Source organism: Paracoccus sp. MKU1, assembly GCF_001447385.1.
Classification (GTDB): domain Bacteria; phylum Pseudomonadota; class Alphaproteobacteria; order Rhodobacterales; family Rhodobacteraceae; genus Paracoccus.
In genome coordinates, this window is the sequence record NZ_LLWQ01000149.1 from 1 (window position 1) to 55,942 (window position 55,942).

At 65.2% G+C, this 55,942-nt stretch carries 56 protein-coding genes, 1 tRNA gene and 1 pseudogene (1 of these 58 cut by a window edge); 31 read left to right on the forward strand and 27 right to left on the reverse strand.

Features of this window, described 5'->3' with window-relative positions; all coding sequences use genetic code 11:
* The 5 genes and pseudogenes from AQY21_RS10065 to AQY21_RS10085 form a co-directional block, all read left to right on the forward strand.
* Nucleotides 1–273: pseudogene (locus AQY21_RS10065) on the forward strand (hypothetical protein); the annotation flags it as partial.
* Between the two features lie 441 nt (nt 274–714).
* Entirely contained in the window at nt 715–1,155 is a 441-nt protein-coding gene (locus AQY21_RS10070; RefSeq protein WP_203416478.1) for a spore coat U domain-containing protein, read from the forward strand.
* Nucleotides 1,156–1,169: 14 nt separating this feature from the next.
* Nucleotides 1,170–1,883 (forward strand): molecular chaperone, encoded by a 714-nt coding sequence (locus tag AQY21_RS10075; RefSeq protein ID WP_058097537.1) that lies wholly within the window; start codon nt 1,170–1,172, stop codon nt 1,881–1,883.
* Nucleotides 1,861–4,251: a fimbria/pilus outer membrane usher protein gene (locus AQY21_RS10080; protein ID WP_058097538.1), complete on the forward strand. Its 2,391-nt coding sequence runs from the start codon at nt 1,861–1,863 to the stop codon at nt 4,249–4,251. Before AQY21_RS10075 ends, AQY21_RS10080 begins: the two co-directional genes overlap by 23 nt.
* The gene (locus AQY21_RS10085; RefSeq protein ID WP_058097539.1) at nt 4,251–5,234 is read left to right on the forward strand and encodes a spore coat U domain-containing protein; all 984 of its coding nucleotides are present in this window, start codon (nt 4,251–4,253) and stop codon (nt 5,232–5,234) included. Before AQY21_RS10080 ends, AQY21_RS10085 begins: the two co-directional genes overlap by 1 nt.
* 217 nt (nt 5,235–5,451) lie before the next feature.
* Here the strand turns inward: AQY21_RS10085 and cysN are convergent, their stop codons facing one another.
* Both cysN and cysD read right to left on the reverse strand, forming a co-directional pair.
* On the reverse strand, nt 5,452–7,374 hold the full coding sequence (gene cysN / locus AQY21_RS10090) for a sulfate adenylyltransferase subunit CysN (protein ID WP_058097540.1): 1,923 nt from the start codon (nt 7,372–7,374) through the stop codon (nt 5,452–5,454).
* A gap of 1 nt (nt 7,375) precedes the next feature.
* Nucleotides 7,376–8,311 (reverse strand): sulfate adenylyltransferase subunit CysD, encoded by a 936-nt coding sequence (gene cysD, locus AQY21_RS10095; protein ID WP_058097541.1) that lies wholly within the window; start codon nt 8,309–8,311, stop codon nt 7,376–7,378.
* Between the two features lie 453 nt (nt 8,312–8,764).
* On the opposite strand from cysD, the gene glpD reads away from it, so the two are divergent.
* The gene (gene glpD / locus AQY21_RS10100) at nt 8,765–10,360 is read left to right on the forward strand and encodes a glycerol-3-phosphate dehydrogenase (RefSeq protein WP_058097542.1); all 1,596 of its coding nucleotides are present in this window, start codon (nt 8,765–8,767) and stop codon (nt 10,358–10,360) included.
* Nucleotides 10,361–10,606: 246 nt separating this feature from the next.
* Complete coding sequence (locus tag AQY21_RS29355; RefSeq protein WP_058097543.1) at nt 10,607–10,915, forward strand: hypothetical protein; 309 nt, start codon at nt 10,607–10,609, stop codon at nt 10,913–10,915.
* A gap of 237 nt (nt 10,916–11,152) precedes the next feature.
* Here AQY21_RS29355 and AQY21_RS10110 read toward each other — a convergent pair whose 3' ends face one another.
* Nucleotides 11,153–12,019: a LysR family transcriptional regulator gene (locus AQY21_RS10110; RefSeq protein ID WP_058097544.1), complete on the reverse strand. Its 867-nt coding sequence runs from the start codon at nt 12,017–12,019 to the stop codon at nt 11,153–11,155.
* 96 nt (nt 12,020–12,115) lie between these two features.
* On the opposite strand from AQY21_RS10110, the gene AQY21_RS10115 reads away from it, so the two are divergent.
* From AQY21_RS10115 to AQY21_RS10155, 10 genes are all read left to right on the forward strand, one after another.
* On the forward strand, nt 12,116–13,564 hold the full coding sequence (locus AQY21_RS10115; RefSeq protein ID WP_058097545.1) for an aldehyde dehydrogenase family protein: 1,449 nt from the start codon (nt 12,116–12,118) through the stop codon (nt 13,562–13,564).
* Nucleotides 13,561–14,577: a membrane dipeptidase gene (locus tag AQY21_RS10120; protein WP_058097546.1), complete on the forward strand. Its 1,017-nt coding sequence runs from the start codon at nt 13,561–13,563 to the stop codon at nt 14,575–14,577. The genes AQY21_RS10115 and AQY21_RS10120 overlap by 4 nt, the downstream gene beginning before the upstream one ends.
* Before the next feature lie 40 nt (nt 14,578–14,617).
* Nucleotides 14,618–16,171 carry a BCCT family transporter gene (locus AQY21_RS10125; RefSeq protein ID WP_058097547.1) on the forward strand — a complete coding sequence of 518 codons (1,554 nt, stop codon included), beginning with the start codon at nt 14,618–14,620 and terminating at the stop codon, nt 16,169–16,171.
* A 51-nt stretch (nt 16,172–16,222) separates the two neighbouring features.
* Entirely contained in the window at nt 16,223–17,902 is a 1,680-nt protein-coding gene (locus tag AQY21_RS10130; RefSeq protein WP_058097548.1) for a hypothetical protein, read from the forward strand.
* Nucleotides 17,899–18,600 (forward strand): DUF3726 domain-containing protein, encoded by a 702-nt coding sequence (locus AQY21_RS10135; protein WP_058097549.1) that lies wholly within the window; start codon nt 17,899–17,901, stop codon nt 18,598–18,600. Before AQY21_RS10130 ends, AQY21_RS10135 begins: the two co-directional genes overlap by 4 nt.
* 16 nt (nt 18,601–18,616) lie before the next feature.
* Nucleotides 18,617–18,979, forward strand: coding sequence for a RidA family protein (locus AQY21_RS10140; protein WP_058097550.1), 363 nt, complete (start codon nt 18,617–18,619; stop codon nt 18,977–18,979).
* A 568-nt stretch (nt 18,980–19,547) separates the two neighbouring features.
* A complete protein-coding gene (locus tag AQY21_RS10145; RefSeq protein WP_058097551.1) occupies nt 19,548–20,153 on the forward strand; it encodes an alpha/beta hydrolase in 606 nt (201 codons plus the stop codon).
* Nucleotides 20,154–20,201: 48 nt separating this feature from the next.
* On the forward strand, nt 20,202–20,345 hold the full coding sequence (locus AQY21_RS29000) for a hypothetical protein (RefSeq protein ID WP_161905991.1): 144 nt from the start codon (nt 20,202–20,204) through the stop codon (nt 20,343–20,345).
* Nucleotides 20,345–21,679, forward strand: coding sequence for an FAD/NAD(P)-binding protein (locus tag AQY21_RS10150; RefSeq protein ID WP_058097552.1), 1,335 nt, complete (start codon nt 20,345–20,347; stop codon nt 21,677–21,679). Before AQY21_RS29000 ends, AQY21_RS10150 begins: the two co-directional genes overlap by 1 nt.
* 213 nt (nt 21,680–21,892) lie before the next feature.
* On the forward strand, nt 21,893–22,453 hold the full coding sequence (locus AQY21_RS10155; RefSeq protein WP_058097589.1) for an NAD(P)H-dependent oxidoreductase: 561 nt from the start codon (nt 21,893–21,895) through the stop codon (nt 22,451–22,453).
* Nucleotides 22,454–22,774: 321 nt separating this feature from the next.
* On the opposite strand, the gene AQY21_RS10160 is transcribed toward AQY21_RS10155, so the two are convergent.
* Complete coding sequence (locus AQY21_RS10160) at nt 22,775–23,125, reverse strand: hypothetical protein (RefSeq protein ID WP_082658068.1); 351 nt, start codon at nt 23,123–23,125, stop codon at nt 22,775–22,777.
* Nucleotides 23,109–23,378, reverse strand: coding sequence for a hypothetical protein (locus AQY21_RS10165; RefSeq protein WP_238986738.1), 270 nt, complete (start codon nt 23,376–23,378; stop codon nt 23,109–23,111). The genes AQY21_RS10160 and AQY21_RS10165 overlap by 17 nt, the downstream gene beginning before the upstream one ends.
* Before the next feature lie 135 nt (nt 23,379–23,513).
* On the opposite strand from AQY21_RS10165, the gene AQY21_RS10170 reads away from it, so the two are divergent.
* A complete protein-coding gene (locus AQY21_RS10170) occupies nt 23,514–23,987 on the forward strand; it encodes an Lrp/AsnC family transcriptional regulator (protein WP_058097555.1) in 474 nt (157 codons plus the stop codon).
* Nucleotides 23,988–24,473: 486 nt separating this feature from the next.
* Here AQY21_RS10170 and AQY21_RS10175 read toward each other — a convergent pair whose 3' ends face one another.
* From AQY21_RS10175 to AQY21_RS10235, 14 genes are all read right to left on the reverse strand, one after another.
* Nucleotides 24,474–24,860, reverse strand: coding sequence for a hypothetical protein (locus AQY21_RS10175; RefSeq protein ID WP_058097556.1), 387 nt, complete (start codon nt 24,858–24,860; stop codon nt 24,474–24,476).
* On the reverse strand, nt 24,860–25,168 hold the full coding sequence (locus tag AQY21_RS10180) for a hypothetical protein (RefSeq protein ID WP_058097557.1): 309 nt from the start codon (nt 25,166–25,168) through the stop codon (nt 24,860–24,862). The genes AQY21_RS10175 and AQY21_RS10180 overlap by 1 nt, the downstream gene beginning before the upstream one ends.
* Complete coding sequence (locus tag AQY21_RS10185) at nt 25,168–25,530, reverse strand: hypothetical protein (RefSeq protein WP_058097558.1); 363 nt, start codon at nt 25,528–25,530, stop codon at nt 25,168–25,170. The genes AQY21_RS10180 and AQY21_RS10185 overlap by 1 nt, the downstream gene beginning before the upstream one ends.
* Before the next feature lie 103 nt (nt 25,531–25,633).
* Complete coding sequence (locus AQY21_RS10190) at nt 25,634–26,155, reverse strand: hypothetical protein (RefSeq protein WP_152988184.1); 522 nt, start codon at nt 26,153–26,155, stop codon at nt 25,634–25,636.
* Nucleotides 26,156–26,380: 225 nt separating this feature from the next.
* On the reverse strand, nt 26,381–27,085 hold the full coding sequence (locus AQY21_RS10195) for a tail assembly protein (RefSeq protein WP_058097560.1): 705 nt from the start codon (nt 27,083–27,085) through the stop codon (nt 26,381–26,383).
* Entirely contained in the window at nt 27,085–27,327 is a 243-nt protein-coding gene (locus AQY21_RS10200; protein ID WP_058097561.1) for a hypothetical protein, read from the reverse strand. Before AQY21_RS10200 ends, AQY21_RS10195 begins: the two co-directional genes overlap by 1 nt.
* Nucleotides 27,328–27,526: 199 nt before the next feature.
* The gene (locus AQY21_RS27770; protein WP_082658069.1) at nt 27,527–27,811 is read right to left on the reverse strand and encodes a helix-turn-helix domain-containing protein; all 285 of its coding nucleotides are present in this window, start codon (nt 27,809–27,811) and stop codon (nt 27,527–27,529) included.
* 986 nt (nt 27,812–28,797) lie between these two features.
* Nucleotides 28,798–31,368: a hypothetical protein gene (locus tag AQY21_RS10205; protein ID WP_058097562.1), complete on the reverse strand. Its 2,571-nt coding sequence runs from the start codon at nt 31,366–31,368 to the stop codon at nt 28,798–28,800.
* Nucleotides 31,369–31,385: 17 nt separating this feature from the next.
* The gene (locus AQY21_RS10210; RefSeq protein ID WP_058097563.1) at nt 31,386–33,017 is read right to left on the reverse strand and encodes a terminase large subunit; all 1,632 of its coding nucleotides are present in this window, start codon (nt 33,015–33,017) and stop codon (nt 31,386–31,388) included.
* The gene (locus AQY21_RS10215) at nt 33,017–33,412 is read right to left on the reverse strand and encodes a P27 family phage terminase small subunit (protein WP_058097564.1); all 396 of its coding nucleotides are present in this window, start codon (nt 33,410–33,412) and stop codon (nt 33,017–33,019) included. Before AQY21_RS10215 ends, AQY21_RS10210 begins: the two co-directional genes overlap by 1 nt.
* Complete coding sequence (locus AQY21_RS10220; protein ID WP_058097565.1) at nt 33,409–33,723, reverse strand: head-tail adaptor protein; 315 nt, start codon at nt 33,721–33,723, stop codon at nt 33,409–33,411. Before AQY21_RS10220 ends, AQY21_RS10215 begins: the two co-directional genes overlap by 4 nt.
* The gene (locus tag AQY21_RS10225) at nt 33,723–34,130 is read right to left on the reverse strand and encodes a DUF3168 domain-containing protein (protein WP_058097566.1); all 408 of its coding nucleotides are present in this window, start codon (nt 34,128–34,130) and stop codon (nt 33,723–33,725) included. Before AQY21_RS10225 ends, AQY21_RS10220 begins: the two co-directional genes overlap by 1 nt.
* An 8-nt stretch (nt 34,131–34,138) precedes the next feature.
* Nucleotides 34,139–34,594, reverse strand: coding sequence for an HK97-gp10 family putative phage morphogenesis protein (locus AQY21_RS10230; protein ID WP_058097567.1), 456 nt, complete (start codon nt 34,592–34,594; stop codon nt 34,139–34,141).
* A complete protein-coding gene (locus AQY21_RS10235) occupies nt 34,587–34,904 on the reverse strand; it encodes a head-tail connector protein (RefSeq protein WP_082658070.1) in 318 nt (105 codons plus the stop codon). The genes AQY21_RS10230 and AQY21_RS10235 overlap by 8 nt, the downstream gene beginning before the upstream one ends.
* 217 nt (nt 34,905–35,121) lie before the next feature.
* On the opposite strand from AQY21_RS10235, the gene AQY21_RS28605 reads away from it, so the two are divergent.
* Nucleotides 35,122–35,982 (forward strand): DUF6236 family protein, encoded by an 861-nt coding sequence (locus tag AQY21_RS28605; RefSeq protein ID WP_152988185.1) that lies wholly within the window; start codon nt 35,122–35,124, stop codon nt 35,980–35,982.
* Here the strand turns inward: AQY21_RS28605 and AQY21_RS29710 are convergent.
* From AQY21_RS29710 to AQY21_RS10265, 7 genes are all read right to left on the reverse strand, one after another.
* On the reverse strand, nt 35,977–36,126 hold the full coding sequence (locus AQY21_RS29710) for an HNH endonuclease signature motif containing protein (protein WP_238986740.1): 150 nt from the start codon (nt 36,124–36,126) through the stop codon (nt 35,977–35,979). The two genes, AQY21_RS28605 and AQY21_RS29710, sit on opposite strands and share 6 nt — an antisense overlap.
* Nucleotides 36,127–36,313: 187 nt before the next feature.
* Entirely contained in the window at nt 36,314–36,928 is a 615-nt protein-coding gene (locus AQY21_RS10240) for a phage tail assembly chaperone (protein ID WP_152988186.1), read from the reverse strand.
* A 4-nt stretch (nt 36,929–36,932) separates the two neighbouring features.
* Nucleotides 36,933–38,507 carry a phage major capsid protein gene (locus AQY21_RS10245; protein WP_369807755.1) on the reverse strand — a complete coding sequence of 525 codons (1,575 nt, stop codon included), beginning with the start codon at nt 38,505–38,507 and terminating at the stop codon, nt 36,933–36,935.
* Complete coding sequence (locus AQY21_RS10250; protein WP_058097570.1) at nt 38,485–38,805, reverse strand: gene transfer agent family protein; 321 nt, start codon at nt 38,803–38,805, stop codon at nt 38,485–38,487. Before AQY21_RS10250 ends, AQY21_RS10245 begins: the two co-directional genes overlap by 23 nt.
* Nucleotides 38,802–40,031: a phage portal protein gene (locus AQY21_RS10255; RefSeq protein ID WP_238986739.1), complete on the reverse strand. Its 1,230-nt coding sequence runs from the start codon at nt 40,029–40,031 to the stop codon at nt 38,802–38,804. The genes AQY21_RS10250 and AQY21_RS10255 overlap by 4 nt, the downstream gene beginning before the upstream one ends.
* Before the next feature lie 69 nt (nt 40,032–40,100).
* Nucleotides 40,101–41,786, reverse strand: a complete 1,686-nt coding sequence (locus AQY21_RS10260) for a DUF6538 domain-containing protein (RefSeq protein WP_058097572.1) — start codon at nt 41,784–41,786, stop codon at nt 40,101–40,103.
* A gap of 91 nt (nt 41,787–41,877) precedes the next feature.
* Nucleotides 41,878–41,952 (reverse strand) — tRNA-Thr (locus AQY21_RS10265).
* 334 nt (nt 41,953–42,286) lie between these two features.
* Here AQY21_RS10265 and murA point away from each other — a divergent pair.
* The 6 genes from murA to AQY21_RS10295 all read left to right on the forward strand — a co-directional run bounded on the left by murA (nt 42,287) and on the right by AQY21_RS10295 (nt 47,117).
* Nucleotides 42,287–43,570, forward strand: a complete 1,284-nt coding sequence (murA, locus tag AQY21_RS10270; RefSeq protein WP_058097573.1) for a UDP-N-acetylglucosamine 1-carboxyvinyltransferase — start codon at nt 42,287–42,289, stop codon at nt 43,568–43,570.
* Nucleotides 43,563–44,042, forward strand: coding sequence for a DUF2948 family protein (locus AQY21_RS10275; protein ID WP_058097574.1), 480 nt, complete (start codon nt 43,563–43,565; stop codon nt 44,040–44,042). Before murA ends, AQY21_RS10275 begins: the two co-directional genes overlap by 8 nt.
* Nucleotides 44,043–44,243: 201 nt before the next feature.
* Nucleotides 44,244–45,554: a histidinol dehydrogenase gene (gene hisD / locus AQY21_RS10280; protein WP_058097575.1), complete on the forward strand. Its 1,311-nt coding sequence runs from the start codon at nt 44,244–44,246 to the stop codon at nt 45,552–45,554.
* On the forward strand, nt 45,551–46,039 hold the full coding sequence (locus AQY21_RS10285; RefSeq protein WP_058097576.1) for a UPF0262 family protein: 489 nt from the start codon (nt 45,551–45,553) through the stop codon (nt 46,037–46,039). The genes hisD and AQY21_RS10285 overlap by 4 nt, the downstream gene beginning before the upstream one ends.
* Before the next feature lie 3 nt (nt 46,040–46,042).
* Complete coding sequence (locus tag AQY21_RS10290) at nt 46,043–46,501, forward strand: low molecular weight phosphatase family protein (protein WP_058097577.1); 459 nt, start codon at nt 46,043–46,045, stop codon at nt 46,499–46,501.
* Between the two features lie 79 nt (nt 46,502–46,580).
* On the forward strand, nt 46,581–47,117 hold the full coding sequence (locus AQY21_RS10295; protein WP_058097578.1) for a PAS domain-containing protein: 537 nt from the start codon (nt 46,581–46,583) through the stop codon (nt 47,115–47,117).
* A gap of 38 nt (nt 47,118–47,155) precedes the next feature.
* On the opposite strand, the gene edd is transcribed toward AQY21_RS10295, so the two are convergent.
* Nucleotides 47,156–48,958 (reverse strand): phosphogluconate dehydratase, encoded by a 1,803-nt coding sequence (gene edd, locus AQY21_RS10300; protein WP_058097579.1) that lies wholly within the window; start codon nt 48,956–48,958, stop codon nt 47,156–47,158.
* Between the two features lie 115 nt (nt 48,959–49,073).
* Here edd and AQY21_RS10305 point away from each other — a divergent pair, with 115 nt between their 5' ends.
* The 6 genes from AQY21_RS10305 to AQY21_RS10330 all read left to right on the forward strand — a co-directional run.
* A complete protein-coding gene (locus AQY21_RS10305) occupies nt 49,074–50,270 on the forward strand; it encodes an RSP_2647 family RNA methyltransferase (protein WP_058097580.1) in 1,197 nt (398 codons plus the stop codon).
* On the forward strand, nt 50,267–50,860 hold the full coding sequence (locus AQY21_RS10310) for an RSP_2648 family PIN domain-containing protein (RefSeq protein WP_058097581.1): 594 nt from the start codon (nt 50,267–50,269) through the stop codon (nt 50,858–50,860). The genes AQY21_RS10305 and AQY21_RS10310 overlap by 4 nt, the downstream gene beginning before the upstream one ends.
* A 76-nt stretch (nt 50,861–50,936) precedes the next feature.
* On the forward strand, nt 50,937–52,388 hold the full coding sequence (gene zwf / locus AQY21_RS10315; RefSeq protein ID WP_058097582.1) for a glucose-6-phosphate dehydrogenase: 1,452 nt from the start codon (nt 50,937–50,939) through the stop codon (nt 52,386–52,388).
* Nucleotides 52,385–53,059, forward strand: a complete 675-nt coding sequence (gene pgl, locus AQY21_RS10320; RefSeq protein WP_058097583.1) for a 6-phosphogluconolactonase — start codon at nt 52,385–52,387, stop codon at nt 53,057–53,059. Before zwf ends, pgl begins: the two co-directional genes overlap by 4 nt.
* Before the next feature lies 1 nt (nt 53,060).
* Nucleotides 53,061–54,662 (forward strand): glucose-6-phosphate isomerase, encoded by a 1,602-nt coding sequence (pgi, locus tag AQY21_RS10325; RefSeq protein ID WP_058097584.1) that lies wholly within the window; start codon nt 53,061–53,063, stop codon nt 54,660–54,662.
* A gap of 137 nt (nt 54,663–54,799) precedes the next feature.
* Nucleotides 54,800–55,942 carry the 5' portion of a sorbosone dehydrogenase family protein gene (locus AQY21_RS10330; RefSeq protein WP_058097585.1) on the forward strand. It continues 147 nt past the right edge of the window, so only the first 1,143 of its 1,290 coding nucleotides appear in the window; the start codon lies at nt 54,800–54,802; its stop codon lies beyond the right edge, outside the window.

Sequence of the window (55,942 nt, forward strand, 5' to 3'; positions counted from 1 at the left end):
TTCAGAGAGGCGTTGAAAGACAAGGGGATAAAGGTCTGCATCCCGGGCCGGAAGTCTCGCAAGAAGGCGGTGAAATACGACAAGAGGCGCTACAAACGGCGCAACCGCATCGAGATCATGTTCGGCCGCCTGAAGGATTGGCCAATCGTCGGGAAAACAGTCCCCCGGACTGTTTTCTGATCCTCCTCATACGTCGCGACCCGATACGACCGGTGCCCGGAAACCTTCTTCTCTGCGATCATGCGAGCCGCAACCGTCTTGTTCTGGCTGTGAAACTCAATGAGCCTGGACGCTAAGTTAAAGAAATGGATCAGAATTCTGGCTCTGATCCTCGCGGGAACCGGTCGAATACGTCAAGGGCTGCGATCATGTCCGGTCGTCCGGATCACCATCCCTGCGGCACATGACGCATCGTCGTCGCACACGCTGCTGCCGGAATGTTCGGCTATCCGGTGCCGTCCCACCCAGAGCACGAATGAATGAAGACAAAACGATCTTATACTCAAGTCAATACCGAATTATATGGCTCTGCATTTTCTTGTTGACCTCTGGTTGCGACATTATATTTGTCAACAATCATGGGTTTAAATAATAAGTGCAATTTGTCCAAGTTTATACGGCCCATTTCAGTGTAAATAGCGATAGCGGACGGATAATATCATGATTGGAACAAATCTGCGCCCAGCCCTGGCGGGATTAATCGTATTGATGCCAATGGCGGTTTCTGCCCAGACCGCCACCGACAGCTTCGACGTTCGCATCACCATCGCGCCCGAATGCCAGATCATCTCGACCGAGACGCTGGACTTCGGCAATGCGGGCGTGCTGACCGGCGACGTCGATGCCACGGCGGTGCTTCAGGTCGCATGTACCAATACCACGCCCTACAACATTGGGCTGGGCGCGGGGCAGGGTGCCGGCGCGACCACGACCACGCGGCAGATGACCTCGGCCACCTCGGACACGATCAGCTATCGGCTGTTCCAGAACAGCGCCCGCACCATCAACTGGGGCGACACCGTGGATAGCGATACGCAGGCCGCGACGGGTAACGGGGCGGCGCAGTCCTTTACCGTTTATGGCCGGGTGATCGCCCAGACCACGCCGGTGCCGGGCACCTATACCGACAACGTGACCGTCACCGTCACCTATTGATCCGAAGGCCAATCATGCTCGATCTGCTTCGCTGCGGCCTGATCGCCGCATCGCTGGCCTTGGCGCTGCCCACCCTTTCCTGGGCCGAGGGGCTGCGGGTGTCCCCGGTCCTGCTGGAAGTGCCCGCGCCCGGCGCGGCGACCACGCTGACCCTGCGCAACGAGGGACGCGAGACGATCACCGTTCAGGCGCGGACCTTCCGCTGGACCCAGGATGGCGGCCAGGAACAGCTGCGCCGCACCAACGATGTGGTGGTCAGCCCGCCCGCGACCCGGCTGCCGCCCGGAGCGACCCAGACCATCCGCGTGGTGCGCACGGCCAAATCCGTGGTCCGGGGCGAGGAAGCCTATCGCGTCATCATCAACGAGGTGCCCGATCAGGGCCGCCGCCGCAACGGCTCGGTCGCCTTTGCCACCGAGCTGCGCATCCCGGTCTTCTTTGTCGGTCGCAGCGCCCGCAATCCCGAGGTGGCCTGGGCGTTGCGCAATTCCGGCGGCGCCACCTTCCTGATGGCGCAGAACCGCGGCGATACGCGGCTGCGGCTGGCCGATCTGCGCCTGGCCGGCGCCAGCGGCGCTTCGGTCTCGCGGCCGGGGCTGGTGGGCTACGTGCTTGGCGGCTCGACCATGCAATGGCCGGTGGCGCCGGCCGGGCGGCTGGGCGGTGGTGCAAGGCTGAAGGCGGCGACCAATCTCGGGGCGCTGGATGCCCAGGTTCCGGCAAGGTAGCCTTGGCCCGCGTCAGCTGCTGATCCGGCTGCTTTGTGCCTGGGTGCTTTGCACCGCGCTTTCCGGCCCGCTTGCCGCGCAGGAGGCGGGGCGCGACCTCTATCTGGAGGTTTTCGTCAACGGCCGGCCGATGAACCTCATCACCCGCTTCACCGATCTGGGGGGCGGGATGCTTTCGGCAGATGCCGAGGAATTGCGCAACAGCGGCGTCCTGCCCGATGCGGCGGCCGTGCGGGGAGAGGTGCGGCTGGACCAGATCCCCGGCCTGGGGTGGCGGCTGATCGAGGCCGAGCAGACCATCCGGCTCGTCGTGCCCGACGCGCTTCTGGCGCCGCATGTGCTGAGCGCTGCACCGGATGCGGACCTGCCATCGGCCGAGGAGGACGCCGCCCCCGCAGTCGACCACGGCTCTGGGCTGGTGCTGAACTATGGGCTGAACCTGGAGACCTGGCGGGGCGCGGAAGGTGCGACGGATCACACCGTTTCGGGCAGTTTCGACGCCCGGTTGTTCCTGCCGCTGGGGGCGCTGACCCATGGCTTCGTCATGGCCGAGGACCAGGACGGTGCGCTGCGCCAACGCCGGCTCGACAGCTATTGGCGCAGCTCGTTTCCGGGCAAGGCGGTGCAGGTGCAATTGGGCGACATTGCCACGCGCGGCCCCGGCTGGTCGCGGCCCGTGCGCCTGGGCGGCGCGATGGTCGAGCGGAATTTCGGCCTGCGCCCCGACCTTGTGACCTTGCCGCTGCCCGGCTTCGAGGGTAGCGCGGCGCTGCCCTCGACCGTCGAGGTGTTTGCCGATTCCATCCGCACCTATGCCACCGAAGTGCCCGCCGGGCCGTTCCGCATCGACGACCTGCCGCTGGCCGGGGGTTCGGGCATGGCGCGGGTGGTGGTGCGCGACGTCACCGGGCGCGAGACGCAGGTGGACCTGCCCTTTCTGGTCTCGGACGCGCTTTTGCGCCGGGGCATGACCGATTTCGCGCTGGCGGCCGGGCGACCGCGCCTGGGCATCGGTTCCGAGACCGATCGCTATGCCGGGGGCGTCTTCGGCGTCGCGACGCTGCGCCATGGCCTGACCGATGGGCTGACCCTCATGGCCCATGCCGAAGGAGGCGAGGATCTGGCCATGGCCGGTCTTGGGGCGACCGTCCGCATCGCGCATCTGGGCACCGCCAGCCTGAGCCTGGCCCATAGCCGCGCCGAGCGTGGTGAGGGCAGCCTGCTCGATCTTTCGACCCAGCTGCACCTGGGCCGGGCGCAGGTCTCGGGCCGCATCACCCGGACCAGCGGCCTTTTCGCCGATATCGCGGCGCTGACCGCCGACCCGGATCTGGTCGAGCCCGGCCTTGCCGGGTTTCCCCGGCATCTGGCGCAGCTGGCGGTCTCGGTGCCGCTGGGGCCGGGTGGGGGCAGCGCGGCCAGCCTGTTCCTGTCGGACCTGCGCCATGCCGATATGGGGGATGTGAGCAGCATCGGCGCCTCGTATAACCGGCGGGTCTGGGGCGATGCCAGCCTGACCCTGACCGCGCTGGCGCAGCGCGGCGTGCAGGAGGATCGGGTAATCGCTGCGCAACTGCATCTGCCCTTGGGCGCGCGGCGTGACGTTGCCATGATGACCGAGCGCCGAGGCGATGGCTGGCGGCACCATGTCAGCGCCAGCGGCCGCAGCAAAGACCGCGTGCCGGGCTGGAGCTGGCGGCTGCAAGCCGACCGGGGCGAGCATCCGGCCCTGCACGGCAGCGCCACGCGCGAGGGCAGGTTGGGCCGGGCCGAGGTTGCTGCCCGGGTCTCGGACGGCCATCGCGGCTTGGGCCTGCGGCTCGACGGTTCGATGGTGGCGGCGGGGGGCGGCGTCTTCCTGTCGCGCCGGATCGACGACGCTTTCGCCGTGGTCGATGTCGGTGCGCCGGGGGTCGAGGTCAGCGCCGAGAACCGTCCCGTCGGCAGGACCGGGCACTCGGGCAAGCTGCTGGTGCCGGACCTGCGCGCCTATGAGGCCAACAGCGTCACGATCGACCCCGCAGGCTTGCCGCTGGACGCGGCCGTGGGGGTGACCAAGCAGACCGTCCGCCCGGCCCACCATGCCGGTGCGCGGGTGGATTTCGGCGTGCAGGCCAGCGCACGCGAGGCGCTGATCGCGCTGGTCGGGCCGGATGGCCAGCCGCTGGAGGTCGGCGGCAAGGTGGTGCTGAACGGCGTGGACGATGAGCTGTTGGTCGGCTTCGACGGCGAAGTCTTTGCGCTGGGGTTGCAGGACCGCAACGAGATCCGCGTCTCCTATCCCGACGGCCGCAGTTGCGCGGCGGGTTTCGACTATGCCGACCAGCCCGGAACCCTGACCGAAATCCGAGGAGTGCCCTGCCTGTGATGACGCCGCGCCTTGGCCGCATGCTGCGCCTTAACCTGTTCGCCCTTCTGCTGCTGCTGGCTTCGGCGGGGCTGGTGCGGGCGCAGAGCTGCAATTTTTCCGCCACCGACCTGGTGCTGGGACAGGTGGACGTGCTGGGCGGCGGCCCGACCGACGCCGTGGGCAATATCGCCATCAACTGCTCGGCCTTTCTGGGGCTGCTGTCCTCGATCCAGATGGATATCCATCTGGGCGAGGGGCTGGGCGGGCGCATCGGCAATCTGCGGCGGATGACCAGTGCCACCACCTCGACCGGGCTGGGATTCGAGCTTTATCAGGATGCGGCGCGCAGCGTGGTGTTCGGCGGCAATTACGGCAGCCATGGCGGACAGCCGCTGCGCCTATCGGGGGCCAGCATCCTGAACTTGCTGACCGGTCCGGGCATGAACGTGCCGGTCTATGCCCGCGTCCCGGCCGGACAGACCGGAGTGATGCCGGGCGATTATGCCTCGGCCTTTTCCCGCAACCCGCTGGACGTGCGGGTGGAGTACCGCACCTGCAACTTCCTTCTGGTTTGTAGCAACAACACAGCCACCTTCAGTTTTACCGTGCGCGGGCAGGTGCTGCCCGATTGCCGGGTCCAGGCGGATGACCTGGATTTCGGCACCGTCGGCCTGTTGAGCCAGCCGGTCGATGCGACCAGCCAGATCCGCGTCACCTGCACCGCCGGATCGAGCTATGATGTCGGGCTGGGTTATGGGCTTGGCGGCGGCGGCCCGAACGACCGGCAGATGCGGGATCTGGCGGGAAACCGGATCGGCTATCAGCTTTACCGCGACAGTGGCCGGACCCTGGTCTGGGGACAGCGCACGGATGGGCTGGCGGCGACCTCGGCCGGTTCGGGCGCGATGCAGGCGTTCAGCGTGCATGGCCGGGTGCCGGCCCAGACCACGCCGCCGCCCGGCGCCTATTCCGACACCGTGGTGGTGACGGTGACCTATTGAGACGGCGGCGATGTGGTCCGGGTCTCGCCGGATGCGGAAAGCAGACATCGTCCCTTCCCACCGAAGATCCGGCTTTGACCGCTTCTGCCGCCTGCCGCCTGCCGCCTGCCGCCTGCCGCCTACCGGATCGACCGGCGGGCCCGGCGGCAAAAGCATTCGGGCGGCGGCCGCATCGCGACCGCCGCCCGTCTCGTCTTCCTGCCCCAGGGGCCGTTCGTCAGCTCATCTCGCGCAGCACATATTGCACGATCCGCTCGGCGGCGTCCTCGGGGGTCAGCTCGACCGTGTTCACCGTCAGCTCGGCGTTCTGCGGCTGCTCATAGGGGCTGTCGATGCCGGTGAAGTTCTTCAGCTGGCCCGAACGCGCCTTCTTGTAGAGGCCCTTGACGTCGCGCGCCTCGGCCACTTCCAGCGGCGTATCGACAAAGACCTCGACGAACTCGCCCGGCGCCATCAGGTCGCGCACCATCTGCCGTTCCGAGCGGAAGGGCGAGATGAAGGCGGTCAGCACGATCAGCCCGGCATCGGTCATCAGCCGCGCCACCTCGCCCACGCGGCGGATGTTTTCCACCCGGTCGGCATCGGTGAAGCCCAGGTCGCGGTTCAGCCCGTGGCGGATGTTGTCGCCGTCCAGCAGGAAGGTGTGCTTGCCGAGCGCATGCAGCTTTTTCTCGACGATATTGGCGATGGTCGACTTGCCCGAGCCGGACAGGCCGGTGAACCAGACCACGGCGGGCTTCTGGTTCTTCAGCGCCGCATGGGCTTCGCGGTTCACGTCCAGCGCCTGCCAATGGATGTTCTGCGACCGGCGCAGCGCGAAATGGATCATCCCCGCCGCCACCGTGGCATTGGTCATGCGGTCGATCAGGATGAAGCCGCCAAGGTCGGGGTTCTGGGCATAGGCCTCGAAGGGGATCGGCCGGTCGGTCGAGATGTTGACCACCCCGATGGCATTCAGCCCCAGGGTCTTGCTGGCCAGATGCTCCAGCGTGTTGACGTTGACCTCGTATTTCGGCTCGGTCACGGTCGCGGTGACGGTCTGGGTGCCGATCTTCAGCAGATAGGGGCGGCCCGGCAGCATCTCCTGCTCGGCCATCCAGACCAGCGTCGCCTCGAACTGGTCGGCGACTTCGCAGGGTTGATCGGCCTGCACGATCACATCCCCGCGCGAGCAATCGATCTCGTCCGCGAAGGTGATGGTGACGGATTGCCCGGCCACGGCCAGGTCCAGGTCGCCGTCATAGGTGACGATCGACTTGACCGTTGTGGTCTTGCCCGAGGGCAGCACCCGGATCGCGTCGCCCGGCCGCACCATGCCCGCGCCGACCTGGCCGGCAAAGCCGCGGAAGTCGAGGTTCGGCCGGTTTACCCATTGCACCGCCATGCGGAATGGCTGGTCCATCATGCGGGTGTCGCTGACCGGTGCTTCCTCCAGGTGGCCCAGCAGCGTCGGGCCCTGATACCAGTGCATGTTGTCGCTGTGGCTGACGATATTGTCGCCCTTGAGCCCCGAGATCGGGATCGGCAGGAAGCTGTCCATGCCGATCTGCTTGGCGAAATGCGAATAATCCGCGACGATGTCGTAGAACCGCTCGGCCGAGTAATCGACCAGGTCCATCTTGTTCACCGCCAGCACCACGTTCTTGATGCCGAGCAGGTTCACCAGATAGCTGTGCCGCCGGGTCTGGGTCAGCACGCCCTGCCGCGCGTCGATCAGGATCACCGCGAGGTCGGCGGTCGAGGCGCCGGTGACCATGTTGCGGGTATATTGCTCGTGACCGGGCGTGTCGGCGACGATGAACTTGCGCTTGTCGGTGGCAAAGAAGCGATAGGCCACGTCGATGGTGATGCCCTGCTCGCGCTCGGCGGCCAGGCCGTCGACCAGCAGGGCAAAGTCGATCTCGCCGCCCTGGGTGCCCACGGCCTTCGAATCGTTTTCCAGGCTCGCCAGCTGGTCCTCGAAGATCATCTTGCTGTCATAGAGCAGCCGGCCGATCAGCGTGGACTTGCCGTCATCGACCGAGCCGCAGGTGATGAAGCGCAGCATGGTCTTGTGTTGGTGCTTCAGCAGATAGGCGTCGATATCCTGGGAGATCAGCGCATCCGTGACATAGACGGGGTTCTTCATCTCGTGGTTCATCTCAGAAGTACCCCTCTTGCTTCTTCTTCTCCATCGAGGCCGACTGGTCGTGGTCGATGGCGCGTCCCTGCCGTTCAGATGTGGTGGTCAGCAGCATTTCCTGAATGACTTCCGGCAGGGTCCTGGCATTCGATTCCACCGCGCCGGTCAGCGGATAGCAGCCCAGCGTGCGGAAACGCACCGACTTCATCATCGGCACTTCGCCCTCGCGCAGCGGGAAACGCTCGTCATCGACCATGATGAGCAGCCCGTCGCGTTCCACGACCGGGCGCGGCTCGCTGAAATACAGCGGCACGATGTCGATGTTTTCCAGGTGGATGTATTGCCAGATGTCCAGCTCGGTCCAGTTCGACAGCGGGAAGACCCGGATCGATTCGCCCTTGCCCTTGCGGGTGTTGTAGAGCTTCCACAGCTCGGGGCGCTGGTTCTTGGGGTCCCAGCGGTGATTGGCCGAGCGGAACGAGAACACCCGCTCCTTGGCGCGCGATTTCTCCTCGTCGCGCCGCGCGCCGCCGAAGGCCACGTCGAAATTGAACTTGGTCAGCGCCTGTTTCAGCCCGTCGGTCTTCCACATGTCGGTGTGCAGGCTGCCGTGGTCGAAGGGGTTGATGCCCTTTTCCATCGCCTCGGGATTGTGGTGGACGATCAGCTCCATGCCGGCGGCGGCGGCGGCGCGGTCGCGCAGCTCGTACATGGCGCGGAATTTCCAGGTGGTGTCGACATGCAGCAGCGGGAAGGGCGGCGGGGCCGGGTAGAACGCCTTCTTCGCCAGATGCAGCATGCAGGCCGAATCCTTGCCCACCGAATACAGCATCACCGGATTGTCGGCCGTCGCCACGACCTCGCGCATGATCTGGATGCTTTCGGCCTCGAGCCGCTGGAGATGGGTCAGCGTGGCCACCTGACCCCCGGTATGTATGACGGATTGGCTGTTCATCTGGATGGCCCTTGTTCTTAGGATGCGCCGTCCTTGCCAGATTTTCCCGGCAAGACCAAGCCCGGGGAAAGGGAAATGGCGCCGCTTTGCCTGAACGCCCGCCGTTTTTGCTGCATTGCAGCAACGCTGGGCGGAGCCGAATGGCACGGCCGGGGTGCCGGGACGCCTTTCTACCTGCGGTTGCTGCACCTTTTCGGTTCTGAAATGTTCGTTTCAGTTCGGCTTTCCTCTCGCGCGGGAATTTGCCGATCATAACGCATCGGGGAACCGCGCATTGCGCCGCGGGAAGCGTGCTGAAGGAACCGTATTTCGCCGTGAATCATGGCATTTTCCGACGCATCGTTGTTCCATTTTTTCTCAATCGATCATAAACGAAAATTTTCGCTTGACCGGGGTCACAATGCCGTTACATCCTTCGTCTATCGAACAGGCGCGGAACGATGGGGAATCGGCGTGTCAGCACCAGCGCGGCCCGAGGCCGACCTTTTCATCATCGGCGGTGGAATCAACGGCTGCGGCATCGCGCGGGATGCGGCGGGGCGCGGGCTCTCGGTCATCCTGGCCGAACAGGGCGATCTGGCGCAGGCGACCTCCTCGGCCTCGACCAAGCTGTTCCACGGCGGGCTGCGCTATCTGGAATTCTTCGAGTTCCGGCTGGTGCGCGAGGCGCTGGAGGAGCGCGAGACGCTGCTTGCCGCCATGCCGCATATCTCCTGGCCGATGCGCTTCGTGCTGCCCTATTCGCCCGAGATGCGCTTCCCGACCGACACGCCGACCTCGCGCGTGCTGTCCTTCGCCATGCCTTGGCTGCGCGGCCGGCGGCCGGCCTGGTTGATCCGGCTGGGACTGTTCCTTTACGACAATCTGGGCGGGCGCAGGATCCTGCCGGGGACGAAGCGGCTGGACCTGTCCCGCGATCCGCTGGGCAAGCCGCTGAAGCCGGGCTTTCGCCTCGGCTGGGAATATTCCGACTGCTGGGTGCAGGATTCGCGGCTGGTGGTGCTGAACGCCCGCGACGCGCAGGCCCGCGGCGCCACTGTCCTGACCCGCACCCGCGTCACCCATGCCGAGCGCGTGGGTAGGCTGTGGCGCATCACCACAGAAGGGGCGGGGGGAGCGCGGACCCATCATGCCCGGGCGCTGGTCAATGCCGGCGGACCATGGGTCGAGGAGGTGATCCGCGACGTGGCGCATATCCCCTCGACCAAGGGCGTGCGGCTGGTGCGCGGCAGCCATATCGTGGTGCCGCGGCTTTATGACCACGACCGCTGCTATTTCTTCCAGGGCGAGGACGGGCGGATCATCTTCGCGATCCCGTTCGAGGAGGATTTCACCCTGATCGGCACCACCGACATGGACCATCAGGGCCCGCCCGGCGAGGCGCGCTGCTCGGAGGCCGAGCGCGACTATCTCTGCGCCTTCGCCAGCCGGTATTTCGCCAAGGCCGTGACGCCCGGCCAGGTGGTCTGGACCTATTCCGGGGTGCGGCCGCTTTACGACGACGGCGCCAAATCGGCGACGGCGGCAACGCGGGACTATGTGCTCAGCCTGCATGATGGCGAGGCAGGCGGGGGCGCGCCGCTGCTCAACGTCTTCGGCGGCAAGATCACCACCTATCGCCGGCTGGCGGAAAGCGCGTTGGCCAAGCTCGCGCCCTTCTTTCCGCAGGCGGGCGACGATTGGACGGCGCGGGTTCCGCTGCCGGGCGGCGATTTCCCGGCGGACGGGGCCGAGGATCTGGTCGCGCAATTGCAGGCCAGCCATCCGTTCCTGCCGCCGCGCCTTGCCCGCCGGCTGGTGCGCACCTATGGCACCGAGGCGTTCCTGCTGCTGGACGGTGCGGACAGCATGGCCGCGCTTGGCCGCGATTTCGGCGCCGGGCTGACCGAGGCCGAGGTGACCTGGCTGATCCGCCACGAATTCGCCCAAAGTGCCGAGGATATCCTCTGGCGTCGCACCAAGCTGGGCCTGCACATGACCGAGGCGCAGCGTCGCGAGTTGGAGGCCTTCCTGGACACGCGCCATGCCGCCCATTCGGCGGCGGAATAGCGGAGGCAGGTTTCGCCGGGCTTGCAGGCCGTTTCTGGCTCGGGGGGCAAGGATGCCTGTCCGGGGTTCTCAGCCGGAATGCCGCGGGCCACGGTAGCGGCCCGGCAATCCGTCACGGCAAAAGACGGCTCACTCCAGGCCCAGGGCCCGCCGTTCTCGGAGAACCTCGTCAGGAAATCGGCCCGCAACACCACGCCGTCGAGCTTTGCCCGCAGCTCCATCGCGTAGCGCATCCAGCCCTCGGGGATGGGATCGCTGTTCACCGGGCTGAAATCGGGCGGCGTGATCTATGCGCAGATGCGCACCCCGATCAGCGGGCTGGCGCGCAAGGGCCGGGTGGTCGGCATGAACATCGTCGAGATCACGCCCAGGAAGGACGTGAACGGAATCACCGCCGGTCGCTTCGTCTGCATGATGATCGGCGCGGCCGTCCGCGTGGGGTATTTCGATGGACCTCTGCCCGGTTTGGCGATGCATCCCGGCCGAGGAACCCGGCAGATACGCTCGGCCCTTGCTCCCCGAGGCCTGGGGCCGCGCCCGGCCTGGCGACCGTAAGGCCCTTGGCCGGGATCGCCCAGGCCAAGCGCCATGGTGACCGCCCTTGGGGCGGCGAGCGCGGCGCTTCGGTGTCCGACTGGAGGGCACCGCGCCGCTGCCAGGATCGGCGCAATCGGCCGGGAAACCCCGCGTCACGGTGGTCGAGCGAGCGGTTCTGCCGCGCCGCAGGCCGCTGCCGGATTCGGGTCCCGGCCGCTGCGGCGGATATATTGCCTTGGATATGGGGTTGAACATCTAGGCCCTTATCAGCTCCCAGAAGGCCTGCGCGGCAGGGCTCAGGTGCCGGTCCTTGCTGTGCGCCTTTCTGAGTTCGCGCCAGCTTTTCGGGTCTTCGGGCACCACGAACTCCAACTGCTCGGGGCTGTGGTAAATGGCGCTTTCAGGCAGGACCGTGGCGCCCAGCCCGCTGCGGACAAAGGCCAGCAGCGCGGTGGTATTGCGCGCCTCCAGATTGCAATGCAGCAGCAGGCCGGAAACCAGCTCGGACCCGACCAGGTGGCAAAGCGGGTTCTCGATCAGCGGCTCCAGTTCCAGCAGCCTCCATGACGGGGCGGCACCCGAGCCGACCGCCTGCGAGATCGGCCCGCCCGCCCGGCAGACGATGCCGAGCGCGTCGCGCCGGATCACCTCGCCGATCTGGTGATCCTCGGCCGAGGTCGAGAGGATGCCGATATCCGCCTCGTCCAGCTTGATGCGGCGGCGGACGGTCGCGGTATCGACATCGCTGATCTCCAGCCGCACATCGGGCCGCTGGCGGCGGAAGCGGGCGATGATCTCGGGCAGCAGGTCCATGGTCGCCGAGGGCACGGCGGCGATGCGCACCAGGCCCGCCGTGGATTTGGCGTGCCGCCGGATCGCCGAGGCGCTGCGGTCGAAGGCGTCCAGCGCCCGGTTCGCTTCCTCCAGCACCAGCGCGCCCAGGGGCGTCAGGCGGTTCTTGCGGTCGGTCTCGAACAGCTCGGCGCCCAGATTGTCCTGTAATTGCGACAGCATCATCGAGATGGCCGAGGGCGTGCGGCCCAGAACCGCCGAGGCGCGGCCGAGCGAGCCTTCCTCGGCCACGACCTGAAAGACACGCAGCATCTCCAGCTTGATCGACATTCAGAAATCCTGAAATAATATTCAATTGTTTAAGATTGATTGAAATTACCGCGGGAGTCTATCTGTTTTCGGCAAATGCAGACCGGAGGCAGATCCATGACCGAGACCAGACTCTACATCGACGGCCAATGGCAGTCCGGCGCGACCACGGTGGAAAACCGCAATCCCTCGGACCTGGGCGATGTGATCGGCCACTTCGCGCAGGCCGGCGCCGCGCAGTTGGACGAGGCGCTGGCGGCGGCGCGCCGCGCGCAGCCGGCATGGTGGGCGGCCGGCATCCAGAAGCGGCACGACGTGCTGATGGCCATCGGCACCGCGCTGATGGCACGGGCCGAGGAGATCGGCCGCATGATCGCGCGCGAGGAAGGCAAGCCGCTGGCCGAGGGCAAGGGCGAGGTCTATCGGGCCGGCCAGTTCTTCACCTATTCGGCGGCCGAGGCGCTGCGCAACCAGGGCGACCTGGCCGAAAGCGTCCGGCCGGGCATCGAGATCGACGTGCGGCGCGAACCGGTGGGCGTGGTGGCGATCATCTCGCCCTGGAACTTCCCGGTCGCCACGCCGGCCTGGAAGATCGCGCCGGCGCTGGCCTATGGCAATGCCGTGGTCTGGAAACCGGCGAACCTGACCCCGGCCAGCGCCATCATGCTGGCCGAGATCATCGCCCGGCAGGACATTCCGAAAGGCGTCTTCAACCTCGTCGCCGGGCCGGGGCGCGAGGTCGGCCAGCGGCTGGTCGAAAGCCCGCTGGTCGATGCGATCAGCTTCACCGGCTCGGTCCCGGTCGGGCGCGGCATCGCCGCTGCCGCCACCGCGAACATGACCAAGTTGCAGATGGAGATGGGCTCGAAGAACCCGATGATCGTCATGGACGATGCCGATCTGGACCTGGCCGTCGCCCATGCCGCCAATGCGGCTTTCGGCGGCACCGGGCAGAAATGCACCGCCGCCTCGCGGCTGATCGTGCATGAGGCGGTCCACGACGCCTTTGTCGAGCGGCTGGTGGCGGCGGCCAGGGCGCTGAAGGTCGGCCATGCGCTGGACCAGGGCACGCAGATCGGCCCGGTGGTCAGCGAGGGGCAGCTGCAACAGAACCTGGACTATATCCGCATCGGCAAGGAGGAAGGCGCCGAGCTGCTTTGCGGCGGCGGGCGGCTGGAGCGGCCGACGCCGGGCCATTACATGGCCCCAGCCGTCTTTGCCGGCACCCGCAACGACATGCGCATCAACCGCGAAGAGATGTTCGCGCCGATCACCTGCGTCATTCGCGCCGGCAGCTATGACGAGGCGCTGGCCATCGCCAATGACAGCGCCTTCGGGCTGACGGCGGGCATCATGACCCGCAGCCTGGCGCGCGCCAGCCATTTCCGCGCCAATATGCGGGCGGGCTGCGTGATGGTGAACCTGCCGACGGCGGGCACCGATTACCACGTGCCCTTCGGCGGGCGCGGCGCCTCCAGCTTCGGCCCGCGCGAACAGGGCCGCTATGCCGCCGAGTTCTATACCACCGTGAAGACCGCCTATGTCGCGGCGGGGGTGCCGGAATGAGCCGCGCGCCGCTGATCGACGGGCTGCAATATGCGAACTGGTCGGAGGGCATCTTCCGCCAGATGCGCCAGGGCGGGCTGGACGCCGTGCATGTCACGATCACCTATCACGAGACCTTCCGCGAGACGGTGTTGAACATCGAACGCTGGAACCGCTGGTTCGAGCGTTTCCCCGAGCTGATCCTGCCCGGCCGCAGCGCCGCGGACATCCGGCTGGCGCAAGAAACCGGGCGCACGGCGATCTTCTTCGGCGCGCAGAACCCGTCCTGCATCGAGGACGATATCGGCCTGGTCGAGATCCTGCATACGCTGGGCCTGCGCTTCATGCAGCTGAGCTACAACAACCAGTCGCTGCTCGCCTCGGGCTGCTACGAGGCCGAGGATACCGGCCTGACCCGCATGGGCCGCGCGGTGGTGGCCGAGATGAACCGGGTGGGGCTGGTCGTGGACATGAGCCATTCCGGCGACCGCTCGACGCTGGAGGCCATCGAGCATTCCAGCCGCCCCATCGCCATCACCCATGCCAATGCGAAAAGCTGGCATCCGGCGCTGCGCAACAAGACCGACGATGTGCTGCGGGCGCTCGGCCAGTCGGGGGGCATGCTGGGGGTTTCGACCTATCCGCATCACCTGCGTAACGGCAGCGCCTGCACGCTTCAGGATTTCTGCGACATGGTGGCCCGGACGGCGGACATCACCGGGCCGCAGAACATCGGCATCGGCACCGACCTGTGCCAGGACCAGCCGGATTCCATCGTCGAATGGATGCGGGTCGGGCGCTGGACCAAGGGCGTGGATTACGGCGAAGGCAGCGCCGAGGCGCCGGGCTTTCCCGCGCCGGTGACCTGGCACCGCGACAATCGCGACCTCGCCGGCTTTGCCGAGGGGCTGCGCAAGGCCGGCCTGTCCCAGCCCGAGATCGACGGCGTGATGGGCGGCAACTGGGCGCGTTTCTATGCCGAAAGCTTCGGGCCGCTCGATGCCCGCACACCGATCCAGCGGGCGGCCGAATAGCGCCGCCGGCCCGGATTTCTTTGTCCGAGGGAGGAAGGACATGAGCAATCTCGACATTCCACGGGGGATCTCCGGCGCCTGGCGCCGGGTCAACCTGCCGCTTCTGGGCATCACGGCGGGCTTCATCCTGCTGTTCTGCCTGCTGGCCGTCGCCGATCTGGCGCGGCTCAGCGCGATGATCGACCAGGGCTTTGCCATTTCGGCGCGGATCTTCGGTCTTTACTGGCAGATCCTGCTGTTCGCGACGCTGGCGATCAGCATCGTGCTGCTGTTCATGCCGGGCAGCGGCGTCAAGCTGGGCGGGCTGGAGAGGCCCGAGTTCACCACCTTCCAATGGGCGGCGATGATCATGACCACGCTGCTTGCCGGCGGCGGCGTGTTCTGGGCGGCAGGAGAGCCGATCGCGCATTTCATCTCGACCCCGCCCTATTTCGCCGGGTCGAGCGCCGATCCGCAATCGCTCGCCACCATCGGCCTGGCGCAGGCCTATCTGCACTGGGGCTTCCTGGCCTGGGCGATCCTGGGGTCGCTGACCACGGTGATGCTGATGCATTACCATTACGACAAGGGCCTGCCGCTGGCGCCGCGCACCCTGCTTTATCCGGTCTTCGGCGCGCGCGCGATCCACGGCTGGATCGGCACCGCGGCGGATGCCTGCTGCGTGATCGCGGTGGTGGCCGGCACGGTCGGACCCATCGGCTTCCTGGGCCTGCAACTCTCCTATGGGCTGAACGCGCTGTTCGGTTTGCCCGACAGCTTCGCCACGCAAAGCACGCTGATCCTGCTGCTGGTCACGATCTACACCATCTCGGCCATCACCGGGCTCGAGCGCGGCATCCAGTTCATGTCGCGCTGGAACCTGATCCTCGCCTTCGGCCTCCTTGTCTTCATCCTGCTGTTCGGCCCGACCTGGGCGATCCTTTCGGGCTTCTTCGGCGGTCTCGGGCTGTATCTGGAGAACTTCGCCGGCATGGCCTTCCATCGCGGCGATGCGGGGCTGTTCGGAGAGCCGGGCTGGCTGGGCTGGTGGACGGTGTTCTTCTGGGGCTGGTTTCTTGGTTACGGCCCGATGATGGCGATCTTCGTGGCGCGGGTCAGCCGGGGCCGCACCAACCGCCAGATCATCCTGCTGCTGTCGATCTTTGCGCCGCTGATCACCAATTTCTGGTTCACCATCATCGGCGGCACCGGTATCGCGCTGGAGCAGGCCGCGCCGGGGGTGATTTCCGGCCCGTTCGAGGGCTTCAACCTGCCGGCGGCGCTGCTGGCGATCACCTCGAACCTGCCGGCCGGCTTCCTGGTGTCGCTGCTGTTCCTGGTGCTGACCATGTTCTTTGTCGCCACCACCAGCGACTCGATGAGCTATGTGATCTCGACCTCGATGTCGGATGGCGAGCCCTCGACGCCGCTGCGCGCCTTCTGGGGCGTGGCGATGGGGGTGATGGCGCTGATCCTGATCGCCACCAGCACCGGCGGCATCGACAAGCTGCAAAGCTTCATCGTCATTACCGCCGTGCCGGTGTCGCTGATCCTGCTGCCCTCGCTTTGGGACGCCATCCGCATCACGCGGCTGCTGGGCCAGGGCCGGAAATAGGCATCGGGCGGGCAACCCGATCCGTTGCCCGCCACCCGAGAGGAGCGGATAATGCAGACCATGACCCATGACATCGTCCCTGCCGAGCCTGCCGGCCTGCTGCGCCCGCCCGCGCAGGTCATGCGGCTGGCGCGGCTCGGCTGCGCCCATCCGATGCGGCTGTCCTTCCTGCGCGTGCTGCTGCGCCGGGTGCGGCGCGAGGGCTGGGTCTTCGACCGGCCGCTGTGGCAGGTCGATGCGCGGGGCGTCGGCCGGGCCGTCTATCGCGCCCGCGGGCCGCGGCGCACTTATTGCCTCGTCGCCTTCGCGCATGACCTTCCCGACGAGATGCGCTCGGACCGGGTGATCGCCACGGCCTGGGACGCGACCTTCGCCCTGTTCGACGGCGAGCCCTCCGAGGCGGACCTGGATCGGCTGGCCGCGAACGTCCCCTTGCAGGAGGCGGGCCGGATCACCGCCGCCGAACTGACGCTGAGCCGCGCCAACCGCTCGGTGCGGCTGTTCGCCCATGTGGTGGACCGTCTGGCCGCGGGGCAGCAACCCGATGCGGCCGAGATCGAGGCGGTCGGCTATCTGATGCGGACCACCGCCGTCTATGGCTCGGGCAAGTTCGGCGCTGCCGACCGCGACAGGATCGCCGACCGGCCCGAGCTTGCGGCGCCTTTCCAGGCCGAGATGCTGACGGTCTGGCTGATCCGCGAATTCACCTTCGACATCGTCGAGCATCTGGCCCATGCGCAGGGCGGCGACCGGGCCGTCCGGCTGGACCCGGCGCTGCGCCGCCGGCTGGGCGTCGGCAATTCGACCGGGCTGGGCATGGCGCCCTTTCTGGTCAAGCATCCCAATCTGCTGAACAACTGGATCGCCGCCCGCGAAACCGCGCTGGCGCGGGTGCGGGCGCTGCCCTCGGCCACGCCCGAGGCCGTGCTGGCCCTGCGCCGTGCCCTGGCGGACGCACAGCAGAACGCCGCTGCCTGGCAGTCCTCGCATGACTTGCAGGTCCCGAAGCTCGCTGATCTGCGCGCGGATCTGGACCGCATCGCGGATTGGCTGCGCAGCTGGCCCGGCCGCGAGCCGCATCCTTGGGACGCGCTCTGGCGGCGGGCCGAGGCCGCGTTGACGCTGGAGGGGCAGGAGGCACTGGTTTCCCTGCTGATCGAGCCGCATGGCGCGCTGGTCGACGATCTTGCCGATGCGATGGGCGCCGACGAGGCTGCGCTGGCGCGGCTGGACGGCGCGATGCGGCTGGCCGAAGTCGGGGCGGTGCTGGCGCGCAACTACGCCTGGGCGCTGGAGATCGACTTTGCCGATCCGGCGAACCAGGCGCGGTTCTGGTATGTCTCGGAGGAAAAGCTGGAGCCCCGCATCGGCGAGCGTTTCGCCGAGCCGGGCGCCGAGTTGGAACAACCGCTCTGCATCGCAAGGATGGCCAGCGAGCTGCATCAGGCCCTGCGCGACCTGCCTGGGGACATGACGCTGGCCGCCTTCCTGTTGCAAAGCCCGCAGCATCGCGCCATGGCCCGGCGCGTGCAGATGACCCGCCACGCCCCCTATGCCGAGATCCGCGACAACCTGATCGCGGCGGATGTGCTGCCCATCGACATGATGCGCTGCAAGCTGGCCTTCTTCGGCGCCAGTCATTTCGACCCGCGTTCCGATAAATGGGTGCGGATCAGCCTGTTCCAGGGCGAGCCGTCGCCGTCCGATCTTGGTCAAGGAGGCCGCGCATGATCCTGTCGGATATCAAATCCGCACCCGCGACGGCGCCGATCGACGCGGTGCTCCTGTCGCGCAACGAGACCGAGGCGCTCTGCCTCAAGGCCGCGCGCGGCGCCGGGATGAGCTGGGGGCTGGCCGAGGAAGCCGCCTTCGCCGCCGGCTGGCTCGGCGCCCATGGCATCGACGGCGCCGGGGCGCTGCTGAGGCATCTCGATGCCGTCGGTGCTGCCAAGTTCGATCAGTTGCGGCCTTGGCCGCAGCCCGGATATTGGCGTGCGGCCTCAGACGGCGTGCTGTGCCCGATCTGCCTTGGCTCGGCCCTGCTCGATCATGCCGGGCTGGCGGATGGTCCCTTTGCCGCGCCCGTGCAGACGGATGCGGCGAGCCAGCCGGTGCTGTTGGCGCCGTTCCTGGCCGAGGCCGGCGCCCGTCTCGGCGGCGCGATCTCGCTGTCCTGCGCGGGGTTGGCGCTGTCGCTCGGAGCCGGCCAGCCGGATACGCAGGCGCTCGCGGCACTGGCGGGGATCGCGACCGCCCCCGTCAGACTGGCGCCTTCGGCATTCGCCCCTTGCCCCTCCATGCCGATGCAGCCGGCGGCGGTTTCCACCGCCACCATCGCGACGCTGGAAGCCTATGCGCTGCGCATCACCGTTCCCGCGACCGAAGCCTCGCGCCGCGGCGCGGGGGCAGGCAGCAATGACAATGACTGAACCGAAAGGACATTCCATGATGCTGAGCCGCCTCAATCCGGGCCCGCGCATGAGCGAGGCCGTCACCATCGGCGATATCGTCTTTCTGGCCGGCCAGATCCCGACGACGCTGGAGGCCGATATCGCCGTCCAGACCGCCGAGGTGCTGGCCGGGATCGACGCCGTGATGGTGGAACTGGGCGGCAGCAAAGTCGACATCGCCTCCGTTCAGGTCTGGCTCAGCGACATGGCGGATTTTCCGGGCATGAACGCGGTCTGGGACGCCTGGGTCGACCGCGAGAACCCGCCGGCACGGGCGACTTGCGGCGTGGCGCTGGCCCGGCCCGGCATGCGGGTCGAGATGATCGCGACGGCGCGTCGTCCGGGCGCAGGCGCATAGCGGACCTTGCCGGCGCCAGTCGCCTTGGCAGCGTAAAGGGATCAGGCCGCGGAAAGGCGATGGGCCGGTCGCGAAGGGCGACATCAACGCGGCGGCGCTTGCAGATCGCCCCTCTGGCCGCTCTCGCAGGATGCGAGCGGCCAGCGTTCTATTGCCGCCGGCGATCCTGCTTGGCGCGAGATTGTCGGAGCGATGCATGGCCTTGGTGCGCATGGTGGTTGCGGACCACAAACGGCGCCTGCCGCGTTTCGGCGGCGTTTGGGCAAGCATGGCAGGCCCATCCGCCGATTTCCTGGCATGCCGCGCGGAAGGAGGCCGAGGAAGTGCCGGTCTCCCGTGAGGGCGCGCGGCATTTTCTGACCTATCGGCAAAGGCCCGGCCTGTCGCCAGGCTTTCACGGCGCGGATCGCATCGTGATGAGCGCGGGCCGGGGAATGTCGCGCGACGGCCCAAGGTATCCGTGACACCGCCTGCGGCCAAACCGGTGGGATTTTCTTCTCGATCAGGGGCGTATTTTGGAATGTAAAACTCGACAAAGATGATAGATATTTAAGGGAAGGAGAAAGCCATGATTCGCACATTACTTCTTCCCGGCCTTGACGGTTCGCCCGCACCGCATTGGCAGCATTGGTGGGCGCAAACCGATCCGCATTCGGCGACCGTCGAGCAAGCCTCGTGGGCGCGGCCCTGCCCGGATCAGTGGTTGACCGAGATTGCCGGCGCCCTGCTGCGGCATCCCGGCGCGGTTCTGGTTGGGCATTCGCTCGGCGCCATCGCGGCGGTGAAGCTCTTGCTGCAATGGCCGCAGCTGAAGGTGGGCGGGGCGCTGCTTGTCGCTCCGGCCGAACCCAGCCGGGATCCGCGCACGGCGATCTTCGGCAAAATTCCCGAGGCGCCGCTGCCGGTACCGACGATCGTTGTGGCAAGCCGGACCGACCGTTGGATGGAATATGAACGGGCGCGCGAGCTTGCCCGCGTCTGGCGCGCATCCTTCGTCGATCTGGGGGATGCCGGGCATATCAACATCGCCGCGGGCTACGGTCCCTGGCCTCAGGGCCGGCTGCTGCGGGCGCTGCTGCCCGATGCCGTGGCCGAGCCGGCGACCCCACGCCTGCCGCGCCGTCCCGGTCCCGCGCCGGCGCCGCGCGCCTGGCTGGAACGGCCTGCGCTGTAACGGCGCGCCGCGAGAGCGACCGAGATCCAGAAGCGAAAGGACGAACCGATGCATTACTCTGCTTATGATCCGGGTTTAATCGCCTTTCTTCCGCAAGACGACGAAACCCTGCCCGATCGGCAGGAGGGCCGGCTGGGACGGGCGCTGGCCATGTTCTGGGCGCTCGCTTTCCTTGGTCTGATGGTGATGTGATGGACGGCCAGTTTCCGCAGGACGGTTGTCGTCACCTCATCATCGTCGGCGGCGGCGCGAGCGGCGTGCTGGCCGCTGCGCATCTGCTGCGCAACAACCCCTTCCTGCGCATCAGCATGATCGAGAAATCGCAGGCGCTGGGATGCGGCATCGCCTATTCCACCGACAACCCGGACCATCTGCTGAACACGCGCGTTCATAACATGAGCGCCTTTCCGGACGATCCCGAGCATTTCCTGCGCTGGCTGCACGATTCGGGCGAGGCGCCGGCCGCGACGCCCGATTGTTTCGCCAGCCGGGCGGCCTATGGCCGCTATCTGGAAAGCCTGCTGACGGTTTGGGGCCGTGACCGGTTGGTCTGTTATCGCCGGGAATGCCTGCGCGTGGAGGAGAACCCCGGCTGCGTGCGCGCCCATCTGGATGACGGCAGTTCGATCACCGGTCACCTGGCCATCCTCGCCACCGGCCATGCGGTCCCACAGCACCCGCCGCAAGGCATGCACGGCGGCTGGGACTTTACCCCGCCCGCCGCGCCGGAGGCCGATGTGGCGATCATCGGCACCGGTCTGTCGATGGTGGATCATGTCGTCTCGCTGCTCGGACGCGGGCATCGCGGCCGCATCACCTGCCTGTCGCGGCGCGGGTTGTTGCCGCGCGCCCATGCCGCCAGCCGCGCCCTCGCCATCGCGGGCGCCGAAATTCCGCTGGGCGCGCCGGTCAGCCAGCTGCTGAACTGGCTGCGCGCGCGCATTCGCCAAGCCGAGGCCGAGGGGCAGGATTGGCGCGATGTCATCGACGGGCTGCGTCCGCATGTCACCGCGATCTGGCGGAGTTGGGACGAGGACAGCCGGCGCCGCTTCCTGCGCCATGGCGCCTCGTGGTGGGAGGTGCATCGCCACCGCATGCCGCCGCAATCCGCCGCGCTTATCGCCGATGCCGAGACGCGGGGGCAGTTGCACGTGCTCAAGGCCCGGTTCGAGCGTCTGGCCGGCGACGGCGTACATGTGTTGACCCTGGAAGGGGCGCGGCGGCTGCCGGTCGATCACGTCATCGATTGCCGCGGCATCCGGCGCGATCCCGAGACCGACAGTTCGCCGGTGGTGCTGGACCTGATCGCGACGGGGCAGGGGCGGCTGGATCCCTTGCGGCTCGGCCTCGACACGACCGGCGATGCCCGGGTGATCGCCCGCGACGGCAGGGTGTCGCGCCGTCTGTTCGCCATCGGCCCCTGCGCCCGCGCGGCATTGTGGGAGATCACCGCGATTCCCGACATCCGCGTGCAATGCGCGCGGCTGGCGGGATTGCTCGACCGGCTTCCGGAAGCCGTGGTCTGAAGCCCGACGCAGGGGCAGGGCCGTGCGCTTCCGTCGCGGCCCTGCCCATTCCGCCCGCCGGGCATCGTGGCCGGTTCCGGAGACGCTTGTTTCCCGACCGGGCGGGCGGACGGTGGTTTTCACCTTTCCGGCGGTCCGGCTTTGGAATGGCCCGTCGCGGAACCACCGCCTATGGATTCATCGGCAACCAACTCGCCTTTTCTGGGAGAACTCATGTCCGGACCCCGTTTCGCCGCTTTCGCCGGTTCCTGGAGCCGTCCTTCGAAGACCCGCACCCTTGTCGAGGAGGCTGCGAGTCGCGCCGTCGGTCGTTTCGGCGGCAGCGCCCATGTCTTCGACATTGCCGATCTCGGCCCCGATTTCGGCGCGCTGCGGCAGCCGGCGCAGGGCGGCTCCCATGCCCGCCATCTGGACGCCTTCCTGGCGGCAGATGCGCTGATCGTCGCCAGCCCGGTCTACAAGGGCAGCTATACCGGATTGTTCAAGCATTTCATTGACCTGATCGAGCCCGCCGCCCTGGCCGGCAAGCCGGTGCTGCTGGCCGCGACCGGCGGCGGCGACCGCCACGCGCTGGTCATCGAGCATCAGCTGCGTCCGGTCTTCGGCTTCTTCGAGGCTCATACGCTGGCGACGGGGCTTTATGTCTCTGCCGCGGATTTCGGGAATGAAGGGCTAACCTCCGAGGCTGCCCTGACGCGGCTGGACCGGGCCGTGGCGCAGTTCGCGGCGCATCTGTCCCGACAGCATGCCGAGCCGCTGCGCGCGGTCGGTTGACCCTCGCGCGCTGATCTGGGACGGGCATCCCAGCGACGCTGCGCCTTCTCCTCGACGCGGCGAAGCCCGGGTGGGAGCGAGGCGCGGCCGTCGGGCTGATGAGCGTAATGCAGCCCCCCGAACATGGACGGATCCTGCAAAGTGCCCGGCCTGGCTCGATCGGGCTCGCAATAGTCCAGGCCGGATGTCAACGATGGCGGTCGCGTCCGATAGCGGGTCCGTCAATCCCACGTCCCTAGCGCGGGATCATTTCGGCTCATCGGTGGTCCCCCTGGCACGGGCGACCATGAGAGCCCGCGGAACCGGAACCTCGCGCGCCCGTTACGGCCGCCGCGACAGGGCATGCCGCAGCTTTGCCCGGGCCTCGCGCAGAGGGCTGGCGAATTGTGCCGGCACCTCGGCCGGTCGCAGCTGCTCAAGCGCAAGTGCCATTTCCTGCGCCGCGGTCAGACCCAGCCAGTCAACCGGCAGCAGCAGCACGTGCAGCCGCCGGAGCCGCTGCCGGTCACCTTCCCAGATCGTGAACCAGCGCGGCCCGGCCATCCGGACGGTCCAATGCGCCTCCGGCAGGACGGCATCCCAGCCCTTCCGCTGCTCCGGCGACATTGTCCGGGCCCTGCCGGTGGTGAGATACAGCAGCCGGTCGAGCAGTCCTTCAATATGCCATGCCATGGTTGGACCCTCCAAGGGGCGCATTGACCGGCTCGACCTCGATACGCCACAGCATCCGGCTGCGTCCGCGCATGAAGCTCGCCACCGCCGACCGCGGCGACTGGGTCAGGATGCTCAGCGGAATGCCGTTCACGCTGGGCACCTCGCCCGTCCTGCGGTCGATCAGGCGCACGGAAAACAGCTGCTGCCCTTCGACCTTGGTTTCCGGCCCGTCCGTCACGATGAACTGGTTCATGCTCGTGTGATCTCCCATTCGAAAAATCCCTCGGGTGTCGTCGCCGTGGAAAGTATAATACACGATTGAACGCATCGACAATATAGTTATTCTTGCGGCAGCCGACGGCGCCAAAGCCCTGGCCGAATCCTTGGACGCGAAGAAGGCAGAGAAATGCAGGATCTGGACCTGATAGACCGCAAGATCGTGGCAGAGCTCATGCAGGATGCGACCTTGCCCATCTCGCAGATCGCCGAGAAGGTGGGGCTGTCGCAGACGCCCTGCTGGAAGCGGATACAGAAGCTGGAGGCGCAGGGTGTGCTGACCGGGCGGGTGGCACTGGCCGATCCCGTCAAGCTGGGCTTCGGCATCCTCGTCTTTGTCGAGATCGAGGCGCCGAACCATTCGCTGGAATGGCGCGAGGAATTCACCCGCGCCGTCGCGGACCTGCCCGAGATCATGGAGGTGTACCGTATGGCCGGACGGATGGATTACATGCTGCGCGTGGCGGTGCCGGACATGGTCGCCTTTGACCTGTTCTACAAGCGGCTGACGGATGCCGTGCCGATCAAGAACGTCACCTCGCATTTTTCGATGGAGCGTATCCGGTTCAGCACCGCCTATCCGGTCGATACCCGCAACCGCTGAGATGCGCTGCGGGGCGGCGCGAACAAATGTTCAGAGAGCTGCGCCGACACAGATCACCGTCCCACGATCCACCAGCTTGTCATAGGCGGCCAAGAGCAGCCATGCGATAGCCGATAATCCTTCTGAACGGCTCATGCTATCATTCTTCTGTGGGTGGGGTGATGAGCGCCAACACGGAGAATCGGGAGTGGAGCAGCAGCAAGCCCTACCATTTTCTTGCTAGACATCCGTGCACATTCGCGCTTCATTCTGCGCGACGCGAAACGGATGCGATGTGCACCGCTACCGCAAACTGCTGAGAAAATGATGGAGGGTGAATGGTGCTGCGAGAGAGGATTGAATTTTCATTTATCAGCCTAAAATCAATTACTTACATGGGTCTCCGGCACCGATTCTGGCACCGATTCTGGCACCGAATTGACGTTACGTCACGCCATGAGAAAGCCCCGGTCGCGGGTGCGCCGGGGCCTCGGTTGTCGTGGTGGATCAGGCGGCTTTTTCGTCGTTCTCGGTCACCACCGGCAGGACGTAGCGCGTAGAACCGTCATTCTCATCACATGCCAAGGTGACGACATCCTTCACCCCGCGAAAGTCAAAGCTTAGCCGTCGCAGCATACGGGCGGCATCTTCCAGAGCCTCCGCCATATCATCCATGGCCCGCTCTGACGCTTCACGTAGTTCAACTTCCTCCAGAATGGTATCTGCGAAGGCATGAGGGTCGATAACGCCAGCCTCGGGAAAGCACATCACGAACCAGTCGCGCGGGGTGATCAACTCACCATCATCATGCACCAGCGTTGACGTGGTAAGGTTGAAGCGCATAGGTGCATCAAGGAATCTCTGAAAAAGCTCCTTTTCGGTCAGGGTTGCCATTATGCGGCCTCCCCGCGCATCTCGGCTACAATGCTGGCGTCGGTCCGATAGATGCCCGGTCCGGGCTTGGGACAAATCACCACAACCGAATCCGTTTCAAAGTCGTGAAGCGCGACGATAGGGCCTCCCGGAAAATAGCTAAAAACCTCAATCCGATCAAAGCCGCGCGCAAGTTCTTCACCTTTCTCATCCAGAGAAAAGTCAATATCCGCGACCTTCCAGCTATCATCTTTCATAGGATCAAAGCTAAGACTATGCAGCATACCGTTAAACTGCTTGCGGCTCATGCGCAGGGTGACGCTTGCCATTATGCGGCCTCCTCTTCGCCTTCGTTGAAGCGGCGAATGGCTTCCGCAAGCGCAGCCTTCATGGCGTCGATTCGGGCGCGCATAGCTGACCGCTCCTTGTCCATGCCTTCCAACGGGTAAAGATTAACCTCTTGCCGAACATGACGCTCAACATCATGCACAATCATGTCAATCAAAGACTGCGGCAGCCCGCTTTTATACACAAGATCGCACATATCCAGCATGTCGCCGTATTCCTGTCGCTCCTCGGGCAGCGACTGAATATGCGCGATTGCATACACAAGCGCCTTTGCGACGATGTAACCATCGCGGCCCGTGACGCTTGCCGCCTCGGTGGTGGTCGTGATATTGCTGTTCGACATGATGAAAACTCCATTCATCGGGGTTGAAGTCTTTCGACAGGGGCGGCACCACGGCCTAGGAAACTGCGGATTGCGCCGCCCCTGTCGTTCTCATCAGGCTTGTTCAGCCCGTCACCTTCCATTGCGGGAAGGTTATGCGAACCTGCTTCTGTAGCTGGTCCAGCATCTTGTTAAGGCGCGTAGCCTCTTGCAGCGCCGCCTTCTTGGCCTCGGGGTCGCTTAGGTCGCGTTCCTCTAGCTCTTTAAGGCGCTGTTTAATCTCATCTTTCTTGTATTCGTTGATCCAACTGGCAAGGTCTTGGGCTGCGGTGATGAGACAACCGGCGATCACCTCGGCCCGGCCTAGCGAGTTCTGCGCATGTTCGTGGAAGTCCTCCCCCTCTGGTAGATCACCACGCTTATAGGCTTGGGGTCCGGCATCGTCCTTAAAAACTGGCGTCTCTATCCCGGCCAGCCCCAGCGCAATGTCGTAGTCGGACCCGAACCACCATTCTTCAAAGAACTGGTGAAACGGTGTCTGAAAGATGCCCGGCCCGGCGGCTTCCGGCATCTTGAGCTCCTGTTGCTTCTTCTCCTTCTGACGTTGCCGCCAGCGTCGTTGCGCTTCTGCATTCGCGTTACTCATGCGCGATCTCCCTTCTGCGCCATTACTATTACTTTGTAGATAGTAATGCAAGCGGCAAATGATGCGCGATCTTCACGGAAGCGTGATCCTGTTTTCGGCGCCGCGCCAGTGAGAAGCCAGCCGCGCCGTCTCGGGGTTTTCGGAGTATGCCGGGCACTAGCCGAGTGATCCCAGCGCCTTTGGTGGCCTGTTGGCAGCCACCGGGTGCGCCAGCCCTATCTCTGTTTAAGCAGGTTCGGGCGGCGTGGAGCCACCGGGCGTTGCTTCGCGGCCTGCGGAACCGCCAACAAGGTCGATGGCATGCCGGAACAAGCCCTGACTGCCGCCTGAATTATCCATCTCGGATGCGATGTTGATACCGCCCGAGATCATGGAACCGCCGACGATCACCTCGCCATAGGCGATGGGCACGATGCCGCCCTCGCGGGTGTTCGAGACCGGGCCAGTCATTGTGAAGGATTGCGAATTGTCGCCTGCCTCAATCTCGGGTGCCAACATACTGGCAACGCCGGTCAGCAACATGGACGTGCCGAGGGTGCCGGCAAGCCCGCCCCAAGTAGCGCCACCGACGGCACCAGCGGCTCCGCTCCACACGGCGACATTCAGGCCGGGCACCATGGAAAGACCAATGAGTGCGATGCCGGCGATGATCTTGCCAAGCCCGCCACGCTTGCGCCCCTGGGTGGCCGGAACGATATGAACGTCATTCCGACCGAGGTTGAAGCCAAGTTCGGTTTCGCCAAGCGCAACGCCGTTGCTGATGTTCTTGCCGAGGATCACGCGATAGAAGCCGTCGCGGATCGCGTTGGCGAAGCGGGGGAAGTTCGCCCGTAGGGCGCAGACAACATCCGTGATGCTGTCCACGTCGAACAGATGCTTGCGGCCAAACTCCTTGCCAAGCGCGCCGTGCAGGTAAACGGATCGCATCATCAGGCGGCATCCTCGAAAGCAGATTCGTCCATGTCAAAATAGCCGGGCGGGGGTTCATCGCTCTGGATGCTTTCCGGCCAGATGTTCAATTCAAACATAAGCCATTCATCCGCCTTCACCTCGGCCAGCGAAACAAGGCAAGGTTCGTTCCGCTCCAGCGGGTGCAGGAAAGATGCGGCGGCACCAGCGCGCATGCCTTCCCAAAGGCTATCCGGGATATAAACAGGATGTTCGTTTCTCATTCTCTTGGCTTTCTGGTCGAGGTGATCCCCGGCCCAAAATGTGAGCAAAGGGCCGGGGGTTGTTCCGGGCGTTTATGGTGTGGTGCCTTTGGGATTGCCCGGAACGGGTAAGAATCTGGCATGACCGATTCCGGCCTGCAAGAGTCCGAAGGCGCAATTTCGAAGAATATTGAGTCGCATATACTGACTCACTATTTGCCTAGATAGGCAGATGCCTATCTAGGCATTCATCGGCCGAATCCATTGCGGCAATGAGTATTGCGGCGATCTCATCAGCCCCATATGGGGCTGGTGTGGTGACAGGCTTTTTCGCCGATAAATCTTTGATTTTTCTATGGAAAGCGGAACGCTCCATACCCGCAAACCGGGCTGTTTTGCTGACGTTGCCGTTAAAGCGGCTTAGCTGTATCCCTAGATACTGCCGTTCAAACTCCCGTCGAGCATCCCGCAACGGCAAAGCGCCAATATCAATTCTGATTTCCATTCCCTACTTCCGCATGGTGTAAATACCGGACAATAGTCCTTGTCGTATTTATACCCTGGGTTTCGGAACCTGTCTCATGGGAAAATAGAAGCCCGCAAGCAGTGACGAGTTGCTTGCGGGCTTCCGTGTGAAGTGGTTGGATGCCTTTTCACATACCTACTTATATAGCGACAACCGGAATATGTCGCAAGTGGAATGAGGATTTTTCGCTGGATTATTTCCCGCACTCGCCGCCTGCGGCGGCTCCCTGCCGCGCTCGCTATCGCTCGCTTGCCACATCCCTGCGCGGGCTACGCCCGCTCGGGTTGTTCAGTCAGTGAATCATTTAACCGGAACACACTTAACGAGGTAACGTAGTAATCTTTGATGCTCCCCTTTCCGGAGATGATTATTCCCCCTGATGGATAAAGACCATTAACAACCAGAGGATAAACCTCTGGTGATCTCTATCCATCAGGGGGAATGCAATCGAAGTTCTTTCCGTCGAAGTGTTGAACCGAACCTGCTTGTCAAGGCGACCGGGCGGCATCCGTTGTCCCGGCGATATTCGGCGCATTCAGCCTTTCGGCTATGCGGTTGCAGCCCTCGGGCTGCGCGACGTGGGCGGCTCAACTACAACCAAACCCACATCTAGCGGTTGTCACACACGGGGACAGAGCCGCTATCTTTTCGGTGCTATCTGGCGATGCCGGGAAGCAACCTCCCTTGTGCGTCCGGCATTCTCTGCCGGGGTGCGATCAAGGGCGATCTAACCTGCGGATTCCTAGCTAATCCGTCTCCGCGCACCGTCTCGTTTTCGGCTTTCTGCGGGTTCTGTGCCAAGGCTAGGGGCGAACAAGGTTAGGCATGACTGGCCTATCCGAGTGTCAGAGCCTCGCGGGGTAGGGTCTGCGACAAGACGCTCGCCTAGCACTCGTTCACGAGATGACTTGTCAGCGAAGATAGCAGATTGTTGCGCGGTTGCAATGGGGTGAAGCGAAGATGCATCACCGTCGCAACATTCCGCCGGGGCGCATGCTCCTGACCAGTTCATCTTGGATCAGGCCACGCATGGCGCGTTCGGTCTGTTCCGACACCTGCCGAGCCAGATCGGCATTGGCCTCTGGGGTGCCGCCGGTCGCATTGACGTTCACCACCGGCGCAAGGCTGATGTTCTGCACCACCGCAGAGCCGCGCAGAGACTCACCAGCGGCCCGGTTAAGTTTCCGGCTGCCACCCACCAGCCCGCCGCGACTATAGCCCGCAGCGCCCGATTTAGCGGCCTGGTGCATGGCATCCAGATTGCTGGCACCGATGCGCTTCACGCTTTCGGCGCTGAAAACAAACTCGCCGCGATGGACCACGCCCGCCGGTTCATGCTTCCCGCCAGCGCCAGTGAAACCGCCCTCGCTGAAACCAGCACCACCAAGCGCGCCACCAATGGCACCGATGATCCCCGATCCGGGCGCACCGGACTGCCCGAACGAAAGCAGCAGCTTCAAAACCCGACTTTGCAGCAGTTCGGCGGCAAGGTTGCGCAGGGCGTTCCCGAACGCCTCGCTTCCCTTCATGCCGGCGCTGAAAAGATCAGCCAGGGCGTTTGCGCCCTTCTCGGTCTTGCTGTCAGCGTCCTGCACCTGTTGCGCGGCTTGCTCGGCCTTCTGGCCCGCGTTGACATAGCCGCGCGCAAGCTGGTCAATCTGCGCCTCTAGCTCGGGCGTGATCTGCTTGCCTGCCTCTTGGGCGGCAACCAGCAGGCGGGCCTTTGCGGCTGCGTATTCCGTGGCATCGCCAAGGCGTTCGTTGGAAACCGCCAGCGTTGCCAGCACCGATGCCTCGGTTTGCAGGGCAAGGGTGCGATCCTTGATCGCCTGCGCCTCGCGGGCAAATTCGTCCAGCTTCTCGACACCACCAGCACCGCCGCCAGACTTGCCGCCACCCGAGGAACGCCCGGCCCGATCGGCAGCAGCACGGGCGGCATCGGCATCTAGGACGGCTTGGGCGGCTTCCGCGATCTGCGCATCGGTCAGGGTCGCGCCTGCCTCGGCGGCACGTTTCCGCACGGCCTCTTTCTCGCGTTCCAGCTTCACGCCCTCGCTGGTCAGGGCGTTGCGGGCGGCTTCCGAGGCGTTGAAACGCTCGTTCGCCTCGCGCATGGCGTTCAGGCTGTCCATGCTGGACTGTTGCGCTGCATGTTGCTGGCGCATGGCCTCAAGGCGTTTCGTGCCGGGGTCGATCTGCGCAGCCCTCGCCAGTTCACCCACCAGCGCCGATGCCTGCGCCGTGACGCTGGCAATAACGCCGCCAAGGCGTCCAAGCTGCGACGTTACATTGCTGAACCGCGCCCGGTCCACGTCCGCCAAGCTGGCGAAAGCCGCATCGGCTTCCTTCTGGATTTCGCCCAGCTTGGCGGCGAAGTCCTCGCCGGTAATCTCGCCCTCGCGAAACTGCCGGGCAAGTTCCATCATCTCTGCCGAGGCGTTGCGCAACTGGTCGGCGGCGGCATCATAGCCCCAGCTATCCAATTGCCCGATGGCCCCGCGCATGGCGTTGCCTGCCGTGGCGGCTTCCTCGGCCAAGCGCTGATACGCCCCGTCAAGCTGGCGCAGGCTATCGGCTTGCACGTCCACCGCGTCCCGGTTCTTGGCAAGCTCGTCATAAAGCTCATTGCCGAGGATGGCCCGGCCCTCGGCCTCGTTGTTAAAGATGCCGTCCAGCCGGTCGCGGAAGTCGGTCAGTTCCACCGCAGCATCGGCAATGGCGATCACCGCGCGCTTGCCGAAAGATTCGACGCGCGCGGTCAGTTCCCCGAATCTGCGGTCGATCTCGGCGGCCTTGTCGATCATTTCCGAATCCAGCACCGCACCCACGTCATGGGCGCGCTGAATGGTTTCGTTCAATGCGGCCTCGCCTTGACCGATCAGGATGCCAAGCTGTTCGCCACCGGCACCGCCAAAGATTTCTTCCAGCAGGAAGGACCGCCCGGCTTGGTCGAAGTTTTTCAGCTTGCCGAGGATCTCGGTCATAAGGGCCGAGGGGTCTTTCAGCTTGGCTTCCAGTTCCTCGGCAGAATAGCCCAGCTTCTTGAACGCCTCGGCACCCGCACCCGTGCCATTAAGGAAAAACTCGCCCGCCCGCAGGTGCATTTCCTTGAAACCATCGGTCAGGGCGTCCACGCTGATCCGGTTCTGGTCGGCCAGGTATTTCCATTCCTGAAAGACGGTCGTGGAAACGCCCGCGCGGCTGGCCTCGTTTTTCAGGTTCGCGGTTTCCTTGGTGATCCGCGAAACGCTGGTGGCAATTTGATCCAGCCCGCCCAGAGCGATACCACCGGCCACGCCACCAAGGAAAGCGCCGCCGATGCCTTTCAGCGATGCCGGAATGCCGTTGAAGGCTTTGCCGATCCTGCCGCCGATGCCCTCATATTCCGAGGCGATCTTTCTGGCGTTCTGCCGGGCGATTTGCTCCATGCGCTGCGATGCGCGCTGTTGCTGGACAATGGCCCGGTTAAAGTCCTTCTCCCATTTGGCGACATTCGCCTCTAGCTTGACCAGCAGGCCGGTTTCATCAAGTGCCATGGTTCAATCCTTACTCGTTATGCGACCAGCAGGCCGAGAATATCGTCGCGGCTGTAAAGCCCGCCTTGTTCTTGGGCAGCGGTCGCGCGCTGGATCGCCATCGCAGAGGCTACAGCAGCGTCAATGCGGCCATTGCTGCGTTGCTTGTGCATCTTGACAATACCACTTTGCGGCGCGACTGACACAGCCACGTTATCAAAGTGACTACGTAATACCGGGTCGCCGTTGTGTCTTATCAACTCACCATTGATCGCTTTAACCAAGGCACCGATTGCCGGTGACATGAGAATATCTCTCTGGATAAAGCTAAAATACGGAAAGCCGTCATCAAATAGATTTTGGGCGATCCTATCCGCGTGTTTTGGGTCCGCCGCGATTTCCTGCACGTCATAGGTTGCGCAAAGCTCGCGGATATAGTCCTCCACCTGCTTCTCGTCCACGATACCGCGCGGACAAACCTCGATCAGGCCAGCATCTGCCCATTCCTGATAAGGCGCGCGGTCCTTCTCGCCCTTGGCCTTCAGATCGGCGGCAGGCACAAAGCAGCGGTTGCGCAAGGTGATCTGCCCATCATCATGCCGGAAGGCGATGGAAACGGATGACAGGTCGCCGGTCTGCGACATATCCACGCCGATATAGGCCGGAAGCTGTTCAAGGTCGGCCTCGTCGTCGTCCAGCTTGCGCTGGTCGTATACCGCCAGATCAAAGAGCGGATCGCGGCTGTTCCCCTGCCATTTGTTCAGGTGGTATTGCTGGAACGCATAACCGGCAGCGGGCAGGTTCTGCGCCCGCCGCGCCTTGTTGCGCAGGTCTTTCAGGTCTTGGAAGCCATCGGCAAGGCCGGGGTTGCAGCGATGCCAGACCTTTTCATCGGTCCAGTCGTCTCCTTCCTGCATCTCGAACATGATCGGCAGCAAGGACGGGTCCGAGATTTCCCCGGTCGCCACCGCGCGCGCATAGGCATACTGATCGGCGGCAAAGCCGGTGGCACCGCGCCCGGCGGTGGTCGCCGTGACCATCAGGCCATTGCGGCCTTTCGAGATACCGGATTCCAGCACCTCCCACATTTCCGCGCCCGCAGCTTCCTGCCAAGCGTGGATCTCATCCGCCAGGACGAAACTTGGCGTTGTGCCGTTCTGGCGCGAACCATCCGAGGAAACCACTTCCAGCTTGGACTCATAGCCCCGGATCAGGCTTTCAATCTCACGCGCAGCATTGCGCTGGTTGATAACCTTGGTCGCGCGCACCAGCCGCCGATCAAGACTGACCATCTCGCGCGCTTCCTTGAAGGCGATGGACGCCTGCCGCTTGTCACCGGCAGCAAAGACGATTTCCCCGCCCGGCACCTTTTCGGGGCCGACCAAGTGCAACAACGCCAGAGCCGCCGATAGCGTGGTCTTGCGGTTGCCGCGCGGAATGTAGAAGAAAACCCGCGTGACGATGCGGTCGCCATCGGCATCGCGCGGCCCATAGATCGCCCGGATAATGCGCTCCTGCCACGGGTAGAGGGTGAAGGCGCGGCCCGGTGCGGTGCTTTTGATATGGCGCAACGCCCGCAGGAATTGAACGGCCCGCTCACCATGCCCGAGAGGGTCGGGAATCGGGCTGTTATCATAGACCCATGCGGGGAAGCTGGATTTCTTCGCCATCAGATCGCCAAGGGGTTCGGGCTGGTGTCGTCGTCGGCATCAGCGCCAGCACCCATCCGGGCGCGGCTGGTCGGGGTCAGGCCATATTCGGCGGCAAACTGGCGGGCGGTCTGCATGTAGCGGATTTGCAGGCCACCCATCCGCAGATCGGGCAGGCCACCGGCCAGCGTCATCGCCTCACCGATCTGCCGGGCGGCACCAGCGGCGACGCAATAGGCTTCCACGCCGGTAAGGTCGGCCTTGGTGATCACGCCACGCGCGACCAGCAGCGGCAGGACGCGCCGCCATTCGGCCTTGGCATGGGCAGACAGATAGGCCGGTGCAGGCGGGGCTTTGGTCAGGGCCTCGGCATCACGGCCAAGGGCAGGTTTCACGCCGCGCAGGTGCTTGCTCATGCCGCGATCACCCGGATTTCCAAGCCCTTCCTGCGCCCGATCTCGGCCAGCCCGACGATATTGTAAGCCTTGCCGTCCATCACCAGCCGGTCGGCGGTGGTGATCTGCACCAGCGGATAGCGGATCAGGAACACCGCCTTGCGATTGTCCATCTCGCCGGTGCCGGTCAGAAACTCGGTGGTGCTGGCCTCTTTCAGTTCGGCCCGCGTGGTCAGGATCGGCAGCCAGCTTTCCCGCCCGATGCCATAATCATCCACCAGCACATGCGCGCGCTCGATCTGAATGCGGTGCTGTAGTTTCCCGGCGCGCATTAGCCGGCCCTCCAATACAGGACCGCCCGCAGGCCGATCACCGCATGGGCGAAGGAATATGCCGGATCAGGATCGGGCACCCATGCCATGGCCGGGCGTTCCCATTGCTCTATCGTGCAGCCCTCGGCGCGGGGTGCGTCCATCAGCGCCAGCATGGCCGCGCTGGTGATCTGGTGCGCAATGTCCGACCGCCCGGCATCAGTCCAGACGTGCAGCTTCATGGACACCTCGGACACGACATAGCCGCCCGATGCCCAGCCGAGAATATCCACCTGCGCAGGGGCCATGATGATAACCGGCGCGTCCTCGGGCCGGGCGATCCCGGCCCGGATGCGCTCGGGCGTGACGTGCTCGGCCACGCCGGGCGTTGCGACCAGCGCCAGCTTGACCGCGCGTTGCAGTTCCATGTCGGGCGTCATTGGCTGGCCTCGCGGAAGGCTTTGCGCATGGCGCGGTTAATGCGCTGTTCGAGGCGGCGGCGGTTCAGCCGCCATGCCGGATTGAAGAACGGCGCAGCAGGCATGGTGCCAGTGGTGGTGCCGTCCTTGTGCATCCGGGGCGCGGTGCCGCCCTCGACAAGATGCGCATGGCGGGCATCGGTATCGCCCGCCGTCACCAGCACCTCGAACGGGCCTGCCGTGCGCTGCCCGCCATCGGTGGAATGGGGCGGGGTGGCCTCGCCGGGGCCGGTGACATGAATGCTCTCGATCAGGTCGCCCGTGCGCCGGCTGGATTCAGCAAGGGCGCGCGCATCATCCGCGACGACATGGCCGGCCTTCACCAGTTCGGCGCGCAGTTCGGCGGCAACGTGATCCTTGATCGCCGCCAGCTTCCGCGCCAGTTCCTCGGAACCCGTCACCAGCTTAGCCATTGGTGCTGGCCTCCACCTCGGGCACATAGCCGACAACCTGCCGCTTGATACCGGACAGCAGATCGGTGACGCCGAAAGGAAGCTGATACGCAGAGGCAAAGGTGACGGCCTCGCGGGCCTCATACTGATGCGCGATCAGCATCAAGGCGGCTTGCAGCATCAGCGGATTGTCGGCGTCGAAAGGCAGGCCGGTATAGGATGCAACCCACGCCTCGGCCACGTTGCCGTAGTGGGTCAAGATCGCATCATCGGCGGTTTCATCCGGCAGGAAGTTCAGGTGCGCCCTCACAAGGGCGGAAGGCAGGGGCATTGGACACTCGCAACTCTCATAACTAGAGGTTACGTTATCACATCACAATCATAACGAAAAGTTATATTCGGCCTGTCTTGCGCGTGCCTCCCCCCGCCGGTTCCCAGGATAGGACGAAAGTTCTGAGCTACCCCCGGCAGTGTTCGTCTCTTGACAACATTTGCCGCCATAAACATCCTTCAGTAAAGCAAGTAGGCACCCCCCTTTGGAGGATGAAATGGCAATTCAGCGTGGCTTAATGATTTCTCCCGTAAGTTTCTACAGAACGCCAGACAGCTTTGGTTTGACAACCCCTAGTGAATATTGGTTTATGGAAGCCCTTCCTTGCACGCTTCTTTATTGGGATAAGCTCTATACACCTTTGTCGTTGCAGGGTCATGCTCCAGACTACGATTCAGTGGTAAATAGTCTTGTCGTATTGGGCGCTGCTGAAACGAAAAATCTTTATGTGGATGAAAACCAATGCCAAGACTATATTGTAAGTGTATACAATTCCTATCGAAATTCATTAGGCGCCCTACGCTCGCGGCAAGGAGAAATTTGGTCGGTAATGCACCTTGACCCGGAATGGGGTGATGATCTTGCTGAATACGCAAAACGCTTCCTGCCGCCATCTCGAAATCATGCAGTCTCACTTGAAGTTGAACTTAAGAATTCACTACCTGTCCCAAGCAGGGATGTCCCCTATGAAGAGATATTGGAGTTCAAACATCAGCGCCGCGACAACCTAGCAAGGTTGCACTCGGAAATAAGTGGCATTTCTGCAAGGTATGCCAATAATTATGATAACCATACAGCCGTCGCGCTGGCATTTTCTGATCTGAATGGTGCCATTGATGAGATGCGCCGCGTTTTTGACGAGAAGTGGACTTCACGAACGTTCAAAAGGTTAACTTCCGCCTTTGTGCTAGATGGCATCGTTCCTGCGGGACTCCTAGTGGCGCTGGACACCCCTGTTGACAAAGCATTTCTTGCTGGACTAGGCGCCACGATAATTAAATCAGTGATTCCCGAATCAGACGCCTCAAAAAATGGCAGAAATCCTTATGCCTACGCGTTAGAGGCTGAAAAACTATAACTTGCAGGGAATTTCCTGCCTCTGCTTCACTCGGCTGTGGCAGGACGTGCATAGCGCCTGCCAGTTGTTCCAGTTCCAGAACAGCGCCTGATCGCCCCTGTGGGGCTTGATGTGGTCCACAAGGGTCGCATCGGCACCGCACATGGCGCAGCAGGGATGAAGGCGCAGGAACTCGGCCCGTGCCTTCTCCCATTCCCTTGTATAACCGCGCTGACGGCTGTTCGGGCGGGTGCGGTCGTATCGGCGCTTGCGTTCAAGCTGACGGGCTTGCTGGCAGGCGCAGAGAACGCCATGGGGCACGATAGCACCGCAACTACACAACCTTGGCGGCTTAGGCACCGTGGCGGGCTTTCAGGGCGCGCAGCCCGCGGCGGTCAAAATCAGGATCAAGGCCGGCCTCTATGTTAGCTTGGCGCTGGTCTTGGCTCATCTGGTGCTTGGGCTGGTGGTCGGTATTGCTAGCAGTTTCCATGGCTTCCAGCCGTTCGAGACGGGCGTGTAGGATCGCCTCAATCTCTGCCGGTGAAGCCTGCCAGACCTCTGACGGGGACCATTCGAGAATCGTAGTCCCGAACTTGAAAAGCTCGGTCAGATACTCGCGCAGGGGGATCGGCTTGGCGGTGGTGCTGGTGGCGGGTGCTTCCTCGGGTTCGGGCAGCAGGTTCCGCAGCAGATCAAGGCAAGCCGCTTGCGCATGACCGAGGAAGGGCGCAAGCGGCTCTTGGGCCGCAGCCGTCAACAGGAAACCGGCTGCGGCCCGATCCGTGGCGGTGGCGAGCAACACCGCACGGATTCCGGTATAGGTCTGGCGCATGACGGAATCCCATGCGCCGGGAATGCCGCCCGGAAGGTTGTCCAGGGCGACAGCAGCCCGCAGGGACGCCCGCAGCGTCACGGCATGGTTGCCGTGGCGCAGGGTTGTTTCATATGCGGGCTGCAAGGCCACGGGGTTATGCCGCCACGCGCAGCTTCACAAAGCGGTCGGCATGGGTCAGGTCAGCACCCACGCGCTTGCGGGCGATAAACCGGACCTGGCCTTTCGTGCCCAGCGTGTAGGGATCGCGCAGAATCGACAGGTCCACCCGGTCAAAGATGCGATAACCAGACATATCGCCGAACATGATAGGTGCGGTGCCAGCCGCCACGTTGTCCATGTCGGGCATTTCCACAATGGGATTGCCCAGCAGGCGCAAAACGCCGCCATCTTTCGGATCGGTGACAAGATACTGTCCCTGCGCATCCTTGAACTTGCGGATGGTCGCCAGCGTGTTGCGGTTCATCAGCCAGACCGCGCTGCGGGCGTGGAAGGACGGAATGGCGTGCTGCATGGTAATCAGCACATCCATAGGATTGCTGGCCGGGAAGTTCGCGGCCACGCCGGTCTTGACCTCGGCAATGCCGGTGGCGGTCATCAGGCCGCGCGGCTGGCCGGTGCCGGTGCCTTTGACAAAGGCCAGCCCTTCCACCTTGGCGAAGCCCTCGGCCAGTTCGCGATTCATCACGGATTCCAGATCATAGGCATTATCTTCCAGCACCTTGTTGCTGGCGACATAGAAGCTGGAAAGCTCATGGTTCGCGATCTTGACCTGACCAAAGGTCGGTTCGCTGGCGGTCATGTCGTCGCCTTCCTCGGTCCAGAACGCATTCACGCCCGACAGCAGGGTCGGGAAAGTGATTTCCGAGCCGGTGACGGTCTGGACGCTGGCATATTGGCGCAGCGGCGACATTTCGGTCAGCAGCTTCAGGATTTCCGAACCGAACTCGGGCGGGACCAAATAGCCGCCATTGGCGTTATTGGCGACGGCCAGCGCCTTCACCTCGGTTGCTTCCATGCGGGCCTCGCCGCCGCGCAGGTAGCTGGCGAACGCCTTTTTCTCGGCAGTCTCGCCCTGGACGATGGCCGGCGCACCGGGGCGGTTCGCCTTGGCTTCCAGCTTGTCGAGGCGCGACAGCACCGCGTTCAGCGCCTTGGTGTCGATCTGGGCGGCATCGTTGGCCGGGGTTTGCGCTTTGACCTCTTGGGCCTGTTCTTCGTTTTCCATAACAATTTCCTCATTAACGGGATGCGGGGTGCCACCTTTGACAGACTGAATGCGCGCGTCCGGGTGGCACGGGACCGCGACAACTGAAATTTCGTGCAGGGCCAGAGCCTTGATGGTGCGGCCCTTGGCGTGACGGGTGGCGTTTTTGGTAACGAAACCGATGGACAGGCCAGAGACAGCGCCGGCCCGGATCATGGCGCGGACCTCGCGGGCGCGTTCCACGTCATCGACCAGCAAGCGGCCCTTGACGTTCAAGCCCTCGGGGGTCTCGGTGATGGAATCCCAAACGCCGATAACCTGCCCTTGGTCATGGGCGAACAGCATGGGCAGGGCCTCGGGCTGGTCGAATGCGCCTTTCTCGATCACATCGCCAACGCGATCCGGGGTGCCAAACGGCCACGCGATCCCGGTAATCTCGCCGGCCTCGGTGGCGGTAAGCTGGGCCTTTACCTCGATCCGATCAGCCATCGGCTTGCACCTCATCAGCACCCAGCCAGCGGGCGGCTAGGATCGCGGTGGCGAGCGGCAGCACCTCGGCAACCGGGCGATTGCGGGCATAGGTGCTGACCAGCCGGTCGGCTTCCTCGGGGCGGGTGCCGCCGCCGATCAGGCCAAGGCGGATCACCTCGGCCAGATCGGCCAGCTTGAACGCTTGGCCCAAGAGACGCTGATACAGGACGCCAATGCCGGTTTCGGTCTTGGCTTCCAGTTCCGTCACCATGTCGTCGGACAGGGTGAAAGGGCGTTCCTTGTCGCCAAAGAAAGCGGTTGCGGTGATCATGCGTTGAAATTTTCCTCTTTGGGTGCGGGCGTGGTCGTTCCGCCCGAGGTGGTGAAGGGGTTTGCCAGTTCGTCGCCGCCTTCCATCGGCGGCAGGTTCAGGCCGGCTCGGACCTCGTTCGGGGTCATGGCGCGCATGGCGACGTATTGCGAATACGCGGTGGCCTGCGCCGCGAAGTCCACCGCCAGCAGGTCTTTGGTCTCGGCCTCGATATACATAGCCTTGCGATCCTCGGGGGACAGCAGGACGCGGGCATAGGCGGAAGCCCAGCGTTTCAGCCACGGGCGAAGGGTTAGGGTTAGGAATTGCTGGCCCATCTGTTCCGTATTGGACCAAGTTCCGCGCGACAGTTCAAAAAGCATGGTCGGCGGGATGCGGAAGGCACGGGCAATCTCGCGGATTTGCTCAATCCGGTTCGTGTAGAACTCGGCATCCGTGTTGCTGGTGGCAAGCGGGTAGTATTGAAAACCCCGATCCAGAATCGCGGTGCGGCCAGCGTTTTCACCGGTATTAACTTCGTTCCACCGCTTGATCATGTTTTCAAGTTCAGCGGTGGCATTGTTACCGCTTAGCTTTTCGGTGGTCGCCAGATAACCGCTCGGACGCCCGGAACGGCTATACCAGTTCGCAAGGTGCTGTTCCGCTGCCAACGCAAGGCCAATGGCTTCCTTGGCATGGGTGATCGGGCTAACGCCATCCAAGGTGCTGATATGCAGCACCTCGGTATAGGGCAGCACGGTATCGCCGCCGCCTTTCAGGCGGATGCGGTAAGAGGGCTCGCCGTAATTGTCGGTTTCGACCGATACCGCGCCGGGGTCGATCCGGTGCAGTTCGAGGGGCTGACCCATGCCGTTGCGCACCACCTGCGCAAAACCTGCACCAGACAGCAGCGCATCGCGGGTCAGGTGTTCGCGCAGTTCCTCGGCGCTGGTCCAAGGGTTCGCCTCGCCGTGGATCAGTTCATAGGCGGCATGATCCTTCTGCGCCTCGCGGGTGTCGCGGTCATGCAGCTTGAACGGCAGATTTCCGCAGGCTTCCGCAATAAGCCCGACGGCAGCAGCAACGGCAGGAACGCGCAGGGCGGTTGCGCTGGTGACGGTAACGCCAGACCGGACAGGCATATCCGCAAACAGGCCGCGCGCCTCGGGGCTGGTCAGGGTGAAGGCTTTTTGTTCGGTGACGCCTTGCCCGAACAACCGGGCAAGGCGCTTGGTAATACTCGGCAACGTGACACTCGCAAACTTGATACGTTATAACGTATCATAACTTTTAGTTATTGCAAGTGCACCATTATCTCATTTCAAGTTATAGTCCGGTAATGCGTCGATCACGCGGGCCTTGGCGATCAGGGAAACGTCGCCATAGTCATCGGCTGCGGTGCGGCTGGCATGGCCTTGGATGCCGTCCACCACCCGGCTATCCGCCCCAAGGTCGCGGGCTTGCGTTTTGAAGCGATGCCGCCACGCATGGGAAGGCTGGACGCCTGCCGGGACAAGGTGAAGCTCTTGCAACCATTGCGACACGCGCCCGGCCGTTGCGCGCGCGGATGCCAGATAGCGGGCAGGGGTCTTGCCTGCATGAAACAGCGGGCCGGGCTGGGCTGCCTCCATAAAGTCCATGAAGCCCAAGGCGATCACCTGCCGGTGCAGGGGCACATCGCGGTAAACGCCCGTCTTGACGCTGCCGGCCTCGGGCGTGATGCGGATAATCCAACGGTCGCCTTCCTTCCGCACGTCCTCTTTCCGTAGCTGCGTCATTTCAGCGACGCGGGCACCCGTGAAGGCGCAGAGGATCGGCACCCATCGCTTGGCAGCGGTGATATGGGCGCTTTCACGATGGGCCGGGTTGTCTGTCTGTTTCGGCTGATAGCTGGTCGATGCTTTCAGGACCGCGATAGCCTCTGCATCGGTATAACCTGCCTCGCGGGTGCGCCGCTTCTTCGCGACCTCCTGCTTGACCGCCTCGGCCTCGTTGGTCGGCAGGCGGTCGTTCTCATGCGCCCATCGCAGCATGGCGCGGACGCTGGCGAGATACTTGTCGGCAATGGTCTTGGTCGATTTCTTCTCGGCAATTAGCTTGTCGCGCCAGTCCAGCAGGTTCCGCTTGGTGATCCGCCGGGCGTCGGAATACCCAAGAAACTTGATCAGGTGCAGGATAGCGGTTTCCCATGCCTTCGCGCCGTCCTTGTGCTTTCCAAGAGCCTGCCGGCTGGCGATGTAGTCCTTGAATAGCTTCTTGATCGGAACAGGCTCTAGCGCCTCTGGCGCGGTCGCTGGTGTCTTTACAACCGGATCGACAGGCTTCCCGCCATAGTCGCCACGGTCGCGCTCTAGGGTGCGCTGTAGCGCTTCTATCTCGGCGCGCATCAAGCGCTTTGCCAAGGTGGCGCGTTCCGCCGATCCCTCGGGCGCGGTCAGGCTATGGCGATCAAGGTAAGCGTCTATCTCATGCTCAACCAGATGCGTCCGATTCTCGGTCAGGTCGGCGCGTAGGGCGTCCAGCTTGGCCTGCCGGGCGCTCTGGTCGAATGCCTGGGCATCCTTCATCACCAGCAGGTCAAGCGAGGCGTCCAGCACCGCCAGAGGGTCAGCAAGCGCGATCTGACCTGCCTGCGCCCTCTGCATCAGCCTGTCTTGTTCTGCCTCGATAGCATCCACGCTCGGCAGGCGATCCCGTTTCACTTCGTCCTCGGCCAGCATTGCCTGATACCGTTTCCAGACCGCGCTGCCATAATCTGCCGTGGTGATGGGTGTGCGCAGGTCGTTCAGCCGGTCGCCCGCCGCCTTTGCCTCTGCCGCCGCGATCTGGCGCTGTAGGGTCGCAACGGCAGCGGGCAGCGCCTTCATGGCAGCGCGACGTTCACCGCCTAGCGCCGTGACCAGTTCCGATTTGCCGAGGATGGGGCGAAGATGCGCCGGGACCGAAACGCGGGCATAGAATCGCCCGCCCTTGATCTTCAAATTCTTCACCTGCCCAGCCATCCGCAGACCTCATTCTGGCACCAATACCGGCACCAAAAGAGGCACTAACCCCAGCAAAGCAAGGGCTTTTTTAGATTTCAATAGGATATAATGGTGCTGCGAGAGAGGATTGAACTCTCGACCTCTCCCTTACCAAGGGAGTGCTCTACCACTGAGCTACCGCAGCATCGTGGGCGGGGCTTTAGACCGACTGGGCCGGGCGCGCAAGAGGGGAGTTGGAAAAAATCCAACTTCGCCATTCGTTGCCGATCGCCGCGGCGCCGACGGTGCCGCCGCTGGACGCAAGCCGGCAAGGACGCTAACAGAAAGGCATGACGAGAACACCCCGCGATCCCAAAAGCGACACACGCGAAGCGCGGCTCAAGGCGGCGCTGCGGGCCAATCTCGCGCGGCGCAAGGCCCAGGGGCGCGTGCGAGCCGGGACATCGGCAGAAACCACGAACGAGCAGCACGGGCCAGAGATGCCGCCGAACGGACAGGCGCCCGGGAACGAGGAATAGATGGACCAGATCATTGTAAGGGGGAACGGGCCGCTCAAGGGCGAGATCCCGATCGCCGGCGCCAAGAATGCCTGCCTGGCGCTGATGCCGGCGACGCTGCTCACCGACCAGCCGCTGACGCTGACCAATGCGCCGCGACTCTCCGACATCCGCACCATGACCGCGCTCTTGCAATCGCTCGGGGCCGAGGTAGCCAGCCTTCAGGACGGCCAGGTGCTGGCGCTGTCGAGCCACGACCTGACCAGCCATCGGGCCGATTACGACATCGTGCGCAAGATGCGTGCCTCGATCCTGGTGCTGGGGCCGATGCTGGCGCGGGACGGCCATGCCGTGGTCTCGCTGCCCGGCGGCTGCGCCATCGGTGCCCGGCCGGTGGACCTGCACCTGCGCGCGCTGGAGGCGATGGGGGCGGAACTCGACCTGCGCGAGGGCTACGTCCATGCCAAGGCGCCCTCGGGCGGGCTCAGGGGCGCGGTGATCGACTTCCCGCTGGTCTCGGTCGGGGCGACCGAGAACGCGCTGATGGCGGCGACGCTGGCAAGGGGCACGACCGTCATCAACAACGCCGCGCGCGAGCCCGAGATCGTGGACCTGGCCGAATGCCTGCGCCGCATGGGCGCGCAGATCGAAGGGGAGGGGACATCGACCATCACCGTCGAGGGCGTGCAGGCGCTGGGCGGCGCCACGCATCCGGTGGTGACGGACCGGATCGAGCTGGGCACCTACATGCTGGCCCCGGCGATCTGCGGCGGCGAGGTCGAATGCCTGGGCGGCCGCATCGACCTGGTCGCGGCCTTCTGCGAGAAGCTGGACGAGGCGGGCATCGAGGTGATCGAGACCGGGCGCGGGCTGAAGGTCTCGCGCAAGAACGGCCGTGTCCGCGCGGTCGATGTGGTCACCGAGCCCTTCCCGGGCTTCCCGACCGATCTTCAGGCGCAGATGATGGCGCTGCTCTGCACTGCCGAGGGCACTTCGGTGCTGGAGGAGAGAATTTTCGAGAACCGCTTCATGCATGCCCCGGAACTGGCGCGCATGGGCGCCCGGATCGAGGTGCATGGCGGCCATGCCACTGTGCATGGCGTCGAGAAGCTGCGCGGTGCCCCGGTGATGGCGACCGACCTGCGCGCCTCGGTCAGCCTGATCCTCGCCGGGCTCGCCGCCGAGGGCGAGACCATCGTCAGCCGCGTCTATCACCTCGACCGCGGCTACGAGAAGGTGGTGCGCAAGCTGCGCGGCGTCGGCGCCGATATCGAACGCATCAAGGAGGTTCCCGCCGATGGCTGACGCCCGTTTCACCGATGCCGATCCCGCGCCGCTGGCGCTGCTGGCCAGCGATGCCGACGACCTGACCGTGATCTCGGCCCTGGTGCAGGACGCGATCCTGCCGGTGTCCGAGATCGTCTATGACGCCCGCCATCGCCAGCTGGCGCTGCTCCTGAACCGCTTTCGCTGGGAGGATGCCGAACTGGCCCGCCGCGACGGCCGCCCCTACGAGCGGGTGCGCGCGGTGCTGCTGATCTCGGACGTGCAGCGGGTGCTGAGCGATGGCATCGACCGCAAGGATCAGGACCTGATCCTGGAGCTGCTGGCGCTGAGCTGGCAGGCGGGCGAGGACGGCACCGGCAGGCTGCTGCTGGAATTCGCCGGCGACGGCACGCTGGCGGTCGAGGCGGAGTGCCTGAATGTCGAGCTGCGCGACGTGACGCGGCCCTATATCGCCCCCTCGCGCCGCGCGCCCCAGCATCCCGACAGTTGATCCGCCGCCTCCGGGCCGGGCGCCGCGCCGGTTGCGCGGCTGCATGGGTATTTGGGCAACGAAGAAGGACCTCTGGCTTCTCGGTTCCCCAAATGCTCGAATCCGGCCCCCCATCCAGCGCCGAAGGCCAGGTTCAGCCATCGCCGCTTGAGCCCCTTGCCCGCAGCCGCTAACAAGGGCGGGTCATTGAAGGCCCGAGCCATGCCCATCCATCTTTCCACCGCCCAGCCCGATTTTGCCGAACGCTTCTCGGCGCTTCTGTCCATGAAGCGCGAGGATGCGGCGGATGTGAACGATGCCGTTGCGGCGATCATCGCCGATGTGCGGGCGCGGGGCGATGCCGCGTTGGCCGAGTTGACGGGGCGTTTCGACCGCCTGGCGCTGACGCCGGAAACGCTGGCCTTCTCGGCGGAGGAGATCGCTGCGGAGACGGCGAAGGTCTCGGCCGAGGATCGCGCCGCGCTGGCCATGGCCGCGAACCGCATCCGGGCCTATCACGCCCGACAGATGCCCGACGATCTCGGCTGGACCGATCCCGAGGGCGCTACTCTGGGGTGGCGCTGGACACCGGTCTCGGCCGCCGGTCTCTATGTGCCGGGCGGGCAGGCGAGCTATCCCTCCTCGGTGCTGATGAATGCCATTCCCGCGCGGGTGGCGGGGGTCGAGCGGCTGGTGATCTGCGTGCCGACGCCCGGCGGCGTGGTGAACCCGCTGGTGCTGCTGGCGGCCGAGCTTGCCGGGGTGGACGAGATCTACCGCATCGGCGGCGCACAGGCGATCGCCGCCATGGCTTACGGCACCGAAACCATCCGGCCGGTGGACAAGATCACCGGGCCGGGGAATGCCTATGTCGCGGCGGCCAAGCGGCAGGTCTTCGGCCGTGTCGGCATCGACATGATCGCCGGTCCCTCCGAGGTGCTGATCATCGCCGAGGGCGCGCAGAACCCTGAATGGCTGGCGCTGGACCTGCTGGCGCAGGCCGAGCATGACGCCGATGCCCAGTCGATCCTCATTACTCCGGACGCGGCGCTGGCCGGTGCCGTGGTGGCCGAGGTCGAACGCATCCTGCCGACCCTGCCGCGCGCCGCCGTGGCCGGGGCGAGCTGGCGCGACTATGGCACGGTGATCGTCACCCGCGATCTCGACGAGGCGGCGGCGCTTTCGGATCGGCTGGCGCCCGAGCATCTGGAGCTTTGCGTCGACGATCCCGAGGCGCTGGCGCACAAGACCCGCCATGCCGGGGCGATCTTCCTGGGCGGCTGGACGCCCGAGGCGGTGGGCGATTACGTCAGCGGCCCGAATCACGTCCTGCCGACCGCGCGTTCGGCGCGGTTTTCCTCGGGCCTGTCGGTGATGGATTTCCTCAAGCGCACCACCATGGCCCGGCTTTCACCCGAGGCACTGGGAGCGATCGGCCCGGCGGCGGTGCGGTTGGCCGAATCCGAGGGCTTGTCGGCGCATGGCCGCTCGGTTTCGGCACGGCTGGCGGTTCTCAACAGGGGGCAGACATGAGCCAGTCCACGAATCGGCTGTGCCGGATCGATATCGACGATAGCGCCCTGCCGCCGCCCACGCCCGAGCTTGAGCAGGACCGCCGCGTCGCGGTTTTCGATCTGCTCGAAGACAACAGCTTCGTCCTGCCCGGCCGCGAGGGGCAGGAGCCTCCGGCCGGTCCCTATGCGCTGGCGCTGGCGGTGCGCGAGCGGCGCCTGGTCTTCGACATTGCGACCGAATCGGGCAGCAAGGTGGCCGAGTTTCATCTGTCGCTGGGTCCGTTCCGGCAGACGGTCAAGGATTACTTCCAGATCTGCACCAGCTATTTCGATGCGGTGAAGCGCCTGCCGCCGGCGCAGATCGAAGCCATCGACATGGCCCGGCGCGGTATCCACAACGAGGGCGCCCGCACCCTGCAAGAGCGGCTGGAGGGCAAGGCCGAGGTCGATATCGACACCGCCCGGCGCCTGTTCACCCTGATCTGCGCCCTGGTTCCGGGGTGATTCGTGGCCGGACCGATTCCTCATTCGGTGCTGTTTTGCTGCGATCACAACGCCATCCGTTCCCCCATGGCCGAGGGGATGATGAAGAAATTCTATGGCCGCGCCGCCTATGTGCAGTCGGCCGGGGTCAAGAACGACATGGAGATCGACGGTTTCGCCATCGCCGTCTGCAAGGAGATCGGCGTCGAGCTTTCGACCCATCGCGCGCGCTCCTTCGAAGAGATGAAGGCCTGGGGCGATGACCTGACCAGCTTCGATCTGGTGATTGCCCTGTCCCCCGCCAGCCAGAGGCAAGCCCTTGAACTGACGCGGGTTTCGCATCTTGATGTGGAGTATTGGCCGATCATGGACCCCAGCGGCCTGGCCGAGGGGCGCGAGGCCAAGCTGGCGCTGTACCGCACCGTGCGCGACCAGATCCGCAAGCGGATGATCGAACGCTTCGGCCCACCGACCGAATGCTGAGGAAAAATCTCCGCGCGCTAACGGAATCTTAGCCTATTGGCGCAATGCTGCCGGAAATCCTTTGCAGGAGCTTTCCGGGATGACCGAAATCCAACGGCTGCACCACGATCTCGAATGGGCAATGCGGGCGATGGGCACGCATCGCGCGGTGCTCATTCTCGATCTCGCGGGCCATATCGTCGCAGTGAACCAGAGCTATCTTGGCATGTGCGGCTATCGGCGAGAGGAGTTGATCGGCCGGCCGGTGATGATTCTGCTGGATCCTTCGGAAAAGGGGCCGAACCGGCTCTGGCGCATGCTGGAGACGTCGGATGGGCGCGTGTCGCGCCTGCATGGTCTGGCGCAGATTGCCAAATCGGGGCGCCGGTTCCGGGTCGATGCGCGCATCTGTCCGATTCGCGACGACGACGGCCAGGTCTGCCTGAACGTGCTGTTCCTGCGCGAACCCACGGAGGAGGCAGGGCCTGCGCGCCTCCACTTGCCCCAGATAGTGGGTGCGGCAGAGGTGATCCGTCTGCCCGCGCGGGGGCCGGTCGAGCCGCGGCCACGACCCGTCCAACTCGGCAAGCCTCGGACTGGCATGGCCTTTCACCCGCGCTTGCGCTGCGAACCTTGATGGATGGCGAGCCTTTCGTGCTACCGGCCGGGGGGCTCTCAGACGACGACTGCCGCGCCCTCGGTGGCGGGCCCGACATTACGGCGGAAGGCGGCGAAAAGCTCCCGCCCCAGCCCCTCGGCCGAATGCGAGGGGTCATGTTCGGCCGGCGCGCGATCCTCGAAATCGGGGACGAGGCAAGTCAGCGTGCCGGCCACCGCATCGAGCCGGATCGGGTCGCCATCGCGGAGGCGCGCCAACGGTCCGCCATCGGCCGCCTCGGGCGAGATATGGATTGCTGCGGGCACCTTGCCCGACGCGCCGGACATGCGGCCGTCGGTGACCAGCGCCACCCGCAAGCCGCGATCTTGCAGCACGGCCAAGGTAGGGGTCAGCGAATGCAGTTCGGGCATGCCATTGGCACGGGGGCCCTGGAAGCGGACGACGACCACGACATCCTCGGTGAACTCGCCGCGCTTGAAGGCGGCCTTGACTTCATCCTGGTCGGAGAACACCCGGGCGGGGGCTTCGATGACATGGCGCTCGGGGGCCACGGCCGAGACCTTGATGACGCCCCGGCCCAGATTGCCGGAAAGCTGCTTCAACCCCCCGGTCGGGGCGAAAGGATCGGCGGCTGGACGCAGGATCTTGTCGTTCAGCGTCTCGCGCGCGCCCTCGACCCATTCGATCCGGCCCTCCTTCAGCCGGGGCTCCTGGGCATATTGCCCGAGACCGCCGCCGGCGATGGTGCGCACGTCCTCGTGCAGCAGTCCGGCTTCCAGCAATTGGCCGATCATGTAGCCAAGGCCGCCAGCGGCATGGAAGTGGTTCACGTCGGCCAGGCCGTTGGGATAGACCCGGGCCATCAGCGGCACGGTCTCGGAGAGATCATGGAAATCCTCGAGGTCCAGGATCACCCCCGCCGCCCGCGCCATGGCCGGCAGGTGCAGCACCAGGTTGGTCGAGCCGCCGGTCGCCATCAGCCCGACGATGCCGTTGACGAAGGCGCGCTCGTCCAGCACCTCGCCCGCCGGCAGGTAGTCGTTGCCCAGCCGGGTGATCGCGGCCGCGCGCTGGACGGCAGCGACGGTCAGGGCCTCGCGCAAAGGCGTGTTCGGATTGACGAAGCTGGAGCCGGGCAGGTGCAGGCCCATGAACTCCATCAGCATCTGGTTGGTGTTCGCCGTGCCGTAGAAGGTGCAGGTGCCGGGGGCGTGATAGCTGGCCATCTCGGCGGCCATCAGCGCCTCGCGCCCGACCTCGCCGGTGGCGAATTGCTGGCGGACCTTGGACTTCTCGTCATTGGGCAGGCCCGAGGGCATCGGCCCGGCCGGAACGAAGACCGCCGGAATATGGCCGAAGGTGCCGGCGGCGATGATCAGCCCCGGCACGATCTTGTCGCAGACGCCGAGATAAAGCGCCGCATCGAAGGTGTCATGCGTCAGCGCCACGCCCGAGGCCAGCGCGATCACGTCTCGGGAAAACAGCGACAGTTCCATTCCCGGCCGGCCTTGCGTGACGCCGTCGCACATAGCCGGCACGCCGCCCGCCACCTGCGCCGTGGCGCCCGCGGCATGGGCGGCCTGCCGGATCAGGTCGGGGTAACGCTCATAGGGCTGATGGGCTGAGAGCATGTCGTTATAGGCGGTGACGATGCCGATGTTCGGCTTGCGGGTGGTGGCAAGATCCTGCTTGTCCGGCATGGCGGCATAGGCATGGGCCTGGTTGCCGCAGGACAGATGCGCACGGCGCGGCCCGTCCTCGGCGGCGCGGGCGATCTTGGCCAGATAGGCGCTGCGGCTATGGATCGAACGCTCGCGGATGCGGTCGGTCACCCGGTCGATGGTGGCGTGCAGGGTCATGGCTCGCTTCTCCTTTGGCGCCAATGTAGCCTGTTAGCGGTAACATTGCAACCGGCCTGCTCTTGCCCGCGGGCGCGTGCCGTGGCAATCCTGCCCCGTTTTGCACGAGGCCGCCATGACCGCCGATCTGCCCATCATCCGATTGCGTCCGAAATCCAAGCCGCAGGCGATCCGCCACGGCTTTCCCTGGGTCTTTGCCGACGAGCTGGTCACCGACCGGCGCACCCGGGCGATCCCGCCCGGCAGCTTTGCCGTGCTGGAAGATGCCGAGCGCCGGCCGCTGGGTCTGGTCACGGTGAACCCCGAATCGAAGATCATCGCCCGCGTCATGGACCCCGACCCGCAGGTGCGGATCAGCCGCGACTGGATCGCCACGCGGTTGCAGCGGGCGCTGGCGCTGCGTGAACGGCTGTTCGACGCGCCCTTCTACCGGCTGGTCCATGCCGAGGCCGACGGGCTGCCCGGCACCATCATCGACCGGTTTGGCGATGCAGCGGTGATCCAGCCCAACGCCGCCTGGGCCGAGCGCATGGTCGAGGACATCGCCGCCGCGCTGCGCGAGGTCGCGGGCGTCTCGACGGTGATCCTGAACGGGCAGGGCCGGGTGCGCGGGCTCGAAGGCCTGCCCGAGCGGATGGAGGTGCTGTCGGGCGAGGTTTCCGGCCCGGTCGAGGTGCCGATGAACGGTGCCATCTACCTGGCCGACCTGACGCAGGGGCAAAAGACCGGGCTGTTCTACGACCAGCGCCCGAACCATGCTTTTGCGCAGCGGCTGGCGCAGGGTCAGCGCGTGCTGGACGTGTTCTCGCATGTCGGCGGCTTCGGCCTTGCCGCGCTGGCGGCTGGCGCGGCCCACGCCACCTGTGTCGATGGCTCGGCCGCAGCGCTGGACCTGGCGCAGGGTGGTGCGCGCGCCATGGGCGCCGAGTCGCGACTGACCACCCGGCAGGGCGACGCCTTCGAGCAGATGGAGGCGCTGGCCGCCGAGGGTGCGCAGTTCGACCTGGTGATCTGCGACCCGCCGGCCTTCGCGCCCTCGAAACCGGCGCTGGAGGCGGGCCTGCGCGCCTATGAGCGGGTGGCGAAGCTGGCCGCGCCGCTGGTGGCGCCGGGCGGCTATCTGGGGCTGTGCTCGTGCAGCCATGCCGCCGACCTGACCGCGTTCCGCAATGCCAGCGCCCGCGGCATCGGCCGAGGCGGGCGGCGGATGCAGCTTCTGCATACCGGACAGGCAGGCCCGGACCATCCCACGCTGCCGCAATTGGCCGAGACCGGCTATCTCAAGGCGCTGTTCTTCCGGCTGGACGGATGAAGGCGGTTCTGGACGCCTGTGTGCTGTTTCCGACCGTGCTGCGGGAAATCCTGGTGGACACGGCGGCGGCGGGGCTGTTCCAACCGGTCTGGTCGCGGCGCATCCTGGACGAATGGTGCCATGCTGCCACTCGGCAGGGTGCCGAGGCCGGGGTCGAGATCGCGCTGCTGGAATCGCGCTTTCCGCAGGCGCTGGTCGAGCCGGGGCAGGGCGCAGGCGGCCTCGACCTGCCCGATCCGGCCGACCGGCATGTGGTCGAATGCGCGCTGGCGGCGGGGGCCGAGGCCATCGTCACCGCGAATCTGCGCGACTTTCCGCGCGGCGCGCTGGCCTCGGTCGGGCTCAGGGCGATCCATCCGGACGAATTCCTGCGCGACCTCTATCTGCGGGCGCCCGAAGCCGTGCTGGCCGCCGTCGCGGCGACCGAGGCGCGGGCTCGCGCCGCCGGCGGCGACATGACCCACAAGGAGGTGATGCGCCGCGCCCGCCTGCCGCGCCTGGCCAAGGCCATCGCCCGGCTGGAGGCCTCGGGAACGGCGACATTTCCGTCGCCTGGAACCGCTATCATCCCCCCGCGCGAACAAGACTGAAATGAGGACGGGTTTGAAGGACTTGATGTTACCGCTAACATCGGCTAATCGGCAGATCAGCGATGAGGAGGCAGCGATGGTTTCACGCATCATTCCGGTTGAGGATTTCGACCTGGTGATCTTTGGTGCGACCGGCGACCTGGCCCGGCGCAAGATCGTGCCCGGGCTGTATCGGCGGTTCGTGGCGGGGCAGGTGCCGGACAGTGCACGCATCATCGGCGCCGCACGCACGCATCAGGACGACGATGCCTTCCGCGCCGAGATGCGGACCGCGATCGAGGAGTTCATCGGTCCCGGCCAGGATCCGGAGCAACTTGCCGCCTTCCTGGACATGCTGGGCTATGTCGCCATCGACGCCCGTGGCACCGATGGCTGGGCGGAACTCAAGGCTCGGGTGCGTCCGGGGGTGGTGCATGCCTTCTATTTCTCGGTCGCCCCGGCGCTTTTCGGCGATATCGCCGAGCGTCTGGCCGACAACGGCATCGCCGATGCGGACAGCCGCATCGTGGTCGAAAAGCCCTTCGGCCGCGACCTTGCCACCGCCCGCGCGCTGAACGCCACGCTGGCCCGGCATTTCGGCGAAAACCAGATCTATCGCATCGACCATTACCTGGGCAAGGAAACCGTCCAGAACCTGATGGCGGTGCGCTTCGCCAATATCCTGTTCGAGCCGCTGTGGAACGCGCAATATGTGGACCATGTCCAGATCACCGTGGCCGAGACGGTGGGTGTCGGCGGACGCGGCGAATATTACGACCATTCCGGTGCCATGCGGGACATGGTGCAGAACCACCTGATGCAGCTTCTGTGCCTGATCGCCATGGAGCCGCCCTATCATTTCGACCCCGATGCGGTGCGCGACGAAAAGCTCAAGGTGATCCGCGCCCTGGAGCCGCTTGCGGCCGAGGACATCGTGCGCGGCCAGTATCTGGCCGGTCCCGACGGTCCCGGCTATCTGGAGGATGCGGAGAACCCGCTTTCTCGCACCGAAAGCTTCGTGGCGCTGAAGGTGCGGATCGCCAACTGGCGCTGGACCGGCACGCCCTTCTACCTGCGCACCGGCAAGCGGCTGCGCGCGCGCACCAGCGAGATCGTCGTCACCTTCAAGGAGCCGCCGCATTCGATCTTCGACGACGGCGGTACGCACAAGGCGAACCAGCTGGTCATCAAGCTGCAACCGAACGAGGGCATGCACCTGACCGTGATGATCAAGGAACCGGGGCCGGGCGGCATGCGCCTGGTGCAGGTGCCGCTGGACATGAGCTTCGCCGATGCGCTGGGGGCCGAGGGCTCCGACATGCCCGATGCCTACGAGCGGTTGATCATGGACGTGATCCGCGGCAACCAGACCCTGTTCATGCGCGGCGACGAGGTCGAGGCCGCCTGGGCCTGGACCGACCCGATCATCGCCGCCTGGGAGGCCGGCTCGAAGCGGCCCGAGCCCTACGATCCCGGCTCCAGCGGCCCCGAGGAGGCGCTGCGCCTGCTGCATCGCGACAACCGCCGCTGGAGGGAGATTAGGCCATGACCGTGGAATTCATCGAATATCCCGACCGCGAGATGCTGTTCCTGGCGCTGGCCGACCGGCTGGCGGGCCAACTGTCGCAGCATCTGCGGGTGAACGACAGCGCCAGCCTCTGCGTGCCGGGCGGCACCACGCCGGCGCCGCTTTACGACTATCTCTCGGGCAGCGAGATCGACTGGCCGCGCGTTACCGTGCTCTTGAACGACGAACGCTGGGTGGATGGCGAGCACCTGCGCTCGAACGGCCGGCTCCTGCGCCGCCACCTGCTCAAGGACAAGGCGGCTGCGGCGCAGTACATCGACCTCTATACCGGCGACGAACACCCCGAGGACGCGGTGCCGGCGCTCGCCGAGGCCATCGCCCCGCATCTGCCGCTGACCGTGCTGCTCTTGGGCATGGGCACCGACATGCATACGGCAAGCCTGTTTCCCGCGGCTTCCGAGACCGTGCTGGCGCTGGCGCCCGACGCGCCGGTGGTGATGGCCGTCAACAGCATCAAGGACGAGCCGCGGATCACCCTGACCGCCTCGGCGCTGCAGGGCGCGATCAACACCCATCTGCTGATCGCCGGCGCCGACAAGCGCGAGGCCTTCGAGCGGGCGCAGGGCCTCGACCCGACCGAGGCGCCGATCCGCGCCTTCCTTGGCGACATCACCGTGCATTGGGCGGAATGACATGAGCATCTGGAGCCGACTGCAAGACCATCGCAAATCCCAGGGTATGCTGCGGATCGAGGCGCTGTTCGCCGCCGATCCCGACCGCGCCGCCGGCTTTTCCACCAGCGCCGAGGGGCTGGTTCTGGACTGGTCCAAGACCATGATCGACGCGCAGGCCCGCGAGCTGCTCCTGGACCTTGCCGCCTCGGTCCCCGAGCGCCGCGAGGCCATGTTCGCCGGCCAGCGCATCAACGAGACCGAGGACCGCGCCGTGCTGCACACCGCGCTGCGCAACCTCGACGCCAGCGTGCTGGTCGATGGCCAGGACGTCATGCCCGAGGTGCGCGCCACCCATGCCCGCATGCGCGCCTTTGCCGATGCCGTCCGCGACGGCAGCTTCGCGGGGCAGGGCGGCAAGATCTCCGACGTGATCAACATCGGCATCGGCGGTTCGGACCTCGGCCCGGCCATGGCCACGCGGGCGCTTTCGCCCTGGCATGACGGGCCGCGGGTGCATTTCGTCTCGAACGTCGACGGCGCCGACATCGCCGATACGCTGAAGGGGCTCGACCCGGCGACGACGCTGGTCATCGTCGCCTCCAAGACCTTCACCACCATCGAGACCATGACCAATGCCAGGACGGCGCTGGACTGGATGGCGGGTTCGGTCGCCGATCCGGCGGCGCAATTCGCCGCACTTTCCTCGGCGACCGACCGGACGGCGGAATGGGGCATCGACGCGAACCGCGTCTTCGGCTTCGAGGATTGGGTCGGCGGGCGCTATTCCATGTGGGGCCCGATCGGCCTGTCGCTGATGATCGCCATCGGGCCCGAACAGTTCGACCGCTTCCTGGCCGGCGGTGCGGCCATGGACCGGCATTTCCGCGAGGCGCCGCTGGCCGAGAACCTGCCGGTGATCCTGGCGCTGGTCGGCATCTGGCATCACCAGGTCTGCGGCTACGGCACCCGCGCCGTGCTGCCCTATGACAACCGCCTGGCGCGGCTGCCAGCCTATCTGCAACAGCTCGAGATGGAATCGAACGGCAAGCGCGTTGCCATGGACGGCAGCGACCTGACCCTGCCCTCGGGCCCGGTGGTCTGGGGCGAGCCGGGCACCAATGGCCAGCACGCCTTCTACCAGCTCATCCACCAGGGCACGGCGGTGGTGCCCTGCGAATTCATCATCGCTGCCCGCGGCCACGAGCCCGAGCTTGCGCATCACCACCTGCTGCTGATCGCCAATTGCCTCGCGCAATCCGAGGCGCTGATGCGCGGCCGCTCGCTCGACGAGGCGCTGGACCTTATGCGCGCCAAGGGCCTGACTGGCGTGGAACTGGAGCGCCAGGCCCGCCATCGCGTCTTTCCGGGCAACCGCCCCTCGACCACGCTGCTGATCCCCGAACTGACGCCCCATACGCTGGGCCAGATCGTCGCGCTTTACGAGCATCGCGTCTTTGCCGAGGGCGTGATCCTGGGCATCAACAGCTTCGACCAATGGGGGGTCGAACTCGGCAAGGAGCTGGCGTTGAAGGTGGCCCCGCTGCTCGAGGGCGAGCCCGCCCCGGGCCACGACCCCTCGACCGAGCATCTCGCGCGGCTGATCCGCGAAGCGCGCAGCTGAACTTCACCGTTTTCCAAATACTCATGGGACGGCGCCACCGGCGCCATCCCTGCCGATTTGCTCCCCGCGCTGCATTCCGGGATTGACCCGCGCGGCATCCCGACTAGCCTTGGCCCGCGCAGACAGGAAGGAAAGCCATGGATCTTCTGGCCAAGGCGACGGCCCTCGTCGGTGGGGCAATGGTGCTGATGCGCCGGATGGGCGCCCCCCGGACGCCGGCGTTCGGGTCCAACCCCGCGATCCCCGAGGCGAAGAAACAGGGCATCATGACGCTGAAGATGCCCACCGCCCGCGGCTGGGCGCCGGGGCAACTGCCCAAGGCCGCGCCCGGCCTGCGGGTCGATGCCTTTGCCCGCGAATTGCGGCATCCGCGCTGGATCGAGGTCTTGCCCAATGGCGACGTGCTGGTGGCCGAGGCCCTGCAAGAGGCCAGTCCGCCGAAATCCCTGCTCGACCGCGCCGCCCAGGCCACCATGCGCCGCGCCCGCGCGCTGGGAACCAGCGCCAACCGCATCACGCTCTTGCGCGACGGTGACGGCGATGGCGTCGCCGAGACGCGCCAGATTTTCCTCGAAGGCCAGCGCCAGCCCTTCGGCATGGCCCTGGTGGGCGATACCTTCTATGTCGGCAATACCGACGGCATCCTGGCCTTCGCCTATGAGCCGCAGGCGACCCGGCTGACCGGGCCAGGCCGCCGGTTGGTCGAGTTCAGGCCTGGCGGACACTGGACGCGCAGCCTGATCGTCTCGCCCGACCGCAAGCGGCTTTATTGCGGCGTCGGCTCGCTGACCAATATCGCCGACGAGGGCATGGAGGCCGAGGAGGGCCGTGCGGCGATCTGGGAAATGGATCTGGAAAGCGGCCAGGCCCGCATCTTCGCTTCGGGCCTGCGCAACCCGGTCGGCATGGCCTGGGAGCCCAAGACCGGCGCGCTCTGGACGGTGGTGAACGAACGCGACGGGCTGGGCGACGAGACCCCGCCGGATTATCTGACCTCGGTGCAGGAGGGCGGCTTCTACGGCTGGCCCTGGTGCTATTGGGGCCAGACCGTGGACGACCGTGTGCCGCAGGACCCGGCCGAGGTCGTCCGCGCCATCACCCCCGATTATGCGCTGGGGGGCCATACCGCCTCGCTGGGCCTATGCTGGATGCCCGAGGGCACGCTGCCGGGCTTTCCCGACGGCATGGTGATCGGCCAGCACGGTTCGTGGAACCGTTCGACGCTGTCGGGCTACAAGCTGATCTTCGTGCCGTTCCGGGACGGCCGTCCCTCGGGGCCG

Bases quoted from the DNA above. Each gene is read 5' to 3' on its own strand.
- AQY21_RS10120 (WP_058097546.1), top strand. From the start codon at position 13,561: ATGAGCCGCGCGCCGCTGATCGACGGGCTGCAATATGCGAACTGGTCG.
- AQY21_RS10140 (WP_058097550.1), top strand. From the start codon at position 18,617: ATGATGCTGAGCCGCCTCAATCCGGGCCCGCGCATGAGCGAGGCCGTC.
- AQY21_RS10085 (WP_058097539.1), top strand. From the start codon at position 4,251: ATGACGCCGCGCCTTGGCCGCATGCTGCGCCTTAACCTGTTCGCCCTT.
- AQY21_RS10175 (WP_058097556.1), bottom strand. From the start codon at position 24,860: ATGGCAACCCTGACCGAAAAGGAGCTTTTTCAGAGATTCCTTGATGCA.
- AQY21_RS28605 (WP_152988185.1), top strand. From the start codon at position 35,122: ATGGCAATTCAGCGTGGCTTAATGATTTCTCCCGTAAGTTTCTACAGA.
- AQY21_RS10235 (WP_082658070.1), bottom strand. From the start codon at position 34,904: ATGCCCCTGCCTTCCGCCCTTGTGAGGGCGCACCTGAACTTCCTGCCG.
- AQY21_RS10210 (WP_058097563.1), bottom strand. From the start codon at position 33,017: ATGGCGAAGAAATCCAGCTTCCCCGCATGGGTCTATGATAACAGCCCG.
- AQY21_RS10220 (WP_058097565.1), bottom strand. From the start codon at position 33,723: ATGCGCGCCGGGAAACTACAGCACCGCATTCAGATCGAGCGCGCGCAT.
- AQY21_RS10295 (WP_058097578.1), top strand. From the start codon at position 46,581: ATGACCGAAATCCAACGGCTGCACCACGATCTCGAATGGGCAATGCGG.
- edd (WP_058097579.1), bottom strand. From the start codon at position 48,958: ATGACCCTGCACGCCACCATCGACCGGGTGACCGACCGCATCCGCGAG.
- hisD (WP_058097575.1), top strand. From the start codon at position 44,244: ATGCCCATCCATCTTTCCACCGCCCAGCCCGATTTTGCCGAACGCTTC.
- AQY21_RS10110 (WP_058097544.1), bottom strand. From the start codon at position 12,019: ATGTCGATCAAGCTGGAGATGCTGCGTGTCTTTCAGGTCGTGGCCGAG.
- AQY21_RS10245 (WP_369807755.1), bottom strand. From the start codon at position 38,507: ATGAGGTGCAAGCCGATGGCTGATCGGATCGAGGTAAAGGCCCAGCTT.
- AQY21_RS29355 (WP_058097543.1), top strand. From the start codon at position 10,607: ATGGGATCGCTGTTCACCGGGCTGAAATCGGGCGGCGTGATCTATGCG.
- AQY21_RS10075 (WP_058097537.1), top strand. From the start codon at position 1,170: ATGCTCGATCTGCTTCGCTGCGGCCTGATCGCCGCATCGCTGGCCTTG.
- AQY21_RS10135 (WP_058097549.1), top strand. From the start codon at position 17,899: ATGATCCTGTCGGATATCAAATCCGCACCCGCGACGGCGCCGATCGAC.
- AQY21_RS10070 (WP_203416478.1), top strand. From the start codon at position 715: ATGGCGGTTTCTGCCCAGACCGCCACCGACAGCTTCGACGTTCGCATC.
- AQY21_RS10155 (WP_058097589.1), top strand. From the start codon at position 21,893: ATGTCCGGACCCCGTTTCGCCGCTTTCGCCGGTTCCTGGAGCCGTCCT.
- AQY21_RS10185 (WP_058097558.1), bottom strand. From the start codon at position 25,530: ATGTCGAACAGCAATATCACGACCACCACCGAGGCGGCAAGCGTCACG.
- AQY21_RS10285 (WP_058097576.1), top strand. From the start codon at position 45,551: ATGAGCCAGTCCACGAATCGGCTGTGCCGGATCGATATCGACGATAGC.
- cysN (WP_058097540.1), bottom strand. From the start codon at position 7,374: ATGAACCACGAGATGAAGAACCCCGTCTATGTCACGGATGCGCTGATC.
- AQY21_RS10310 (WP_058097581.1), top strand. From the start codon at position 50,267: ATGAAGGCGGTTCTGGACGCCTGTGTGCTGTTTCCGACCGTGCTGCGG.
- pgl (WP_058097583.1), top strand. From the start codon at position 52,385: ATGACCGTGGAATTCATCGAATATCCCGACCGCGAGATGCTGTTCCTG.
- AQY21_RS10150 (WP_058097552.1), top strand. From the start codon at position 20,345: ATGGACGGCCAGTTTCCGCAGGACGGTTGTCGTCACCTCATCATCGTC.
- AQY21_RS10165 (WP_238986738.1), bottom strand. From the start codon at position 23,378: ATGGGAGATCACACGAGCATGAACCAGTTCATCGTGACGGACGGGCCG.
- AQY21_RS29000 (WP_161905991.1), top strand. From the start codon at position 20,202: ATGCATTACTCTGCTTATGATCCGGGTTTAATCGCCTTTCTTCCGCAA.
- AQY21_RS10145 (WP_058097551.1), top strand. From the start codon at position 19,548: ATGATTCGCACATTACTTCTTCCCGGCCTTGACGGTTCGCCCGCACCG.
- AQY21_RS27770 (WP_082658069.1), bottom strand. From the start codon at position 27,811: ATGGAAATCAGAATTGATATTGGCGCTTTGCCGTTGCGGGATGCTCGA.
- AQY21_RS10260 (WP_058097572.1), bottom strand. From the start codon at position 41,786: ATGGCTGGGCAGGTGAAGAATTTGAAGATCAAGGGCGGGCGATTCTAT.
- AQY21_RS10160 (WP_082658068.1), bottom strand. From the start codon at position 23,125: ATGGCATGGCATATTGAAGGACTGCTCGACCGGCTGCTGTATCTCACC.
- AQY21_RS10275 (WP_058097574.1), top strand. From the start codon at position 43,563: ATGGCTGACGCCCGTTTCACCGATGCCGATCCCGCGCCGCTGGCGCTG.
- zwf (WP_058097582.1), top strand. From the start codon at position 50,937: ATGGTTTCACGCATCATTCCGGTTGAGGATTTCGACCTGGTGATCTTT.
- AQY21_RS10215 (WP_058097564.1), bottom strand. From the start codon at position 33,412: ATGAGCAAGCACCTGCGCGGCGTGAAACCTGCCCTTGGCCGTGATGCC.
- AQY21_RS29710 (WP_238986740.1), bottom strand. From the start codon at position 36,126: ATGTGCGGTGCCGATGCGACCCTTGTGGACCACATCAAGCCCCACAGG.
- AQY21_RS10305 (WP_058097580.1), top strand. From the start codon at position 49,074: ATGACCGCCGATCTGCCCATCATCCGATTGCGTCCGAAATCCAAGCCG.
- AQY21_RS10250 (WP_058097570.1), bottom strand. From the start codon at position 38,805: ATGATCACCGCAACCGCTTTCTTTGGCGACAAGGAACGCCCTTTCACC.
- AQY21_RS10170 (WP_058097555.1), top strand. From the start codon at position 23,514: ATGCAGGATCTGGACCTGATAGACCGCAAGATCGTGGCAGAGCTCATG.
- AQY21_RS10230 (WP_058097567.1), bottom strand. From the start codon at position 34,594: ATGGCTAAGCTGGTGACGGGTTCCGAGGAACTGGCGCGGAAGCTGGCG.
- AQY21_RS10115 (WP_058097545.1), top strand. From the start codon at position 12,116: ATGACCGAGACCAGACTCTACATCGACGGCCAATGGCAGTCCGGCGCG.
- AQY21_RS10195 (WP_058097560.1), bottom strand. From the start codon at position 27,085: ATGATGCGATCCGTTTACCTGCACGGCGCGCTTGGCAAGGAGTTTGGC.
- cysD (WP_058097541.1), bottom strand. From the start codon at position 8,311: ATGAACAGCCAATCCGTCATACATACCGGGGGTCAGGTGGCCACGCTG.
- AQY21_RS10080 (WP_058097538.1), top strand. From the start codon at position 1,861: ATGCCCAGGTTCCGGCAAGGTAGCCTTGGCCCGCGTCAGCTGCTGATC.
- AQY21_RS10130 (WP_058097548.1), top strand. From the start codon at position 16,223: ATGCAGACCATGACCCATGACATCGTCCCTGCCGAGCCTGCCGGCCTG.
- murA (WP_058097573.1), top strand. From the start codon at position 42,287: ATGGACCAGATCATTGTAAGGGGGAACGGGCCGCTCAAGGGCGAGATC.
- pgi (WP_058097584.1), top strand. From the start codon at position 53,061: ATGAGCATCTGGAGCCGACTGCAAGACCATCGCAAATCCCAGGGTATG.
- AQY21_RS10225 (WP_058097566.1), bottom strand. From the start codon at position 34,130: ATGGAACTGCAACGCGCGGTCAAGCTGGCGCTGGTCGCAACGCCCGGC.
- AQY21_RS10125 (WP_058097547.1), top strand. From the start codon at position 14,618: ATGAGCAATCTCGACATTCCACGGGGGATCTCCGGCGCCTGGCGCCGG.
- AQY21_RS10200 (WP_058097561.1), bottom strand. From the start codon at position 27,327: ATGAGAAACGAACATCCTGTTTATATCCCGGATAGCCTTTGGGAAGGC.
- AQY21_RS10205 (WP_058097562.1), bottom strand. From the start codon at position 31,368: ATGGCACTTGATGAAACCGGCCTGCTGGTCAAGCTAGAGGCGAATGTC.
- AQY21_RS10180 (WP_058097557.1), bottom strand. From the start codon at position 25,168: ATGGCAAGCGTCACCCTGCGCATGAGCCGCAAGCAGTTTAACGGTATG.
- AQY21_RS10190 (WP_152988184.1), bottom strand. From the start codon at position 26,155: ATGAGTAACGCGAATGCAGAAGCGCAACGACGCTGGCGGCAACGTCAG.